46 protein-coding genes and 1 tRNA gene (1 of these 47 running past the window's edge) are annotated in these 57,671 nt (G+C 62.0%); 13 read left to right on the forward strand and 34 right to left on the reverse strand.

Annotated elements, in window-relative coordinates; genetic code table 11:
* Positions 1–639: 639 nt before the first annotated feature.
* The gene (gene hemW / locus CRD60_RS00005; protein WP_113859288.1) at positions 640–1,974 is read right to left on the reverse strand and encodes a radical SAM family heme chaperone HemW; all 1,335 of its coding nucleotides are present in this window, start codon (positions 1,972–1,974) and stop codon (positions 640–642) included.
* Positions 1,974–3,854 carry a translation elongation factor 4 gene (gene lepA, locus CRD60_RS00010; protein ID WP_113859289.1) on the reverse strand — a complete coding sequence of 627 codons (1,881 nt, stop codon included), beginning with the start codon at positions 3,852–3,854 and terminating at the stop codon, positions 1,974–1,976. The genes hemW and lepA overlap by 1 nt, the downstream gene beginning before the upstream one ends.
* A 274-nt stretch (positions 3,855–4,128) precedes the next feature.
* Here lepA and rpsT point away from each other — a divergent pair, with 274 nt between their 5' ends.
* Entirely contained in the window at positions 4,129–4,389 is a 261-nt protein-coding gene (gene rpsT / locus CRD60_RS00020) for a 30S ribosomal protein S20 (protein ID WP_113859291.1), read from the forward strand.
* A gap of 158 nt (positions 4,390–4,547) precedes the next feature.
* Here rpsT and CRD60_RS00025 read toward each other — a convergent pair whose 3' ends face one another.
* From CRD60_RS00025 to CRD60_RS00050, 6 genes are all read right to left on the reverse strand, one after another.
* On the reverse strand, positions 4,548–5,297 hold the full coding sequence (locus CRD60_RS00025; RefSeq protein ID WP_113859292.1) for a trimeric intracellular cation channel family protein: 750 nt from the start codon (positions 5,295–5,297) through the stop codon (positions 4,548–4,550).
* A 244-nt stretch (positions 5,298–5,541) separates the two neighbouring features.
* The gene (locus CRD60_RS00030) at positions 5,542–6,669 is read right to left on the reverse strand and encodes a branched-chain amino acid aminotransferase (RefSeq protein ID WP_113859293.1); all 1,128 of its coding nucleotides are present in this window, start codon (positions 6,667–6,669) and stop codon (positions 5,542–5,544) included.
* 350 nt (positions 6,670–7,019) lie between these two features.
* A complete protein-coding gene (locus tag CRD60_RS00035; protein WP_113859294.1) occupies positions 7,020–7,667 on the reverse strand; it encodes a 50S ribosomal protein L25/general stress protein Ctc in 648 nt (215 codons plus the stop codon).
* Between the two features lie 286 nt (positions 7,668–7,953).
* Complete coding sequence (locus CRD60_RS00040; protein ID WP_113859618.1) at positions 7,954–9,366, reverse strand: NAD(P)(+) transhydrogenase (Re/Si-specific) subunit beta; 1,413 nt, start codon at positions 9,364–9,366, stop codon at positions 7,954–7,956.
* A 5-nt stretch (positions 9,367–9,371) separates the two neighbouring features.
* A complete protein-coding gene (locus tag CRD60_RS00045; protein WP_113859295.1) occupies positions 9,372–9,710 on the reverse strand; it encodes an NAD(P) transhydrogenase subunit alpha in 339 nt (112 codons plus the stop codon).
* A gap of 1 nt (position 9,711) precedes the next feature.
* On the reverse strand, positions 9,712–10,896 hold the full coding sequence (locus CRD60_RS00050; protein WP_236630770.1) for an NAD(P) transhydrogenase subunit alpha: 1,185 nt from the start codon (positions 10,894–10,896) through the stop codon (positions 9,712–9,714).
* Between the two features lie 314 nt (positions 10,897–11,210).
* On the opposite strand from CRD60_RS00050, the gene CRD60_RS00055 reads away from it, so the two are divergent.
* Entirely contained in the window at positions 11,211–13,247 is a 2,037-nt protein-coding gene (locus CRD60_RS00055; protein WP_407923145.1) for an AMP-dependent synthetase/ligase, read from the forward strand.
* 105 nt (positions 13,248–13,352) lie between these two features.
* Here CRD60_RS00055 and era read toward each other — a convergent pair whose 3' ends face one another.
* From era to CRD60_RS00085, 6 genes are all read right to left on the reverse strand, one after another.
* Positions 13,353–14,366, reverse strand: coding sequence for a GTPase Era (gene era, locus CRD60_RS00060; protein WP_330848972.1), 1,014 nt, complete (start codon positions 14,364–14,366; stop codon positions 13,353–13,355).
* A gap of 303 nt (positions 14,367–14,669) precedes the next feature.
* Positions 14,670–16,088 carry a hemolysin family protein gene (locus tag CRD60_RS00065; RefSeq protein ID WP_113859298.1) on the reverse strand — a complete coding sequence of 473 codons (1,419 nt, stop codon included), beginning with the start codon at positions 16,086–16,088 and terminating at the stop codon, positions 14,670–14,672.
* 6 nt (positions 16,089–16,094) lie between these two features.
* Positions 16,095–16,628, reverse strand: coding sequence for an rRNA maturation RNase YbeY (ybeY, locus tag CRD60_RS00070; protein ID WP_113859299.1), 534 nt, complete (start codon positions 16,626–16,628; stop codon positions 16,095–16,097).
* The gene (locus tag CRD60_RS00075; RefSeq protein WP_113859300.1) at positions 16,625–17,764 is read right to left on the reverse strand and encodes a PhoH family protein; all 1,140 of its coding nucleotides are present in this window, start codon (positions 17,762–17,764) and stop codon (positions 16,625–16,627) included. Before CRD60_RS00075 ends, ybeY begins: the two co-directional genes overlap by 4 nt.
* A 74-nt stretch (positions 17,765–17,838) precedes the next feature.
* Positions 17,839–18,201, reverse strand: a complete 363-nt coding sequence (locus tag CRD60_RS00080; protein ID WP_113859301.1) for a histidine triad nucleotide-binding protein — start codon at positions 18,199–18,201, stop codon at positions 17,839–17,841.
* A 142-nt stretch (positions 18,202–18,343) separates the two neighbouring features.
* Positions 18,344–19,150 carry a 16S rRNA (uracil(1498)-N(3))-methyltransferase gene (locus tag CRD60_RS00085; RefSeq protein WP_113859302.1) on the reverse strand — a complete coding sequence of 269 codons (807 nt, stop codon included), beginning with the start codon at positions 19,148–19,150 and terminating at the stop codon, positions 18,344–18,346.
* Between the two features lie 140 nt (positions 19,151–19,290).
* Between CRD60_RS00085 and CRD60_RS00090 the strand changes: the two genes are divergently transcribed.
* The 3 genes from CRD60_RS00090 to glgC all read left to right on the forward strand — a co-directional run bounded on the left by CRD60_RS00090 (position 19,291) and on the right by glgC (position 21,740).
* A tRNA-Leu gene (locus tag CRD60_RS00090) sits at positions 19,291–19,377 on the forward strand.
* Between the two features lie 70 nt (positions 19,378–19,447).
* Positions 19,448–20,311 carry a TrmH family RNA methyltransferase gene (locus CRD60_RS00095; protein WP_113859303.1) on the forward strand — a complete coding sequence of 288 codons (864 nt, stop codon included), beginning with the start codon at positions 19,448–19,450 and terminating at the stop codon, positions 20,309–20,311.
* A 184-nt stretch (positions 20,312–20,495) separates the two neighbouring features.
* Positions 20,496–21,740 (forward strand): glucose-1-phosphate adenylyltransferase, encoded by a 1,245-nt coding sequence (glgC, locus tag CRD60_RS00100; protein ID WP_113859304.1) that lies wholly within the window; start codon positions 20,496–20,498, stop codon positions 21,738–21,740.
* Positions 21,741–21,765: 25 nt separating this feature from the next.
* Here glgC and CRD60_RS00105 read toward each other — a convergent pair whose 3' ends face one another.
* The 10 genes from CRD60_RS00105 to aroC form a co-directional block, all read right to left on the reverse strand.
* Positions 21,766–22,389: a metal-sulfur cluster assembly factor gene (locus CRD60_RS00105; protein ID WP_407923146.1), complete on the reverse strand. Its 624-nt coding sequence runs from the start codon at positions 22,387–22,389 to the stop codon at positions 21,766–21,768.
* Between the two features lie 76 nt (positions 22,390–22,465).
* Positions 22,466–23,017, reverse strand: coding sequence for a Fe-S cluster assembly sulfur transfer protein SufU (gene sufU, locus CRD60_RS00110; protein WP_201737175.1), 552 nt, complete (start codon positions 23,015–23,017; stop codon positions 22,466–22,468).
* A 102-nt stretch (positions 23,018–23,119) separates the two neighbouring features.
* Entirely contained in the window at positions 23,120–24,391 is a 1,272-nt protein-coding gene (locus tag CRD60_RS00115) for a SufS family cysteine desulfurase (protein WP_113859305.1), read from the reverse strand.
* Positions 24,392–24,648: 257 nt separating this feature from the next.
* Entirely contained in the window at positions 24,649–25,428 is a 780-nt protein-coding gene (gene sufC, locus CRD60_RS00120) for a Fe-S cluster assembly ATPase SufC (protein WP_113859306.1), read from the reverse strand.
* A gap of 2 nt (positions 25,429–25,430) precedes the next feature.
* Positions 25,431–26,660: a Fe-S cluster assembly protein SufD gene (gene sufD, locus CRD60_RS00125; RefSeq protein WP_113859307.1), complete on the reverse strand. Its 1,230-nt coding sequence runs from the start codon at positions 26,658–26,660 to the stop codon at positions 25,431–25,433.
* 2 nt (positions 26,661–26,662) lie between these two features.
* Complete coding sequence (gene sufB / locus CRD60_RS00130; protein WP_113859308.1) at positions 26,663–28,117, reverse strand: Fe-S cluster assembly protein SufB; 1,455 nt, start codon at positions 28,115–28,117, stop codon at positions 26,663–26,665.
* A gap of 290 nt (positions 28,118–28,407) precedes the next feature.
* Complete coding sequence (locus CRD60_RS00135; protein ID WP_113859309.1) at positions 28,408–30,069, reverse strand: CTP synthase; 1,662 nt, start codon at positions 30,067–30,069, stop codon at positions 28,408–28,410.
* Positions 30,070–30,240: 171 nt separating this feature from the next.
* Positions 30,241–30,693 carry a type II 3-dehydroquinate dehydratase gene (locus CRD60_RS00140; protein WP_113859622.1) on the reverse strand — a complete coding sequence of 151 codons (453 nt, stop codon included), beginning with the start codon at positions 30,691–30,693 and terminating at the stop codon, positions 30,241–30,243.
* 141 nt (positions 30,694–30,834) lie between these two features.
* Entirely contained in the window at positions 30,835–32,544 is a 1,710-nt protein-coding gene (locus tag CRD60_RS00145) for a bifunctional shikimate kinase/3-dehydroquinate synthase (protein WP_113859310.1), read from the reverse strand.
* A gap of 16 nt (positions 32,545–32,560) precedes the next feature.
* Positions 32,561–33,748 carry a chorismate synthase gene (gene aroC / locus CRD60_RS00150; protein WP_113859311.1) on the reverse strand — a complete coding sequence of 396 codons (1,188 nt, stop codon included), beginning with the start codon at positions 33,746–33,748 and terminating at the stop codon, positions 32,561–32,563.
* A gap of 45 nt (positions 33,749–33,793) precedes the next feature.
* Between aroC and CRD60_RS00155 the strand changes: the two genes are divergently transcribed.
* Positions 33,794–34,303: a prepilin peptidase gene (locus CRD60_RS00155; RefSeq protein ID WP_113859312.1), complete on the forward strand. Its 510-nt coding sequence runs from the start codon at positions 33,794–33,796 to the stop codon at positions 34,301–34,303.
* An 81-nt stretch (positions 34,304–34,384) separates the two neighbouring features.
* On the opposite strand, the gene mltG is transcribed toward CRD60_RS00155, so the two are convergent.
* From mltG to CRD60_RS00185, 6 genes are all read right to left on the reverse strand, one after another.
* The gene (mltG, locus tag CRD60_RS00160; protein WP_113859313.1) at positions 34,385–35,557 is read right to left on the reverse strand and encodes an endolytic transglycosylase MltG; all 1,173 of its coding nucleotides are present in this window, start codon (positions 35,555–35,557) and stop codon (positions 34,385–34,387) included.
* Entirely contained in the window at positions 35,550–36,026 is a 477-nt protein-coding gene (gene ruvX, locus CRD60_RS00165) for a Holliday junction resolvase RuvX (RefSeq protein ID WP_113859314.1), read from the reverse strand. The genes mltG and ruvX overlap by 8 nt, the downstream gene beginning before the upstream one ends.
* 13 nt (positions 36,027–36,039) lie before the next feature.
* Positions 36,040–38,727, reverse strand: a complete 2,688-nt coding sequence (alaS, locus tag CRD60_RS00170; protein ID WP_113859315.1) for an alanine--tRNA ligase — start codon at positions 38,725–38,727, stop codon at positions 36,040–36,042.
* A 95-nt stretch (positions 38,728–38,822) separates the two neighbouring features.
* Positions 38,823–39,059, reverse strand: coding sequence for a hypothetical protein (locus tag CRD60_RS00175; RefSeq protein ID WP_113859316.1), 237 nt, complete (start codon positions 39,057–39,059; stop codon positions 38,823–38,825).
* Positions 39,060–39,062: 3 nt separating this feature from the next.
* Entirely contained in the window at positions 39,063–39,455 is a 393-nt protein-coding gene (locus CRD60_RS00180; protein ID WP_113859317.1) for a DUF948 domain-containing protein, read from the reverse strand.
* Positions 39,456–39,573: 118 nt separating this feature from the next.
* Positions 39,574–40,275 (reverse strand): histidine phosphatase family protein, encoded by a 702-nt coding sequence (locus CRD60_RS00185; protein ID WP_113859623.1) that lies wholly within the window; start codon positions 40,273–40,275, stop codon positions 39,574–39,576.
* 139 nt (positions 40,276–40,414) lie between these two features.
* Here CRD60_RS00185 and CRD60_RS00190 point away from each other — a divergent pair, with 139 nt between their 5' ends.
* Both CRD60_RS00190 and CRD60_RS00195 read left to right on the forward strand, forming a co-directional pair.
* Positions 40,415–40,786, forward strand: coding sequence for a phage holin family protein (locus CRD60_RS00190; RefSeq protein WP_113859318.1), 372 nt, complete (start codon positions 40,415–40,417; stop codon positions 40,784–40,786).
* A gap of 199 nt (positions 40,787–40,985) precedes the next feature.
* Positions 40,986–42,713 (forward strand): pyruvate oxidase, encoded by a 1,728-nt coding sequence (locus tag CRD60_RS00195; protein WP_113859319.1) that lies wholly within the window; start codon positions 40,986–40,988, stop codon positions 42,711–42,713.
* A gap of 273 nt (positions 42,714–42,986) precedes the next feature.
* Here CRD60_RS00195 and rpsD read toward each other — a convergent pair whose 3' ends face one another.
* Both rpsD and CRD60_RS00205 read right to left on the reverse strand, forming a co-directional pair.
* A complete protein-coding gene (gene rpsD, locus CRD60_RS00200; protein ID WP_113859320.1) occupies positions 42,987–43,613 on the reverse strand; it encodes a 30S ribosomal protein S4 in 627 nt (208 codons plus the stop codon).
* A gap of 234 nt (positions 43,614–43,847) precedes the next feature.
* Positions 43,848–46,481 (reverse strand): UvrD-helicase domain-containing protein, encoded by a 2,634-nt coding sequence (locus CRD60_RS00205; protein ID WP_113859321.1) that lies wholly within the window; start codon positions 46,479–46,481, stop codon positions 43,848–43,850.
* Positions 46,482–46,826: 345 nt separating this feature from the next.
* Between CRD60_RS00205 and CRD60_RS00210 the strand changes: the two genes are divergently transcribed.
* Both CRD60_RS00210 and CRD60_RS00215 read left to right on the forward strand, forming a co-directional pair.
* A complete protein-coding gene (locus tag CRD60_RS00210) occupies positions 46,827–47,405 on the forward strand; it encodes a xanthine phosphoribosyltransferase (RefSeq protein WP_113859322.1) in 579 nt (192 codons plus the stop codon).
* 41 nt (positions 47,406–47,446) lie between these two features.
* Positions 47,447–48,883 (forward strand): nucleobase:cation symporter-2 family protein, encoded by a 1,437-nt coding sequence (locus tag CRD60_RS00215; RefSeq protein ID WP_113859323.1) that lies wholly within the window; start codon positions 47,447–47,449, stop codon positions 48,881–48,883.
* A 170-nt stretch (positions 48,884–49,053) separates the two neighbouring features.
* Here CRD60_RS00215 and guaA read toward each other — a convergent pair whose 3' ends face one another.
* Positions 49,054–50,616, reverse strand: coding sequence for a glutamine-hydrolyzing GMP synthase (gene guaA, locus CRD60_RS00220; protein WP_113859324.1), 1,563 nt, complete (start codon positions 50,614–50,616; stop codon positions 49,054–49,056).
* 528 nt (positions 50,617–51,144) lie between these two features.
* Between guaA and CRD60_RS00225 the strand changes: the two genes are divergently transcribed.
* The 3 genes from CRD60_RS00225 to CRD60_RS00235 all read left to right on the forward strand — a co-directional run bounded on the left by CRD60_RS00225 (position 51,145) and on the right by CRD60_RS00235 (position 57,082).
* Positions 51,145–53,622 (forward strand): phosphoketolase, encoded by a 2,478-nt coding sequence (locus CRD60_RS00225; protein ID WP_113859325.1) that lies wholly within the window; start codon positions 51,145–51,147, stop codon positions 53,620–53,622.
* Between the two features lie 356 nt (positions 53,623–53,978).
* Positions 53,979–55,658, forward strand: a complete 1,680-nt coding sequence (pta, locus tag CRD60_RS00230) for a phosphate acetyltransferase (RefSeq protein ID WP_113859326.1) — start codon at positions 53,979–53,981, stop codon at positions 55,656–55,658.
* Positions 55,659–55,852: 194 nt separating this feature from the next.
* On the forward strand, positions 55,853–57,082 hold the full coding sequence (locus CRD60_RS00235) for an acetate/propionate family kinase (RefSeq protein WP_113859624.1): 1,230 nt from the start codon (positions 55,853–55,855) through the stop codon (positions 57,080–57,082).
* A gap of 129 nt (positions 57,083–57,211) precedes the next feature.
* On the opposite strand, the gene aroA is transcribed toward CRD60_RS00235, so the two are convergent.
* Positions 57,212–57,671: the final stretch of a 3-phosphoshikimate 1-carboxyvinyltransferase gene (aroA, locus tag CRD60_RS00240; RefSeq protein WP_113859327.1), read on the reverse strand. It continues 920 nt past the right edge of the window; 460 of the gene's 1,380 nt are visible here — the last part of the coding sequence; the start codon falls outside the window, past its right edge; its stop codon occupies positions 57,212–57,214.

A 57,671-nucleotide genomic window follows, 5' to 3' on the forward strand; every position in this document is an offset into this window, starting at 1 on the left:
CGCATCACCTGCTTCGTTCACGATCTCGGAGTTGGGACATGCTGTATGTGTGTGCAGGGTGACGCGTGTCGCATGTTGGTGTCGTAGATTCGTGGTGGGTTGTGGAAGAAGAGGAAGGCAGACGAGGTAGCGTAGCGTACCGTGGGCGAGGAGATGACTATAAAGAGACCGCCACTGGTCAGCCCCTCTTACCCCCCCCCCACCTTCTGTCCGAAGTCCCTCATGACTTATCTCCTATTGAGGAATTTTGGACAGAATACGGCGAATAACGTCCGATATTCCTCATGAGCTTTTCCTCAGTGAGGAATTTCGGACAAACCAAGTTATTAGGTGAGCACCATGCTTGATCATCGGGTAGTTAAGCTCTCGAGCAGGATGGACAGTGGAGCCAACCCACCAAACGGAGGGGACGGTGAAAGCCGCCCACTAGAATTTATGGTTACAGCGCCCACATGCCTAGAACAGTCGGTTGGACCGGCCACAGGTCGGTTCTTGGAACCCACCCACCATAACGAGCAGAGGAACCCTCCACCATGGCAGACAGCGAGACCAGCCAACCATGTTGGACAGTGGCTCCGCCAACCACGTTGGACGGCAAGGGTGACCACCGGGAGAAGGGTGGGGTCAGGTTGGCGGGGATCAGGGTTGGAGGATGCGCTCTATGAGGGTGTCGTTGAGGAGACGGCCCTTTCGGGTGGGGACCAGATGATTGGCTTCCAGGGTGATGAGGCCCTCGAGATGAAGGCTACCGACCAGATCTGGGTCCACAGGGTGGCCTGAGGCCCGCTCCAGGGTGGCCAGGTCCAGACCCTCCCGCAACCGGAGCCCCAGCATGACGGTCTCCTCAAGATGCTCACTGGCCGAGATGGTCTCCAGGCCCTGCCAGGGGATGCAACCTGCTGAAATGGCCTGCCACCAGGCCTTGGGATGGGTCAGGTTCCAAGCCCTGATCTCCTGGGTCTGGCCAGCTGTGCCGATGAGCTTGTTGCCCCCTGCCGAGATCTGGCCAACCTGAGTCACCCCCAGCAGCTGGTCTGGGGATTCGGCCTTGCGAAAACCTTCAGTCTGGCTATTGGCTCCAGCCGCTCCCAACGTATGAGCCACCGGCCCCAGATTCACCCCCCGGTAGTGTGAGTGGGCACCGGGGCCAATACCGGCCCAGTCTATGTTCCGCCAGTAGCCCAGGTTATGTCGGCTCTCATAGCCAGGCCGGGCCCAGTTGGATATCTCATACCAGCCCAGGCCCGCCGCGGTCAGGAGCTCGTCGGCAAGATCATACTTGTCGGCTTCATCATCGTCATCCGGCTTGGGAAGGGTTCCGGCCGCAATCTGCCGACCCATCTTGGTCGTCGGTTCGACAGTCAGGGCGTATGCCGATATGTGGTTGACACCGAGATTGATGGCTGTTTCCAGGGATGTTCGCCAGTCCTCCAGGCTCTCCCCCGGCGCCCCGTAGATCAGGTCGACCGAGGATCGCAACCCGGCCCGGTCTGCGGCCTGGACGGCGGCGGAAACATTGGCGGGACTGTGGGTACGGTCCAGAACCCGCAGAACCTGGGGTACAGCCGACTGCATCCCCAGGGATATGCGGTTGAAGCCCCCATGGGCCAGCTGGTCGACATAGGCCTGGTCGACGGTGTCAGGGTTGGCTTCGGTGGTGATCTCCGCCCCCTGTTCTATACCCCAAAGGCGGCGAACGGCATCCAGCATGGCCACCAGATCCTGGGCTGGCAGCAGGGTCGGGGTGCCACCACCAAAGAAGACCGAGGAGGCAGGAGGCTCCACCAGTGCGTGCTCACGCTGCCAGGTCTTGAGCTCCTCCATCTCTCGGATCGCCATGGCCGCATAGTTGGCACGGCTGGCGCCCCCACCCAGGTCGACGCCCGTATAGGTGTTGAAATCACAATATCCGCAACGCCTGAGGCAAAAGGGCACGTGGATGTAGACCTCGAAAGGTCCGGCCTGCTCCCCCATCAGTTGGCGGACTTCTCCGCGGCCCGGATCTTGTCCTTGGTATCCCTGTCGATGCCCTCCTCGCCGGTGGTCAGGGCTGCGATGAAGGCCTCCTGGGGCACCTCCACATGTCCCAGCATCTTCATGCGCTTCTTACCGGCCTTCTGCTTCTCCAGCAGTTTTCTCTTTCTGGTGATGTCGCCGCCATAGCACTTGGCCAGCACGTCCTTACGCAGGGCCCGGATGTTCTCACGGGCGATGATCCGTGAGCCGATGGCCGCCTGGATGGGTATCTCGAACTGCTGGCGAGGAATGAGCTCACGAAGCTTCTTGGTCATCATGACCCCGTAGGAATAGGCCTTGTCACGGTGGACGATGGCCGAGAAGGCGTCGACCTTCTCCCCCTGGATGAGAATGTCGACTTTGACCAGGTCCGCGGTCTGCTCCCCATCCTCATGGTAGTCAAGCGAGGCGTAGCCCTTGGTGTGGCTCTTAAGCTGGTCAAAGAAGTCGAAGACGATCTCGGCCAGTGGGATCCGGTAGTGCATCTCCACCCGCTCGGTCGAGATGTACTCCATGGTGCCCATGACGCCACGGTGGTCCTGACACAGTTCCATGACGGCCCCGATGAACTCCTTGGGGGTGATGATGTCCGCGGCCACCATGGGCTCGACGATCTTCTTGACCTTCCCGTCGGGGAACTCGCTGGGATTGGTCACATGGTGCACTATCCCGTCCTCCGAAGTGACCTCGTAGGTCACATTGGGGGCGGTGGATATGAGGTCCAGACCGAACTCCCGGCTGAGGCGCTCGGAGACGATCTCCATATGCAGGAGGCCCAGGAAGCCGCAGCGGAATCCGAAGCCCAGGGCCACGGAGGTCTCGGGTTCATAAATCAGGGCCGCATCGTTGAGCTTGAGCTTGTCCAGGGCATCGCGCAGCTCGGGGAACTGGGCGTTGTCTATTGGGAACAGGCCGGCATAGACCATGGGATGGGGATCCCGGTAGCCGGGCAGGGCTTCCATGGCCGGGTGGACGGCCGTGGTGATGGTGTCGCCCACCTTGGACTGGCTGACATCCTTGGCACCAGTGATGACATAGCCGACCTCCCCGGCACCAAGGGCCTTGGTCGGGGTCATATCGGGACTGACCACGCCTATCTCTATGGGGTCATGGGTCATGCCGATGCCCATCATGTGAAGTTTCTCACGTGCCCTGAGTTCCCCATCCACCATGCGGATATAGGTCACGATGCCCCGGTAGGAGTCGTAGACGGAATCGAAGATCATGGCTCTGGCCGCACCCGAAGGGTCTCCGCTGGGAGCCGGTATCTCGGTGACGATCCGGTCCAGGAGCTCCTTGACACCCTCACCGGTCTTGCCAGACACACGCAGGACATCCTCCGGTTCACAGCCAATCAGGCCCGCTATCTCTTCGGCATGCTTGTCCGGCTCGGCGGAGGGCAGGTCAATCTTGTTGAGGACAGGGATGATGGTGAGGTCGTGGTCGATGGCCATATACAGGTTGGAGAGGGTCTGGGCCTCAATGCCCTGGGTGGCATCGACCAGTAGGACCGCCCCCTCGCAGGCGGCCAGGGCCCGCGATACCTCATAGGTGAAGTCGACGTGTCCGGGAGTGTCGATCATGCCCAGCGTGTATTCCGTGCCCTCGAAGACCCATGGCAGCCGCACCGCCTGGGACTTGATGGTGATGCCACGTTCCTGCTCGATGTCCATACGGTCCAGGAAGCGGTCGTGCATCTCCCGTGCCGGCACGATGCCTGAAAGCTGGAGGATACGGTCAGCCACAGTCGACTTGCCATGGTCGATGTGCGCGATGATGCAGAAGTTCCGAATCAACGATTGGTCCGTGAACCCTGGTTTGTTCTTCGCCTCAGTCACCGCGTGCCGCTCCTCTTCCGCTGCCTCCAGCGCACCTGGCTGACCGGAGTGGACCGGAAAGCCTTCACCATACTCTGGCTCCAGTCTAGCTGGTCCCCCCTCCCCAGCTTCATCCATGGTGTCACGCATGACCACCCGGATGGCAGGAGGCCATGGAACTTGTCACGGCTGGTCCGCCATGGCCAAAAGAACACCAATGGAACCCGTTCATCGACTCCTTGTGTTAGGATAACCGTTTGTATGTCCTTATAGAAAACGATGTTTGGAGTGAAAAGTGGCAAACATTAAGTCGCAGAAGAAGCGCGTGCTGACCAACGAGAAGGCGCACAGGCGCAACATGGCTGTGAAGTCCGGTCTCAAGACCGCCATCCGCGCCACCCGCAAGGCCATTGAGGAGGGCGACAAGGCAGCTGCCCAGGCCGCTTACGAGGTCGCCGCCCAGAGGCTTGACAAGGCCGCTGGCCGTGGCGTGATTCACAAGAACCAGGCCGCCAACCGCAAGTCCAGCTTGGCACTGGCCGTCAACGCCCTGTAAGTCCGGCTACTGACGGACTGAACAAGGTCTGCGAATCCCTAGCGATTCGCAGACCTTTTTTGTGGGATCACCTGGGTGGAGGGCCTTCCTCGAACCATGGAACCGCCCTGTTCCATCCTCCAGACTGGCTGATGGCCTAAAGCCAGCGAAAGTTGAGTCTAGCCCTCATCCGGAGCCCCTTGACTGCCAGAATCCCCCAGATCCGGGCGAATGACGGGCCTGCGCAAGTAAGGGGCTTGGGGCAGATGGGCCTGCTGGCGGGGCATGGCACGGGGAACCGTCCAATTGAATCGGACCGACAGGATCCGCAGGAGGACCACCAGCAAGACTATGCAGATGTCCAGCCCCATCTCCCAGCCGAAACCGATGACGCCGCGCTGGGCGGCCCGGGTGACGAACACCGTAAGCAGGCAACCGATCAAGGTGGGCACGGCGTACCAGTGGGGGTCGGCGATGACGGTGGAGACCTGGTTGAGTATCATATCCCGGATCAGCCCCCCACCCAAGGCCGTGGCCATACCCAGAAATATGGCGGTCATGCCGGAGGAGTGGTAGAGGAGGGCCTTGGCCGTCCCATTAACGGCAAAGAGACCGAGGGCAAAGGCATCAATCATGGTCATCGGCCATTCAAGCTCGGCCACCTCCGGGTGGATGAAGACCACGGCAAGGCTGGCCACCAGAGCGGTCACCACCATCCCCTTGTCGGAGATGCCCACGGGGGCGATGCCCAGGAGCACGTCGCGGATGACTCCCCCACCCAGGGCCGTAAGCCAGGAGGTGATGAGGATGGCAAAAAAATCGTAGCCCTTACGGATGGCTGTCAGGCCTCCGATGAGTCCCCAGCAGAAAATGGCTATATATTCTATGGAGATCAAAAAGGCATTACTCTCCAACGCCACCTGCCGCATGGCCCTTCCCTTCTCTTCCCAGCTCTTCCGCCGCCTCCCCGGCCTTAAAGGCTGGCCATGGGGAAAGCGGCTTCAATTGATCCGACCCTTAGCCTAGTCTGACCCATCGGCCCACGCCAGGCATAGGGAAAGCCCGGGTCTGGCCACTGCCATACCCGGGCTTGCACAGGTCCTCTTGTCGCTCAGCCGGGCTTGCCCTCAGACAAAGCCCGGCGAACAGGGCAGACCGCAGCCTGCCAGAGCCTCAGCAGACCTTCCACATCCAGTCATGCCTATCCTCGACCTCACCCATCTGAATGCCCAGGAGCTCTTCGCGCAGCTTCAGGGTCAGCTCACCGGACTGCTCGTCGGCAACAGGCAGGTCGAAGCTCTCGGACTTGAAGCGGCCGATGGGGGTGATGATGGCGGCGGTACCGCAGGCGAACACCTCGGTGACCTCGCCGGACCTGATGTCCTCCAGGAGGTCATCCAGCTTTATCATGGTCTCGACCACATCACGGCCCTGGTCCTTGCAGAGCTGGATGAGGGAACGACGGGTGACACCGGGCAGGATGTTGCCGGTCAGGGATGGGGTCTCCAGGTGACCGTCCTTGTGGACGACGAACATGTTCATGCCGCCCAGTTCCTCAAGGTAGGTCTTGGTGGCCGCGTCAACAAAGCAGACCTGCTGGCAGCCGTTCTCGACTCCCCGATACTCGCCCAGGAGGGAGGCCGCATAGTTGCCGCCACACTTGGCGAAGCCGGTGCCGCCGGGGCCCGTGCGGAACCACTTGTCCTCCACCCAGATGTTCACGGGCTTGATGCCTCCGGGGAAGTAGGGGCCAGATGGGGAGGCGATCACGCAGTAGTCCACCTCTTCGGGAGCCCGCACACCCAGAAAGGCCTCGGAGGCGAACATGAAGGGCCTCATGTAGAGCGTATATTCGCGGCGGGAGGGCACCCAGTCGACATCCTTCCTGATGAGTGCCGCCACAGAACCGATGAAGTCATCCGTGGACAGCTCAGGCAGGTACATGCGCTTGGCAGAGTTCTGGAAACGTTCGGCGTTGGCGTCCGGGCGGAAGATCCATGTGGAGCCGTCGCTGTGGCGGTAGGCCTTGAGACCCTCGAAGCACTCCTGGGCGTAATGCAGCACCGAGGCTCCCGGGTTCATGTTCAGCGGACCATAGGGTTCGATGCGCCTGTCGGACCAACCCTGGTCCTTGGTCCAGCTGATACGAGCCATACTGTCCGAGAAGACCTGCCCGAAGGCCGGCTTGTCAATCATCTCCTTGCGGGTGGCATCGGGAACCAGGTGCTCATTGGAGAGGACCGTGAACTGACCGGACAATTGATCGAGTGCTGACGGATCGTGATGTGATGATGCTGTCATTGTCTGCTTCTTCTCGTGGTGGCCGCTGGGCGGCCTTACTGCTATCGCTGGGAACCCTTGCTTGTGGCTTGGTGTATGTCCATACTGTTCCACAAGACGGGATTATGAGTCTTAAATGGTTCACATTATGAAAAGGCTGTGAGCTTGAAAGCCTGACATGGCCCGGTCACCGTAGCTGCAGGAGAGGCCTGGCGGCTGGCCTACCAAGAGATAGCATACGACGGGCCGTACGCCCTTGCTCCCCCTGGGGGAACCAGGCATACGGTCCGTCGTCGTAAGCGGTTCATGGCCGGCCGCGGTAGTCGGCCACTGGTCTCCCCCTGCCCTCAGGGGCAAGGGGATGGGTCGGGCTACTTGGACTCGGAGTCGGCGGCGTCGGCAGCCGGTGCGGCCTCGCCCTCGGCGGGAGCTGCCTGGTCGGCACCCTCAGCGGACTCAGCGGTGGTGGCGGTGGCATCCTCAGGCACCTCGACCGAGACCACGGACTCGTCCATATTGTCCTCAACGAACTCAGCGCCACCCTCCAGCTTGAGGTCCTTGAGGAAGACCTTGTCGCCGTCGGCCAGTCCATCGACGGAGACCACGATGCGCTCTGGCAGGTTGGAGACATCGGCCTTGACATTGAGCTCCTGAATATCGACGAAGGCCACTGCGGCTCCCTTGGGCGTACCCTCAACGAAGACGGGCACGGTGACCTCTATCTTCTCGCCAGCCTTGACCTCGTAGAAGTCGACGTGCTCGATGATGCGCTTGACAGGGTTGCGCTGAACGTCCTTGACGACGGCCATCTTGGATTCCTTGCCAAAGGCGATGGTGAAGAGCGCATTCTTACGGCGCATGGCCAGGGTGGTCTCCTTCATGGGGAGCTTGATGAAGGCGGGGTCGCTGCCACCGGCATAGATGGTGGCTGGAATCAACTTGTCAACGCGCATGCGGCGGGCAGCGCCCTTGCCGAACTCATCGCGGATTTCACCCTTGAGTTCAATGGTGTTTGCCATGGTATTCTCCTTGCATTCTCACAGATGACGGGCTTGCCCCACCCTCTGCATGTCATGTTGTTTCGGCGCGCCGACACGCCGTGAGATACCAGAACGATATAGCCACAGCTCAGTCGATTACGGAACTCGCGTTCCCTCGCCAAAGCGCCCGGGCGGGTTGGCGGCGAATGCGCACCATCCATGCCCAAGAAAGCAACAGTTTTCATTCTAACCCATTAGGCGACAAGAAGACAAGAAGGGACCGGGTGGAGGCGACTTACTCCCACCCGGACCCCAAGGGCCGCCCTTAGGACAGCAGCTCCTTGACAGCGGCGATGACGGCCTGGAGGCTTGCCTTGGCATCACCAAAGAGCATCTGGGTGTTGTCGGTGAAGTAGAGCTCGTTCTCGATGCCGGCGTAGCCCTTGCCGCGTCCGCGCTTCATGACGACCACATGCTCGGCCTTGTCCACATCCAGGATGGGCATACCGGACACGGCGGTGCCGGGCCGGCGGGCGGCGGGGTTGGTCACGTCGTTGGCTCCCACCACCAGGGCCAGGTTGGTTGAGGGGAACTGGGGGTTGATGTCATCCAAGTCGACCAGCTCTTCATAGGGGACGTTGGCCTCGGCCAGGAGCACATTCATATGCCCCGGCATGCGGCCGGCGACCGGGTGGATGGCATAGGACACCTCCACACCGCGCCCCTTGAGGAGGTCACCCAGGTCAGCCAGCTCCCGCTGGGCCTGGGCCTGGGCCAGACCGAAACCTGGCACGAAGATGACCTTTTGCGCGTAGACAAGCTGCACAGCCAAATCATCAGGACTGGTCTCTTTCACGGATCCCTGGGTGCCCTGCTCAGCGGCACCGGAGGATACGGCCCCACCGAAGCCACCGGCCAACACGCTCAGGAGTGGGCGGTTCATGGCCTGGGCCATGAGCACCGACAGGGTCACACCAGCGGCTGCGACCAAGGCACCGGCCACTATCAGGGCCACATTGTCGATGGCCAGGCCATTCATGGCCACAGCCGTTCCCGTGCAGGCATTGAGCACGGAGATGACGACGGGCATGTCAGCCCCACCGATCGGAATGACGAAGACCAGGCCGTAGACCAGGGCGAACAGGGCGGTCAAGAGGCTCCAGAGCACCCGGGATTCAGGGTTGACACAGAGCATGATGAAGGAGCCTATGGTCAGCAGGATGAAGAGGACGTTCCAGACGGCCTTGGCGGGCAGGTTCAGCTTCTTGACGACAGCGATCCCCTGCAGCTTACCGGCGGCGACCAGGGAGCCGGTAAAGGTCACCGACCCGATGACCACGCCTAGCCCCGCGGTGATCAGGACCACCAGGGAGGGCGTGTGCACCGAGGCGAGGATGTCGTTGAGGGCGACCAGAGCCGCCGCCCCACCACCGACCGTGTTGAACACGGACACCAGCTGGGGCATATCGGTCATCTTGACCTTCTTGGCCGAGACCACACCGGCAACGGCACCAATCAGGATGCCGGCGATGAGCAGCACCACAGCGACCACGGACACGAATCCGTCCACGAAGAGCTTGACCAGGGCCATAAGCACGGCGCATACCATACCGGAGGCGGAGATCTGGTTGCCACGACGGGCGGTCTTGGGTGAGTTCATATAGTGCAGTCCGACCACGAAAAGCACCGCGGCGAAGAGATAGACGAACCAGGCGACTATATCGAGCGTGCTGACCATCTGGCTCACTTCGATGCCCCCTCGCCCTCATCGGCAACAGCCGGTTCCTTGGAAGCCTTGCCAGGCTTGGATGATTTGAACATTTCCAGCATCCGGTCGGTGACCACATAGCCACCCACCACGTTCATGGTCCCCAGGACCGCCGCCAGGAAGATGAGAATATACGACAAGGGCATATCGGCGGTTGCGGCCACAATGACAACACCCACGAGGACGATGCCGTGGATGGAATTGGCGCCGGACATGAGCGGTGTGTGGAGGGTGGCCGGCACCTTGCCGATGACCTCGACACCAATCAAAAGCGCCAACACAAACAGGGTGATTGATACCACAAGTGTGCTCATCTTACTTCTCCTCACTTCCAGCAGCGGGGGCAGGCTCTTGCCCACAACCCGCCACGACCAGGGCCTGGTCAAGTTCATCGGTCATGTCCAGGCTCAGGCGGCCCTGGCGCAGAAAATGGGCCAGGGTGTCGGCCAGGTTCCGGGCCAGTAGGTTGGAGGCCGTGGTGGCCACCTGACTGGGCAGATTCGGGGCGCCGATGATCCTGACACCGCCTTGCGTGGTGAAGGAGCCCACCCGGGACCCCTCCACATTGCCGCCCAAGTCGCTTGCCGCGCAATCGACCACCACTGCACCCGGATGGAGGTTGGAGACACCGGCCTGGGTGAGCAGGACCGGGGGCTTGCGGCCTGGAACCTTGGCCGTGGTGATGACGATGTCGAAGTCGGCGGCCTTGCCGTCCACAGCCGCCTGCTGGGCGGACTGCTCCTGCACGGTGAGCTGGCGCGCATAGCCTCCCTCTCCCTGCCCCTGTGAGAAGTCAAGTCCCAGATCGAGGAACTTGCCACCCAGGGATTCGACCTCCCCACGGGAGGCGGGCCGCACGTCGTAGGCGGTGACGACGGCTCCAAGCCGTTTGGCGGTGCCGATGGCCTGGAGTCCCGCGATGCCCGCACCCAGCACCAGGACCTTGGCCGGCCGGATGGTGCCTGCAGCCGTGGTCATCATGGGCAGGAAGGAACCATACTCGTTGGCAGCCAGCAGGACGGCCTTGTAACCCATGACGGAATTCTGTGAACTCATCTCATCCATGGATTGAGCCGAGCTGAGTTGCCTGGGCAGGCGTTCCATGGCCAGGCCCACAAGACCAGCCCCTTCAAGCTCCTGCAGATAATCCGGATCGGTCAAGGAGGCCAACATACCCAGCACCCAGGTTCCCGGCCTTATGGCCTTGATGAGTTCGGATGAAGGCCGGTCTATGAACCCCAGGGCATCGATCTGGTCCAGGATCTCCTGGCGGGCGCAGACCTGGGCACCGGCCTTCCGGTAGTCCTCATCCCGGTAGGAGGCGGCAACCCCGGCTCCTTCCTGGACCATGCAGGTCACCCCAAGCTTGGCCAGGCGGGTGGCCATATCCGGTGTCAGCGCGACACGTGACTCCATCCGCGAAGTCTCATCGAGGACACCGAAGCGAACACCCCCTTCGCGACCATGACCGCCATCATCGCCGGCAGTATCCATGTGCATAGCCATGCTTCCCTTCTTTGGTCTTCCAGCACTTGCTGACACTGATAGACGTCACTCGTCTCCCAGCAAGTTTACCCCACCGGCAAGGCCACCTTGCATGGATCCGAACTATAGATCCAATGAGTCAACTAGTCCCCAATGGGCAGGTCGACTGGCTGCTGCGACCTGGGCCACCCCAATGGGACCGCACACACCGGAACCCAACACTCCCTAGGTCTTTCCTACGCTACCGTAAGGTGACGGGCGGTTGGCAAACGGATAATATGGGTATATTTACTGCTGCATACAGCTCACACATGGCCAAGGAGTATTACGTGTCTGTCTTCACCTCTGTTCAAGAGCAAGCCCTGAATCTTACCAAGCAGGCCTTGCGGCTTGGAGGTAATGTCGTCCACCCCATCCAGGACAGGGCCCCGGATAGTCCCGACTGCGAGCCCAGCGACCGGAACGTGCTTGACCAGGGCATTGACCTACCCAACAGCCACGAGTGGGGGCCCGGCTTCCCCACCAGCACCTTCGTGGACCCGGAGAGCGGCCTGCTGACCAGCACCACGGCCGGCATCCCTCCCATCGACGACTCCATGACCATTTACGACCTCTACGCCCAGCGCGCGGAACGGATGGGAGACGATCCCCTCTACACCTACAAGGACGGCAAGGAATGGGTCACCAAGACCGCCAACGAGTTCCTGGCCGAAGCGCGGGCCGTGGCCAAGGGTCTGATCCAGTCAGGCATCAAGAAAGGCGACGCGATCGCCTTCATGTGCCGCACCTCCTACGACTGGGATCTCATTGATGCCGCCGTGATGTCATGCGGGGCGGTTCTGGCCACCATCTACGACACCGATTCAGCCGAGCAGATCCGCAACATCGTCAACAACTCCGATGCCAAGCTCCTTGTGGTGGAAACCCGCCTGATGCGTGAACAGGCCGAGGGCGCCGAGGACGACTGCCCGACCCTGGAACGTATCATGTGCCTGGAAAACGGGGCTGTGGACGAACTCAAGGCCTATGGCAGTGTGGTGAGTGACGAAAAACTGGACGAGCGGATTGCCACGGTGCACAAGACCGACCTCTGCTCCATCGTCTACACCTCCGGATCCACAGCGGCTCCCAAGGGCGTGGAGATGACCCACGAGCACTACTGCCTGACCGCCCTCAACCTCCGTGCCTACATGCCTGAGCTCCTGAGTTCCAAGAACGATTCGGTTCTGCTCTTCCTGCCCCAGGCCCATACCTTCGCCAGGGCCGTCAATTACATCGTGGTGGCCTCGGACCTGCGCATCTTCATCGCCCAGGGCATCAAAACCCTGATCACGGACCTGCAGGTGGCCAAGCCCTCGATCATGATCGTGGTCCCCCGTGTCTTGGAGAAGGTCTACAACGCCGCCTCGCAAAAGGCGGGACACGGAACCAGGGGCATGACCTTCGCGGGCGCTGTGGTCGCCGCGCAGAACTACATGAAGGAGCTAAGCTCCACCGGCAGGGTGACATGGGGAACACGGACCAGGCATGCCGTCTTCGACCCTATCGTCTACAAATCCCTGCGGCTCTTCCTGGGCGGGCGGTCCAAGTGGATCGTCGCGGGTGGCGCCCCCCTGGACCCCGACCTGCTGGCCTTTTTCCGGGGAGCCAACATTCCCGCATACGAGGGCTACGGGCTGACCGAGACCACGGCCCCCTGCGCCTTCAATCCCCTGGGAACCCCTTTCCATGAGGGCTCGGTGGGCATTCCCTTCCCGGGTTTCACCATCCGTATCGCCAAGGATGGGGAGATTCAGATCAAGGGTACCGGTGTCTTCCACCGGTACCACAAGAACGATGATGCCACCGAGACCGCCTTCACTCCCGACGGCTGGTATGCCACCGGCGACCTGGGGCGGTTGAGCCGCGAGGGCTTCCTCTACATCACCGGCAGGAAAAAGGACCTGATCATCACCGCAGGTGGCAAGAACGTTGCCCCAGGCCCCATCGAAGAGATCATCCAGCGTTGCCAGTTCGTCTCCCAGGCACTGGTGCTGGGCGATAAGCGCCCATTCATCTCAGCCCTGGTGACCCTTGATGAGGATGCCCTACGCTCCTGGCTGGAGGCCAAGGGTCTGGATTCCCTTATGCCCCTGGAGGAGGCCGCCAACAACGCGGCTGTTCGCGCTGAGGTCCAGGAGTACGTCGACCTGGCCAACGAGGGGGTCTCGCGGGCTGAATCGGTGCGCAAGTTCATCATCCTGCCCGAGGAGTTCACCCAGGAGAACGGTCTGCTGACCGCTTCCATGAAGGTCATCCGCCCCAAGGTCATCGCCAGCTACACCGACATGCTGAACACGCAGATGTACACGGGCAAGCGCAAGTAACCCACAGGCTATCGCGGCCTATCGGCGAGGGCCGCAATACAACACAGGGGCCTGCTGACACCAGAATGTCAGCAGGCCTCTCTTGCATCCAGGGCTCTTTAGCCGTCAGAAGCCCAGTCTGTCCAACTGCTTGGGGTCAGACTGCCAGCCCTTGGCCACCTTGACATGCAGGTCCAGGCTGGCCTTCTGCCCCATAATCCTATTGATGGGGGTCCGCAGGCGCTTCTTGACCTTGACCAGGTGCTCGGCCCTATGGCCGATGATGATGGGCTTCTGGGAATCGCGCTCCACATAGATCGAGACCAGGACACGGGCCTTGGCCGCGGCTGCCAGCTGCGGACTGACAGACTTGCCCTTGCCGCCTGCCTTGGCAAGCTGGGCCATGGCTTCGGGGTTAGGAGGTTCGATGCCGTCCACGACCACGGCCAGGGAGTGGGGCAGCTCGTCGTCCAGCTCCTCAAGGAAGGCCCCACGGATGAGCTCGGCTATGGTCGCCTCGGGGCTCTCCTCGCTCACCTGGTTGGCTGGGTACATCTGGGGGCCTTCGGGCAGGTTCTCGATGAGGACCCGCTGAAGCTCGCTCAGATTGTCATCCTCACGTGCACTGACCGGCACCAGGTCGGTGAAGTCGGCGAATTCGTTGATCTCAATCATCTTGGCCACCAGCTGCTGGCGGTTAAGGCAGTCGATCTTGGTGACGATGGCCAGCAGGGGCACCCTCCACTGCCAGCTCCCGTCATCGCGCTTGCTGGCGAACTGGGAACGCAGGCGGCTGAGAATCCTACGGTCACCTGGGCCTATCTCCTGATCTGCCGGCAGGAGGAAGGCTATCTCGTCAACATCCGAGAGGGACTCGTCCACAATGTCGTTGAGCCGCTGCCCCAGGAGGGTTCGGGGCCTGTGGATGCCCGGGGTGTCGACCAGGACCATCTGGGCATGGTCCGTGGTCAGGATGCCACGGATGGCCTTCCTGGTGGTTTCGGGCCGGGAGGAGGCGATGGCGATCTGCGTTCCCACCAAAGCGTTGATAAGCGTTGACTTGCCGACATTGGGACGGCCGACGACGGCCACGAAGCCCGACCTGTAGCCTTCCAGATCCTGACGTCCCAGGTCATGGATCGACTCCTGGCAGGCCTGCGAGCGCGCAGACCCCACATTGTGATGATCCTGGCCTGATTCCTGGCCCATGTCCTGCTTCTGGTCATTCATGTCCTGGTTCTTATCTCCATTCTTGCCCCTCGCTGGCGGGGAAGGACTTCCCGGCACCTACAGCGTCAGCCACTGATGCTCAACACGTGCTGCTGGTATCCATGGTCTCATTATGACTGGAATTTGCGACTGTCCCGCCGGGGCGGACCCGACAAGCCTGTGCCAGCTATGGCTGACCGTCCACTGGCAGCTGCGGACCACAAGATCCTATCCCTATTCCTCCACTGAGTCATCAGCTCGGTCAGAGTCGGCGCCATGCTGCATGTCGTCATCCTCTCCGGTCAGATCGTCGGCCTGGGCCGGTTCGACCTCTATGGTCGACACCTTCTTGCGGCGGCCGGCGGAATCGACGGCGGTCAACCTCAAGCCACGGGTCACCGCACTCATGCCGACGATCGGCACCCTACCCAGCAGCTTGGTCAGCAGGCCATAGATGGTATCGACATCGTCCTCGTCGATGTCGACCTCAAAGATGTCCTCCAGGTCGTTGATGGTCGTCCTGGCAGGCATCTTCCACTTGTACGGCCCTATCTGCTCGGGTTCGGCATGCTGGGTACGGTCGTGCTCATCCTCCATCTCGCCGACGATCTGCTCCAGGGCGTCCTCGATGGTGACCAGGCCCGCTATGCCTCCGTATTCGTCGACGACCACGGCCACATGCTGCCGGGTCCGCTGCATCTGGTGGAAGAGGTCGTCCACCGGCTTGGACTCAGGAACCAGCATAGGCTGACGGCAGATGCTGGAGACTGGCCTATCGGAGGCCTGGGGGTTAAAGGCGGTGGCCCGTACGGCATCCTTGAGGTAGGCCACGCCGATCAGGTCGTCCACATCCTCACCGATGACTGGAATCCTGGAGAAACCGGACCGGGAGCACAGCTTGAGCAGGTCGGACAGGGACTCGGTCTGCTCGATGCAGATCATATCGGTCCTTGGCACCATGATCTCACGGGTCAGGGTCTCTGAGAGGGTCAGCACATTGCGCAGCATTTCGGAGACTTCAGAATCGAAATCGTTGGCCTCCACCAGACGGTCTATAGTGGCCCGCCCCTGCTCCAGTTGGATTTTCTCCAGTTCCTCATCGTCAGAGAGTTCCTCCTGCCCCTTGCGTGACTTGGAGGAATGCTGCCCTTCCTTGACGGTGGCAAAGGGGGTGAGCCGGACGGCCAGGGCGATCAGCCTGGCATGGCGGAGCATGACCTCTACCGGGCGGTTGTTGGACGAGGAAGAGCGACGGACCAGAATAGATATGACGGCCACCAGCACTGCCCCAAGAAGACCGATGAGGAGCACGGCCCACAGGGGGCCTTGGCCGAGAAAGGCGATGCAGGCGAACAAGACCCCATCGAACACGTTCGACAGGATCCGGAAGAAGACGCAGGAGCCGGAGGTGGCGAAACGGTCGCCAATGAGCTCCTGAACCTTCTGGACCTTGCGTATCTTCTTGACTTTGGTGAAGCGGCTGGTCTCAGTATCGGTCTGAATTTCAAGGATGAGATTGTTGAGGCTGGCCCGTGTGACCCTTGAGACCGCCCGCTCAGTGGCCGCCAGGGTCAGGGAGAACCAGACCAGCAGCAAGGCCGCCAGGGTCAGGCCTGTCAAGGCCAGGGCTTGTAGCACAGTGGATGTCAGCATGGGAGATCAGTCCTCATTACGATGCCCACGCTCATATGCCTCCAAGGCATCAGGAGACCCGGCGGGCAGTTGGGCCTGGCTGATGGGGTCCTGACGGGCCGCGTAGTAGGTGAGCAGGAGCTGGCGTTGAAGCCCGAACATCTGCCGTTCCTCCTGGGGGTCGACATGGTCATATCCCAGGAGATGAAGGATGCCGTGGATGGTCAGGAGCAGCATCTCCTCCATGGTGGAGTGGCCAGCTGCAGCAGCCTGCTGTGCCGCCACCCAGGGACAGATCACCAGGTCACCCAGTATTCCCTCCATGACCTTGCCGCCCTCACCTGGGCGCAGTTCGTCCATGGGGAAGCTCATCACATCGGTGGGACCCTTGAGGTTCATCCAACGCTCATGGAGCTCCGCGATGGGTTCGGGGTCCACAAAGATAATGGTCAGGTCCGAGGCTGTGGACACCTTCATCTGCGAGAGGACCCATAGGCCCATATCGGAGAAGACCTTGGGGTCAATGTCCCAGACGGTCTCGTTGGTCACTTCGACGCTCATGAACGCTCGCCTCCCTGCCCATGATCCCCACCGGCTGAGCTATCCCGGCGGTCACCCCGGACCGCATCATGCCGGTCGTAGGCTTCGACGATGCGGCCCACCAGCTGGTGCCGGACTACATCATCGGCATCCAGATGGGCGAAGGCGATGTCATCTATGCCACCCAGAATTCGCTCGATGGTGGCCAGTCCCGAGCGGGGGACGGCCAGGTCCACCTGGGATATGTCTCCCGTGATGACCATTCGGGTGTTGAACCCCAGGCGAGTCAGAAACATCTTCATCTGCTGCTCGGTGGTGTTCTGGGCCTCGTCGAGTATCACGAAGGCATCGTTGAGGGTTCTGCCGCGCATATAGGCCAGGGGGGCCACCTCGATGCTGCAATCCTCCATGTAGCGGTGGAGCTGGCTGGCTCCCAGCATGTCCGACAGGGCATCGTAGAGGGGGCGCAGGTAGGGGTCGACCTTCTCGTTGAGGGTGCCAGGCAGGAAACCCAGGCTCTCCCCCGCCTCAACGGCTGGCCTGGTGAGTATGATCCGGCTGACCTGGCCCCGCCGAAAAGCCTGTACAGCCTTGGCCACAGCCAGATAGGTCTTGCCAGTGCCGGCCGGTCCTATGGCGAAGGTGATGGTATGGCCTTCGATGTCGTTGACATAGGAAATCTGCCCGGCTGTCTTTGGTCTGACGGGCTTGCCTGCAGCCAGCACGATCACCCCGGGAATCCTTGGCTTGGTCCGAGAGAATGCCTGGCTCTGCCCCTGCCCACCTTGACCCAAGAGATCTGACGGGCTTGCCTGCCCAAGGATCGAGCTGTCACTGCCATATCGTGACTTGCCCTGCTCCCGGACACGGACATCATTGCGCAGCACCTGCCGGTCCAGCATACGCCTGACCGTCGAAGCGTCAAGGGGAGCCTCGTAGGCGTTCTCCACCAGGCTCCTGACCAGGGCCTCGGCCTGGTCGGCCAAACCCTCCTCCCGCTTGCTGTGGGCGATGATGCTGATTCTGTTGCCCCTCACACTGATGTTGAGGTCGGAGAATTGGCGTTCGACCTCCCTGATGACCTGGTCCTCGGGGCCGAAGACCGCCAAGGGGTCCAACTCGTCGGGAACGATGATGATACGTGTGCTAGTAGCCAAAGAAACCTTACTTATCTGAACTGTCAGGGATGTGCGGCAGCCCATGAGGAGGGCCGCGGGAACGGGCGGTGGACTTAGGCCATGGGACCTGCCATGGGCATGGTGGCCAGGTTGTCGCCGGCCAGCACATGCCCATGGGCATGGAAGACGGACTGGCCCGCCTCCTGACCGGTGTTGAAGATGAGACGGAACTGACCCTGGTGGGATTGGGCGGCCACGCCCTGGGCCACCTGGACCATATGGGCAAGCAGCTGGGGATCGGCAGCCGCCACCTGGGCCACGTTCGCATAGTGCTGCTTGGGCACCACCAACACATGGACCTGCGCCTTGGGCTCTATGTCGTTGAAGGCGTAGACGGTCTCGTCCTCATAGACCTTGCTGCTGGGAACCTCCCCAGCGATGATCTTGCAGAAGAGGCAATCATCCTGGTCACGCATCTCGTCTCCTTAGCCTTGAAAGCTCCATGCCCATTGCCGGCACCATACCGGAAGCACTGCCTCCCATGGTATTGTGCCGCTCGGATAAATGTGACCCGAATTGCCCCATGTTCCCCCTGGGCGGCCACAGCGAAGAATACCATCAGGAGACCCGGCCAAAGCGGCCCAAAGCCCGAGAGAGCAGGCTCAGAGCCACCGGCCCAGCCAGGGAGGCCCGCATGATGTTGTCACCCAGCTGGCAGACCATGGCCCCAGCCCCGGTGAAGAGCTCGATCTCCTGGTCGCTGATCCCGCCTTCTGGGCCGACCAGGAGGTTGATGGTCCTGGGCCGGCCGTCGTCGAGACAATGCTCGGCCATGGCGGCCACCCCTTCCTCAATGTCCTTCCATGAGCAGGCCGCATCCTGGTGGAGCACGACAACCATGTCTCCATGGACGCAGGCCCGACGGCAGACGGCCAGCACCCCCTTGCTGTTGATGCAGTCCTCCAATTGGGGCACCCAGGCGCGACGTGACTGCTCGCTGGCCGCCCTCAGGGTCTGCTGCCAGTGCCCCTGGCTCTTGCCGGGCTTCCACTTGGCGATGGACCTGTCAGCCTGCCAGGGTATGACGCTGTCCACGCCGATCTGGGTGGCCGCGTCAATGGCCTGTTGGTCATGGCCGCTTTTGGCCAAGGCCTGGATCAGGGACAGCCGGAGGGTGGGTTGGGCTTCCTTGCTAAAGCGGACCACCTCGGCCTGGGCTGTGGCCTTGTCCGTCAAACAGGCATGGATTCGCAAGCCACGCCCATCTGACAGCTGCAGCCTGTCCCCCGGTTCGAGACGCATGGCCGATATGGCGTGCCGGCTGACCGACTTAGGGAGGGTGAGTTTCCAACCGGTGTCCAGCTCATCATAGTTGACTGGCGTGTCCTCGTGGTCGGTGTCGAGAAGAAATAATGGGTCGGTCATACCCACAGGCTACAACAGCATGGCGTCCGCCATGTCCCTACGACATACCAGTACTCTCCCAGGTTGTCTCCAAAGCCGACACACAGGTGTTCTTGTCCGCCGGAAAGTGCTATAGTTCTACACGTTGCCGAAAGCATCCTGTCCGGGTGGCGGAATGGTAGACGCGCTAGCTTGAGGTGCTAGTGCCTATTTATACAGGCGTACGGGTTCAACTCCCGTTCCGGACACTCATGGTTACCCGTAATCCCTTGACTTTCAAGGGATTTTTTCGGTTCCAGCCCCTTAAGGAAGGTTGCCATGCACATTGTCAGGATTCAATCCATCGAGGATGAGCGGGTGGCGGCCTACACCAATCTGACGGAACTGCAGCTGCGCAACCGGCTGGAACCGGCCAAGGGCCTCTTCATCGCAGAATCACCCAAGGTCATTGACCGGGCGCTGGATGCCGGGCGCGAACCCATATCCCTCCTTGTCGAAGAGGCTTGGCTGGAGGGCATGGCCGGGAGCTTTGAGCAGATGGACCGACGTTGGGGCCCAGACATACCTGTCTATGTGGCCTCACCAGAACAGCTCAAGGCCTTGACCGGCTACCGGCTCCATCGGGGGGCCCTGGCCGCCATGAGGCGCTGGCCCCTGCCCAGCGTCGAAGAGGTCTGTGCTGGGGCCCGAAGGGTGGCCGTCATGGAGAACATCGTTGACCACACCAATGTCGGGGCCCTCATGCGGTCGGCCGCGGCCCTGCAGGTCGATGCCGTCCTCCTGACCCCTTCCTGCGGGGATCCCCTCTACCGTAGGGCCGCCCGGGTGTCCATGGGCACGGTATTCCAAATCCCCTGGACACGCATCGGCGGGGAAGATGCCCACGCTTGGCCCGACCAGGGCCTGGCCCAGCTGCACGACCTGGGCTTCACCACGGCCGCCATGGCCTTGAGTGACGATTCCATCAGCCTGGACCAACTCTGCGAGCGCCTTCACCGGCCTTCCGACAGTCAGGATCACATCGGTCCTCTGGCCCTCATCTTCGGCACTGAGGGTGACGGCCTGTCGACCAGAACCATCGCCAAGGCCGACCTGACCGTCAAAATTCCCATGAGTCATGGGGTGGACAGCCTGAACGTGGCGGCCTCCAGCGCCGTCGCCTTCTATACCACCAGGGTCTGATAAGGGCCCAACCCGTCGCTGGGGTCTGTTGGGTATGCCACGTCCAAGTGTGCATACCAATGAAGTCATCCCCGCTTGCGGTATTGCTCACGACTTTTTTGTGCGAGTATTAGGTATAAGGTTTATCAGGAGGCAGGCTTGGGAGCATGGCAGCTCCCGGGTTCCCTCCACGAGAGGAGTCCCCATGGCGAAGCATCCCAAGATTCTTTCCATCGTGCTGGCTGGCGGCGAGGGCAGCAGGCTGATGCCCCTGACTCGTGACCGGGCCAAACCTGCGGTCCCCTTTGGCGGCATGTTCCGTCTGATTGATTTCCCCTTGAGCAACCTGGTCAATTCCGGCTACAGCAAGGTGGTTGTGCTCACCCAGTACAAGTCTCACTCCCTGGACCGGCACATCTCCACGGTCTGGCGCTTCTCCCCCCTCTTCGACTCCTATGTCTCCCCGGTGCCCGCCCAGCAACGCCTGGGCAAGCACTGGTATCTGGGGTCCGCGGACGCCATCTACCAGACCATCAACATCATCGAGGATGAACGACCGGACATCGTGGTGGTGGTGGGAGCCGACCACGTCTACCGGATGGATTTCGAGCAGATGGTCAGGCAACATATCGAATCCGGAGCCGAGTTCACCGTCGCCGGCATACGCCAACCCCTCGGCCAATCCGACCAGTTCGGGGTCATCAAGGTGGACCCAAATGACGCCAATCTGATCACCAGCTTCCAGGAGAAGCCCAAGACCACCACGGGCCTGCCGGATGCACCCGATCAGATCCTGGCCTCCATGGGCAACTACGTGGCCAACACCGAAGCCCTCTTCGAGGCCTTGCGTATAGATGAGGCCACCGATGACACCAAGCATGACATGGGCGGGGATATAGCCCCCTACTTCGCTTCGCGCAAGGAGGCAGGCGTCTACGCCTTCAACTCCAACAACGTACCCGGCGCCACGGACATCGACCGTGCCTACTGGCGCGATGTGGGGACCATTTGCGAGTTCTACGATGCCCATATGGACCTGATCGCCTATGCCCCCGAGTTCAACCTCTACAACACCCAGTGGCCCATCTACACCATGGCCGGAAGCCTGCCGCCGGCCAAGTTCGTCCATGCAGGACGGGACCGTCTGGGCCATGCCACCGATTCCATGGTCTCACCGGGGGTCATAGTCTCAGGTGGCGAGGTCCACCACTCCATCCTCTCCCCAAATGTCCGCATCCACTCCTGGGCACAGGTGGTCGATTCCATCCTCTTCGACGGGGTTGTCGTCAACCGTAGGGCCAGGGTCTACAAGGCCATCCTAGACAAGAACGTGGTGCTGACCGAGAACTCGACCATTGGCATCGACCGGGAGCATGACCTGGAACGGGGGTTCACGGTCACCACAGAGGGCATCACCGTGGTTCCCAAGAACACCATAGTCGACGACTGACCGCCTACCGGCAGTAGGCAGCCGGTCAGTAGGTGGGTAGATTATCCATATTGAAGCCCAGTGCGGAGAGTTGCTCACGACCTTCAGGACGAATCATGTCAAGATTCCACCTGGGTTGCCAGGTCCAATCAATACGGAATTCCTCGACCAGTCCTGCCAGGGTGCTGGCGCATTCGTCCTCGATCAAGTCGGTCAAGGGGCAGGCGGGGGTGGTCAGGGTCATGGTGATGATGGCCCGGCCCTGTGAATCAACCTCAATGCCATAGACCAAGCCCAGGTCCACCACATCGATGCCCAGTTCCGGGTCGATGACCTGATGGAGGGCCTCGCGCACATCCATGGCGGTGGCCCTACCGATCTCGTCGACGGCCTTGAGGGGAATCTCCCCGGAGCCGTCAGCGTCGTTGCCTTCGGAAGATACCGCTTGGCTATCGGCTCCTGCACTCATGCCGCCCTCCCCTTGCCGCTGCTTGTCTATGTGTTCCGCTGCCTGGGCAGCCTTGTCTGATTGGTCCGCGGCGATGAGGGAACCCGCCGCCCGTGGGTTCGCCGTGACCTGACCTGCCAGTTGCCCATCACCCAGGGCACTCGTGACCGCATCCAGAATGGACGCCTGAGGTCCCGGTACCAAATTGTCATCTGTCATCATAGTCGTTCTTTCCAATCCAGGCCCTGCGGCCAACCAATCGGTCACCCTGGCATACGCAGGGGTGACCGGCACCAACCTAGGCCACCAGAGCCTTGGCTATGGAATCCTTGAGCCCGGCCCAGCCGAGCAGGGCGCACTTGATGCGCATGGGGTATTTGGAGGCGCCTTGGAAGACCATGGCATCGCCCAGACTGTCGGCTTCGGACTCATCGTCCAGCCCGGCACCTCGTGACTCCATGAGCTTGTGGAAGCTCTCCTCCAGGGTCATGGCGTCATCCACGCTCCTGCCGGCCACCAGGTCCGTCATGATGGACAGGCTGGCCTGGGAGATGCTGCAGCCATGGCCGTCCCAGACCAGACGCTCTATGGTCCGTGGCTCAGTCTCACTGACCTCCACATGTACTGTGACCTCGTCCCCGCAGGTGGGGTTGAACTGGTGGGACTCCCCCGGGCTGCAATACTCATGGCTGGCCCTGACGGTGCTCTGCGCTCCCGAAGGGCCTGAAGATTCCTCTAAGGCCATATCGGGCGCGAAGGATGCACGGCCATGAGGGTTCTTGGAGGCCTCCAGAATCACCTCCTGGTACATCTGCTCAAGGTCGTCGTCACTCATACCGAAGTCGTTCATGCAGCGGTCCTCACTTCTAGGTGTCTCGACGCTTGGCCACACCAAGCCGGGCGAGTCACTCCCCTTTGTCTGGTTTTACTGTAATACCTTCTGACCCTGAACTCAGCCCAGGAAGAAAGGGCGCACCTCGGATACGGCCTCTATGAAAGCCTGGGCGTCCTCCACCGTGTTGTAAACCCCGGAAGAGGCCCGGTTGGAGGCGTAGATGCCAAAGTGCCGGTGGACGGGCTGGGCGCAGTGATGGCCGACGCGGATGGCGATTCCCCTGGAATCCAGGAACTGACCCACATCATGCGGATGCACCCCCTGCAAGTCAAAGGCCACCGTGCCAATCCGCTGCTCGCTATCAGTAGGACCCACAATGCGGACTCCATCAATGTCACCGACCTTCAAGAGCTCGGCGGTGAGGGCCCGCTCGTGGGAGGCGATCTGTTCCATACCCAGCTGCCGCATCCAGTCGGCGGCCACACCGGCCGCAACCACCTGGGCCACCGGCTGGGTGCCGGCCTCAAAACGAGCCGGCGGTTCCATATATTGGGCCGGCTGGTCCATCCAGGCCAGTTCGACCATGGACCCACCGAAGGAGGCCGGTGGCAGGGCCTCCAAGAGCTCGCGCCTGCCATAGAGGAAGCCGACCCCGGTGGGCCCGTACATCTTATGGGCACTCCAGGCGGCGAAGTCAACATCGAGGGTATGGAAGTCCACAGGAATATGCGGCACTGACTGGCAGGCGTCAAGGATGAAGATGGCGCCGACCTGATGGGCCCGGGTGATGATGGGGGCCAGATCGGTGATGGCACCGGTTACATTGCTGATATGGGTGATGGCCACGATTCTGGTGCGCTCGGTGATGACCTCATCAGCCATGTCACTACGGATTCGCCCATCCTGCGTCAGGTCGAACCACTTGAGCCTGGCTCTTGTCCTGGCAGCCAACTCCTGGAAGGGCAGGAGGACGGAATGATGCTCGGCCTTGGAAATCACGATCTCATCACCCTCATGCAGGGCGAAGGCCTGGGCCGCCTTGCCTCCGCTCCCAAGGGAGGCGTTGCCAAAGGCCGTTGCCAGCAGATTGAGGGAGGCGGTGGCACCCGCAGTCACCACCAGCTCCTCCCGACCCTCCTCATACCCTGCTCCCACTAGCCGGGCCATGCTGGCCCGCGCCTCTTCAAAGGCCATGGTGCTCCGGGCAGCCAACTCATGGGCGCCTCTATGGACCCCGGCGTTGATGGTCTGATAGAAGTCACTTTCGGCTTCAATGACAGCCTGGGGCTTCTGGGCCGTGGCCCCGGAATCCAGATACACCAAGGGCTTGCCATGAATCTTCTGATCCAGGATGGGGAATTCCCCACGAATCGCCTTACAATCAACCATCTTCCCTCATTCCATCTCCGTATGCAGTGACTGTGTGCAGTATCAACTCCAGTGCTTCCCAGCACAAGCCCGGCTGCCGGATCTGCCGGCAACCCCAGCTGGAAGCTTGCCAGAGCGACGAGCAGGTCCACTCCAATCAGCTGCAACAACCATCTACCCACTGCTTCCTCTGGGGCCCATGACAAGGCCCAAGCCAATCCCCGACGCTCACCATCGGCGGATCCACTTGGGCCCTCATGCTGATTACGGAGTGTGTCTCAGGCCAGGGCTGACTCTGAGTTTGACCCCTCGGGCAGGTACTTGTCGTAGCCGCTCTCCTCAAGCTCATCAGCCAGCTCCGGGCCGCCTGTCTTGACGAAATGGCCGTCGGAGAAGACGTGGACGATGTCAGGCTTGATGTACTTGAGAATCCTGGTGTAGTGGGTGACCATGAGAATGCCCAGCCCGGTGTTCTCCTTGGCCCTGTTGACGCCTTCGGAGACAATCCTCAGGGCGTCCACGTCAAGACCTGAGTCGGTCTCGTCCAGGATGGCGAACTTTGGCTTGAGCAACTCAAGCTGGAGGACCTCGGCCCGCTTCTTCTCACCGCCGGAGAATCCCTCGTTGACGGAACGGGAGGCGAACTTGGGGTCCATACGCAGGTTCTTCATGGACTGGGAGAGCTCCTTGGCCCAGCTACGAATGGCCGGTGCCTGGCCGTCGACCTCGGTCTTGGCCGTGCGCAGGAAGTTGCTCATGGAGACGCCCGGCACCTCGACCGGGTACTGCATCGCCAGGAAGAGTCCGGCCTTGGCACGCTCGTCCGGGGTCATCTGCAGGATGTCCTCGCCGTCGAGTAGGGCTTGGCCGGAGTCGACGATGTACTTGGGATGGCCTGCCAGGGTGTAGGCCAGGGTGGACTTGCCGGACCCATTGGGGCCCATGATGGCGTGGGTCTCGCCGGAGTTGACCGTCAGGTTGACTCCCTTGAGAATCTGCTTGCGGCCTTCCTTGGTCTCGACTGAAGCGTAGAGATCTTTGATTTCCAGTGTTGCCATGTTTACTTTTCCTCCAATACAGCCCGCATCTGGGCACTCTCACCACGGGAGAGTCGCCTGTCGATGACCTCCATCAAATGTCCGGAAATTTCGGGTATGCCAATCTGTTCGACCAGTTCCCCGAAGAAGCCGCGGACCACCAGCTTCTTGGCATCGGCGGCGGTGATGCCGCGAGATTGCAGATAGAAGAGCTCCTCATCATCGAAGCGGCCTACAGAACTAGCGTGGCCCGCCCCAACGATGTCGCCGTTCTCGATCTCCAGGTTGGGCTCGGAATCGGCGATGGCGCCTGGGGTCAGTACCAGGTTCCTGTTGAGCTCGTAGGAGTCGGTGCCCGGAGCCGTGGGTTCGATCAGGGCATTGCCCACCCAGGTCGAATGGGCGGATTTGCCGTCCAGGGCTCCCTTGTAGACCACCCGCGACTTGCACTCGGGATGGTTGTGGACCACCATGGTCCGGTGCTCGATATGCTCGCCGGGGTCGGCGAAGTAGATGCCCAGCATGTTCAGGTAGCCCTGCTCGCCGCCGAAGTCCTGGTCCATGCGGATGCGGACCACGTCGCCACCCAGGGTCACCACGGAATGGCGCAGGGTCGCTCCCCGACCAACATGGATCCGGTGGTTGCCGACGTGCTTGGAGTCCCCGTCCCACTCCTGGATGAAGGTGGTGGAGATGGTGGAGTTGGCTCCGGTGCTGATCTCGACGCCCTCGGCGAGTTTGGCTTGGCCATGGTGCTCGACCACCACATCGCCGACGGCACCCTCCTCGGCCGTGATGACCAGGTGGAAGCTGTCCAGGTCCAAGCCGGCTCCCTGGATGTTGACCAGGACTGGCTTGTCGAGCTTGCCCGACAAGGTCAGGACGGTTGACTCCTTGCCGCTGGTCCATTCGACGGCGGCGGCCCGGTCGCTGGGTTTGGAGACGGTGCCGCTGGGTGCCTTGCCCAGGGGTACGGTCGAGACCTTCACGTGGTCGGTATCCACGGGCGAGCCGTCAATGGACGAGACCTCCAAGCCGGTACGGCCTGAGGGGGTGAAGGGGTCGAAGAACTCGGCCATGCGGTCGATGGGCGTGTAGCGCCAATCCTCCTGCTGCCGGGTAGGCATCTCAAAGTCATGCAGCTCGAAGGAACGGGGCTCCTTGTCGGCGCTGGAAGGCATGGCCGCCGGCAGGACATAGGGGTCCTTGGGGTCCGCTACAGGGATGGAAATCTCTTGTTCTTGCATGGCCATGATCAGCCCACCGATCCTTCCATTTGCAGTTCGACCAGTCTGTTGAGCTCCAGGGCGTACTCCATGGGCAGCTCACGGCTGATGGGCTCCACGAAGCCCCTGACAATCATGCCCATGGCCTCCTCCTCGCTCAAGCCTCGGCTCATCAGGTAGAAAAGCTGGTCCTCGGAGACTTTGGAGACCGTGGCCTCGTGCGACATGGAGACATCGTCCTCGCGCACGTCCACATGCGGGTAGGTGTCGGAGCGGGAGAACTCGTCGACCAGGAGGGCGTCGCAGACCACCGAGGAGCTGGACTGCTCGGCTCCCTTGACGATCTTGACCAGGCCACGGTAGGCGGCCCGGCCGCCCGAACGGGAGATGGACTTGGAGACGATGGTCGATGAGGTGTGGGGTGCCAGGTGGATCATCTTGGCGCCGGTGTCCTGGTACTGGCCCTGGCCGGCGAAGCCCAGGGACATGGTCGAAGCCTTGGCGTAGGGCTCGGCCAGGATGCATGAGGGGTACTTCATGGTGGCCTTGGAGCCGATGTTGCCGTCCACCCATTCCATGGTGCCGCCCTCACGGACGTAGGCCCGCTGGGTGACCAGGTTGTAGACGTTGTTGGACCAGTTCTGGACCGTGGTATAGCGCACACGGGCATGGGGCTCAACGATGATCTCCACGATGGCCGCATGCAGGGAGTCCGTCGAGTAGATGGGGGCCGTGCAGCCTTCCACATAGTGGACATAGGAGCCCTCGTCGGCTATGATCAGAGTCCGCTCAAACTGCCCCATGTTGGGGGTGTTGATGCGGAAGTAGGCCTGGAGGGGAATGTCCACATGGACACCCTTGGGGACGTAGACGAAGGATCCGCCGGACCAGGCTGCCGTGTTCAGGGCCGCAAACTTGTTGTCATCGGCAGGGATGACGGTTCCGAAGTACTTCTTGAAGAGATCCGGGTGCTCCTGGAGGGCGGTGTCCGTATCCATGAAGATGACACCCTGCTCGGCCAGGTCGTCCCTGATCGAGTTGTAGATGACCTCGGACTCGTACTGGGCGGCGACGCCGGAAACCAGACGCTTCTTCTCGGCCTCGGGAATGCCCAGCTTGTCATAGGTCTTCTTGATGTCGTCGGGAAGTTCGTCCCAGCTGGCCGCCTGCTTGTCCAAGGGCTTGACGTAGTACTTGAAGTCCTGGGCGTCGAAGCCGCTCAGATCCACACCCCAGTTGGGCATGGGCCGGTCGACGAAATTCCGGTAGCCCTGGAGCCGGCGTTCCAGCATCCAGTCGGGCTCGTGCTTGTCGACGGATATGGAGCGGACCACATCCTCGTCGATGCCCTTCTTGGCTGCCTGACCGGCGGCATCGGAATCATGCCAACCATAGTTGTACTCACCGAACTGCTCGATGATCTCATCATCCTGCTTGATCTTGTCCTCGTTGACGCGGGTGCGATCGGCCACATACTGGCTCATCTCCACGTCCGACGCGGCGTTTGGTGCTTGGTTCTCTGCCACCGTACGCTGCCTCCAATCTTTGGCTGTGTCATAGCCAAACCTAACAGAATGCAGGCAAAAACACTAGAGGCCGCCCACAGATGGCCAGGCTTGGCAACGTGATTTTGCACACATTCCCAGAGCCCAATCAAGCTCCATGCGGATTCCTTCACAGCAGCCCGGATGGCCTTCCTGGCAGCCACTGAGGCCATAAGCACTGAACCCCGCTCAGGGCGGGGTTCAGTTGGCAATCAGTTCACATCCTGGACTCAGCGAGTTCCCTTATGGTCTAGGGCGGCCTTGACCAGGCCCGCGAAGAGCGGATGGGGCTTGGTGGGCCGGGACTTGAACTCGGGATGGGCCTGGGTGGCCACGTAGAAGGGGTGGACCTCCCTGGGCAGCTCGACGAACTCGGTCAGCCTGCCATCTGGGCTCTGACCCGAGATGACCAGGCCAGCCTCGCGCAGGCGGTCCTTGTAGGCCACATTGACCTCGTAGCGGTGGCGGTGGCGCTCGGTGACCTTGGACATGCCGTAGAGTCCGGCCACCAAGGAGCCCTCCTCCAGGTTGGCTGGGTAGGAGCCCAGGCGCATGGTGTGGCCCAGGTCCCCATGGCCGGCGACGATATCCTTCTGCTCCTCCATGGTGGCGATGACGGGGTGCTCGCAGTCGGGCTCGAACTCGGTGGAGTTGGCGTCCTCGATGCCCAGGACGTGGCGGGCGTATTCGATGACCATGGACTGCAGGCCCAGGCACAGGCCCAAGGCCGGCAGCTTGTGCTCACGGGCGTACTTCAGGGCGCCGATCTTCCCATCAATGCCTCGGATGCCAAAGCCTCCGGGAATGACAATGCCATCGACCTGGTCAAGGGCCGCGGCGGCGCCCTCCTCGGTCTCGCAGCGGTCGGCGGCGATCCACTTGACATTGACCTTGACCCGGTTGGCGAAGCCTCCGGCCTTCATGGCCTCGGTTACGGACAGATAGGCATCGGGCAGGTCGATGTACTTGCCGACGATGGCCAGGTTGACCTCCTCGCGGGGGTGGTGAACCCGATCCAGGAGGTCCTCCCACTCGTCCCAGTCAACATCGTGGAAGGGCAGGCCCAGCTCCCTGACCACATAGGTGTCCAGCCCCTCGTCGAAGAGGATTTTGGGGACGTCATAGATGGAGGGGGCGTCAACACAGTTGACTACGCCTTCGCCATCGACGTCGCACATGAGGGAGATCTTGTCCTTGATGGACTGGTTGAGGGGCCGGTCGGACCGCAGAACCAGGGCGTCGGGGGCGATGCCCAGCTGCCGCAGGGCCATGACCGAATGCTGGGTGGGCTTGGTCTTGAGCTCGTGGGCGGCGGCGATGTAGGGCACCAGGGAGACGTGTACGAACATGCAGTTGTCGGGGCCGATGTCCCGACGGACCTCGCGGGCAGCCTCCATGAAGGGCTGGGACTCGATGTCACCGACCGTGCCACCGATCTCGGTGATGATCACGTCGACATTCTCCGAGGCCTGGGCCCTCATCCGGCTCTTGATCTCGTTGGTGATGTGGGGAATGACCTGGACGCACTGGCCCAGGTATTCACCGGCCCGCTCCTTGCGCAGGACCTCCTGGTAGATTTGCCCAGTGGTCACATTGGCCTTCTGGGAGAGGAAGACATCCAAAAAACGCTCATAGTGGCCGATGTCCAAGTCGGTCTCGGCCCCATCCTCGGTGACATAGACCTCACCGTGCTGGAAGGGATTCATGGTGCCCGGATCAACGTTGATATAGGGGTCCAGTTTCTGCTGGAGAACCCTGATGCCGCGACTGCGGAGAAGACGCCCCAGGGAGGATGCGGTCAGTCCCTTGCCCAGGGACGAGACCACCCCACCAGTGACGAAGATGTGCTTGGTGATGTGCTCTTGCTGATTGCCATGTTGACTTCTAACCATGGAACTTCAATCTATCAGCTGGTACTGACCCCCAGCGTGTTCCCCAGAGCCCCTGAAGGGCTAGGGCTTGTGCCCGCTGGGAAACGCTGGAATCAACGCTGCGCCCCAGGCGAAAGCCGACCACTGGCCGGCCCCTCCCCAACCCCTCGGCCCAAGCCGGCATGGTAGGTCTCAGGCCTGGTCGAGCAGATGGGCCACGGCCTCCAATGCCAGCTTGTAGCCGTACAAGCCCATGCCGGTGATGGTTGCCGTGGCCACTGGGCTGATGACACTATACTTGCGGAAGGCATCCCTGGCTGAGGGATTGGAGATATGTACCTCGATCAGGGGCAGACCGGCGTCTCCGATCATGTGGGCGGCGTCGGACAGACCGTAGCTGTAGTGGGTGAAGGCGGCGGGATTCATGACCACCGGGGTGCCCTCGTCCACGGCCTGGTGCATCCAACCGATCATCTCGGCCTCATCATCGCTCTGCCGCACCTCGACCTCCAGGCCTAATTCCCGGCCCCAGGCACCGCACTCCCGGCGGAGGGTCTCCAGGTCCTGGCGGCCATAGACATCCGGCTGCCGTACACCGAGCCGGCCGAGATTCGGGCCGTTGACCACAATGACCTTACGCTGCATGATGCTCTCCATTCCTGTTGCCATTCCGCTGTGATATTCCGCTGCGTCAATCGGCTATGTCGATCCGCAGTGCCCTGCGGCAGGTCTTCTCGTGTTCGCACGCCCCAGCAGATGGGGCTTCACTGCTTGCCCTGGCACGCTTCAGGCTGCCTGTATCCGTCTGAAGGCCACCTCAAGGGCCTCCAGGGGCGGGTCATCCAGGTGGATCGGGTGGCCGATCCGATCGAGAATGACGAAGCGCAGGTGATTGCCCCGGGCCTTCTTGTCCCGGTGCATGAGTGCCAGAACCTGGTCCCAGTCCCCATACCGCCAGGAGGTGGGCAGTCCCAAGGAGGAGAGAAGGTTCCGGTGGTAGTCCACATCTTTCTGGTCGAGATAGCCAAGTATTCCAGCCAATTCGGCGGCGTAGACGCAGCCGACGGCCACCGCGTTCCCATGGCGCCAGCGGAAGTGCTCCAACTGCTCGATGGCATGGGCCAGAGTGTGGCCATAGTTGAGGAACTCCCTGAGGCCGGCCTCCTTGAGGTCAGCCGAGACATGATGGACCTTGACCCTCACCGTCCTCTTGATGAGCTCGGCCACCACCGGCTCCAGGGGGGAACCCAGGAAGCTGGCACCATCAAAGGCCCGCAGCTCGGCCCCATGCTCCTCCAGGAGCTCCAGGATGCCCTGGTCCATGATGAACCCGGATTTGGCCACCTCCCCCAAGCCCTCCACGAAGATGTCATTGGGCAGGGTCACCAGGGCTCTCAGGTCGGCCAGAACCCCGTCCGGGGTGTAGAAGGACCCGACCAGGTTCTTGCCCTGGGGCAGGTTGATACCCGTCTTGCCACCGGTCGAGGCGTCGACCATGGCCAGCAAGGAGGTGGGGCAGTTGACATAGGCGATGCCACGCATCCATGTCGCCGCTATGAAGCCGGCCTGGTCGGTCGCGGCTCCACCACCGAGCCCCACCACCGCATCGGAACGGGTGAAGCCCTCCTGGGCCAGTTGTTCCCAGATACCCTTGGACACCTCCAGGGTCTTGCCGGCCTCGGCATCGGGTATGCAAATGTCACAGACCTTGTAGTGGGCCTGGCGAAGAAGGGCCCTGGCATGGTCGGCATGCTGGCGGACGGGCTGGGTATGAATCAACGCGATCTTGACCGGCCGCTCCCCCAGTACCGCCGGCAGCTCATTGCTGACATCCTCGCCGATGCGGACATCGTAGGCCTCGATTCCTTCCCCGGTGACATGAACACTTTCCTGCATGATGGCATGCGCCAGCTTTCTGGCCGCTCTGGACGGCGTGGATCCGTGGGTTCTCACGTGGATATCGGACAGTCTCATGAAGGCCGGGTGCCGTCGGGCGTAGAGGTCACGCCAGCGGTTTTCCTGATCACCACTGAGCATGGGCCTACCCCCGGCCCGACTGGCCCGTTCCATGGCCTCATCAGGGTCTGCCTGGAGGTAGATGACCTTGCCGCCCTGCGATGAGTAATCCGCAAGGGCCTGGGCTATGGACTCGGTCATGGGGGCGCCACCGCCCAGGGAGAGCAGGCCCGGACGATGGGTCAGCAGGTCGATGACGGTGGCAGCCTCCTGCCTGCGGAAGGCGGCTTCACCGTTGCGATTGAAGTATTCGGGGATGCCCAGGCCGATCCGGCCTTCGATCTCCTGGTCGGCGTCGGTGAAGGCAAGGCCCAGCAGTTCGGCGGCCTCCCGCCCGACCCTGGTCTTGCCGGCCCCGGGCATGCCGATGATGACCGCCAGGGGCCGGGCCTGGGCGGCAGGCCGACCGTCGTTGTTCTTCCAAACGGACCTGCCCCTGGTGAACGAGCGGCGTCGACGAGGGTTACGGCTACGACTCATACATACCCCACAAGCCTCAACGCATATGCTCTGGCCAGGAGGCCAGGTAGGACTGGGCGTTGCGGGTGGTCTCCTCCAGACTGTCGCCGCCGAACTTCTCCAGCACGAAGCCGACCAGGGTCAGCCTGACCATAGCTTCAGCCACTACTGAGGCGGCTGGTACAGCATTGGAGTCGGACCGCTGATTGATGGCCTGCCCGGCCTCACCGGTGAGCACATCGACCGTTCTTAGGGCCCGTGGAATGGAGGAGATGGGCTTCATGGCGGCTCGCACCCTGATGGGTTCACCGTTGGACATGCCGCCCTCGATGCCACCGGCACGGTTGCTCAGGCGGCTGATACGGCCTTCGGTGTCGGAGACGATTTCGTCATGGGCCTGGGAACCGGGGCGCCCGGCCTCAAGGAAGCCGTCGCCGATCTCCACACCCTTGATGGCCTGGATGCCCATCAGGGCCGATGCCAGGGCCGCATCCAGCCTGCGGTCGGACTCCACGTAGGTGCCCAGCCCAGCCGGCACCCCATAGGCGATGACCTCGACCACACCACCCAAGGTATCGGCCTGGGCCTTGCTCTCATCGACCCGGGCCATCATCCTGGCCTCGGCATCCTTGTCCAAGGTCCTGACCGGGGAGGCATCCAGGGCCTCCAGGTCGTCCGGGGTCGGCAGGGGCTGGTCAGGGTCTGCCGCCTGGCCACCCAGGGCCACCACATGGGCAATGGTCCGAATGCCCAAGGCCTGCTCCAGGAACTGCCCGGCGAGCGATCCCAAGGCCACCCGTGAGGTCGTCTCCCGGGCGCTGGAGCGTTCCAGGACCGGCCGAGCATCATCGAACCCGTACTTGCGCATACCGGTCAGGTCGGCATGGCCTGGCCTGGGTCTGGACAGGGGGGCGTTGCGGCCGGTGGGCTTCAGACTATGGTCCAGGGGCTCCACACTCATGACCTCCGTCCACTTGGGCCATTCACTGTTGCCGATCTCGATGGCGATGGGCGAACCCAGGCTCCTGCCATGGCGTACACCTGTCAGGATTCTGACCTCGTCCTGCTCGAACTTCATCCTGGCCCCGCGCCCGTAACCCAGCCGTCGTCGGGCCAGGCTGCTGACGATCTCATCAGTGGAGACAGCCACGCCAGCAGGCAGTCCTTCCATCATGGCGACCAGGGCCTGGCCGTGGGATTCACCTGCAGTCTGCCAACGGAACATGGCTTCTCCTTCGCGTGAGTGTGCAACTTCGACTATCTTACTGGTATGGGACCCATATTGCTGCTGCCGAGTCTTATCTGTGGACTCCTCCTATCCGCCAAGGACATCCGAAGCCGTCGGGTGCCCCGGGTCTGGGTCGTGGCAGGCTCCCTGTCCCAGGCCCTGACGACCGGAATCTGGGGTCTTATCAATGATCGGCCCTACTTGCTCGTCAGCACCTTGCTGCTGGGTGCCCTGATCGCCGCCCTCCAGTTGGCTCTTGCCCTGGCCAAGCCGGGTGCCTTGGGCCTTGGCGATGTGACGGCCTCCTTCATGATTGGACAGGCCGTCGGCGTGTATGGTTGGCAGGCTCTGCTGGTCCTATGGCTGCTGATGGGACTGCTGGGCCTGGCTGCCTTGGGGCTCTGGCCGATCTACCGGCGGCGAATCCAGAGCCATCCAAGTAGGCCAAAGCCTGGAACTTCACCGGTCAGGCCAGCGGATGCCTCTTCGCAGCTGCCTTTTGTTCCCGTCATGGTGTTGGCGGGGTTCATCACGGTCATGCTCTATGCCTGACAGGCACCAGGACTCAAGGGGCTCTTGCACCCGATGAGGCCAAGCTGGCAACTAACCTATACCACCTGCCTAGGGGATGGCTTAGTTGGCATCCTTGTTGGAGTTCTTATACTCGTTGCGGATTGTCTCGAACTCTGATTCGGTGTTGGCGAACTTGGTCTCACCGGTCTTGAGATTGGTGGTCACGAAGTAGAGCCAGGTACCTTGTGGCGGGTCCATGGCGGCCTGGATGGCCCTATCACCCGGGTTGCTGATGGGACTGGGAGGCAAGCCGGGGTTGGTTCGGGTGTTGTAGGGATTCGAGGAATCCGCCAGCATGGCGTCGGTCAACTTGTCGGCCTTGATGCCCAGGCCATAGGCGACCGTGGTATCCATGCCCAAGTTCATCCCCCGGTCCAGCCGGTTGAGGATGACCCTGACCACCTTGCCGTAGTATTCGGAGGAATTGACCTCCGACTCGGCCACGGAGGCCTCGATGAGCAGCCGCTGCCGGTCCTGCCCCCTGGGGACCCCCAAGGAGTCGAGCCTGGAGACCCGCTTGTCGACCATGGACTGCAAAATCCCCTCGGCCGATTTCACGGAAGCAACATCATAGCTGCCCGGTTCCAACCAGCCCTCGAACTTGCCTTGGGCCTCATCGGGCAGGATGCCCGGGCCACCAGCGTCGACCAGAGACTGGAAGTCACTTTCCGGCAGCCCGGACAGGCGGGCCGCATGGGCTATGACCTCGGATACCCGCTCCCCGGACCTGACCTCCAGGAAGCCCTTGGCCTTGGACTGGTCGGAGAGGATATTGACCACATCCAGGGAGGACATATGCCTCTTGAGGGTATAGGTCCCCGGATACAGGGTGCTGTTGTTGGCGGAGACCGTCGAGGCGAAGACCTCGGCGGACTTGATCACATCCATCTTGGCCAGGTTGTCAGCAATGGCCTGAACTCCCTGCCCGCTCTTGACGGTGAACTGGACGCGACCAGTACCGGGACCTGGGTAATCCCGAATATCGGCGCTGTCATGCCGCGAGGACACCAGATTGCTGATGACCCGATAGCCTCCGAATCCGCCGGCGGCCACAACAAGGACCAGCAGGAAGACCAGGCCGATCCTCAGCAGGCGCTGGGTCCGTTGCCTCTTGCGGTTGCGACGCATCTCCCGCCGGGATTTGGGAGGTCTGGGAGGTGGGGTCGCCGCACCGTTCTCCGGCTGAACCCACTGGCTCTGGTCGTTGAAAAACTCGTCAAAGGCCTCAGCCATTGATCGGTCCTCTCTGTGTCGCATGTCGGTCTAGGGCCGTTTGCAAAATAAGTACCGCTGACTGCTGGTCCACGACCGGCCGGTGCCGGCGTGAGGACAGGGAAGCCTCATGAAGCTGCTGATGGGCGCTCACCGTAGTCAATCGTTCATCCTCCAAACCGATGTGGGGTAGCTCTTGGATGTCATAGTCATCGCTGGCCAGGGCCCGGACGAGGCGCTTGTGCAGATTGGCGGCCCACCGTCGGGCCTTCTTGGCGCTTTTGCCCTCGCTACCGTCAAGCAACAAGGGTAGTCCAATCACCACGGATTCAACAGCATGCTCCTCAATCAGGTCGATGACCTGGTCAAGGGCCCTGAAGGAATCCCCGCCGACCTGGATGTTCCCAGCCGGGTGGGCAAGGGAAAGCTCCGGGTCGGACAATGCAAGTCCGACCCGGGCCTCTCCGAGATCAACTCCTAGCCATACCATACAGGAGTCCGAATCAGTCCCTCCTCACTCGCATGGCAAGGTCTTGGAGGGCCTGGTCAATCCTGCCGGCATCAACGCCACCGCCCTGGGCGAAGTCCGGCTTGCCGCCGCCGCCACCACCAAGGGTCTTGGCTGCCGCGCGGACCAGGTCTCCGGCCTTGATGCCCTGGTCGCGTGCGGCCTGATTGGTGGCCACGGCGACCATTGGCTTCTCCTCGTCGCTGACTCCAGCCAGGGCCACGATCACGGGGGTGGATTCGCCCAGGAGACCGCGAATATCAAGAACGGTCTTACGCAGTGCTTCGAAGGAGCCGAAATGGCCCACGTTGCTGGATGCCAGCTCGACCTCCCCAGCGGATTCCTTGGCCTTGGCCACGATGGCGGGCACCGAGTCAGCCAGCTGCTCCTCATACATGGCGGAAAGACGACGGTCCGATTCCTTGAGCTTGGACAGGAGGCTGGAGATGCGGTCCACCAGGTCGTCGGGGCGGGCATTGAGGGTGTCGGACAGCTGGGAGACCAGGGCGTGCTCCCGGGCGTTGAACTCGTAGGCGCTCTGCCCCACCACCGCATCGACCCTGCGGACACCGGAACCCACTGAAGCTTCGGACATGATGTTGATGGAACCGATCTTGCCGACATGGTCAACGTGGGTGCCACCGCAGAGCTCACGGCTCCAACCATCCTGGCCGATGGTGACCACACGGACCAAATCGCCGTATTTCTCGCCGAAGAGGTGCATGGCACCCAGGGCGATGGCATCGTCGAACTTCATCTCCTGGGTGGTGACGGTCAGGTCGTCACGCATACGTTCGTTGACACGGGCCTCGACTGTGCTCATGGCGTTCTTGCTGGGGGCCGATGACCACTGGAAATCGAAGCGCAGGCGGTTGGGCGCATCAACAGAACCACGCTGGATGGCCTGGGGACCCAACTCCTCCTGGAGGGCCTTGTGGACCATGTGGGTGGCTGTGTGGGACCGGGCGATGGCTCCGCGGCGCCCGGCGTCAATGCTGGCCGAGACCTGACAGCCAGCCACCAAGGTGCCTTCGGTCAGGCGGCACTGGTGGACGATGAGGTCCTTGATGGGCTTCTGCACATCATCAACCTCGAGGACGGCGCCATCATCGGAGATGATCTGGCCCTGGTCGGCCAGCTGGCCACCGCCTTCGGCGTAGAAGGGGGTCCGGTCCAGGATGACCTCGACCGTTGCTGGGGCGCTGATGGCCGGAACCGAGCCTTTGCCCGCCTCCATGATGCCCAGGACAGTGGAACGGCTGGAATAGTCGGTGTAACCGAGGAATTCGATGGGGGCCGCAAGGGTCTTCTTGAAATCGTCGTAGACGGACAGGTCCACATTGTGTCGCTTCTTGAGGGCATCCTGACGGGCGCGGGACTTCTGCTCGCTCATGAGCTTGCGAAACTCATCCTCGTCGACCTTGACGCCACGCTCCTGGGCCATCTCCAGTGTCAGTTCGATGGGGAAGCCGTATGTATCGTGCAGGGTGAAGGCATCCTCGCCGGAGACCAACGGCTGCTGGTCCCGCCCACCCTGCTTGGCCTTCTCGACGGCCATATCAAGGATCGTGGTACCGTTCACCAGGGTGCGGCGGAAGGCATCCTCCTCGCCGTAGGCTGCCTCGCTGACATCCTTGAAGGTCTCATTGAGTTCGGGATAGGAGGCCTCCATGGCCTCCTTGGAGACCGGGAAGAGGGAGGGCAGGACCGGATCGGTCACCCCCAGCATGCGCATGGAACGAACGGTGCGGCGCAGGAGACGGCGCAGGACATAGCCACGGCCCACGTTTGAGGGGCGCACCCCATCACTCATGATCATCAATGCGGAACGCACATGGTCGGCCACCACCCGCATACGGACATCGGACTCCTCACTCTGGCCGTACTGGTGGCCGCTGAGCCGCTCGGCGGCCTCGATGACCGGATATACCTCATCAGTCTCGTAGATGTTCTGCTTGCCTTGGAGCAGGTAGGCCAGGCGTTCCAGACCGGCACCGGTGTCGATGTTCTTATGCTGCAGTTCGCCCACGATGTGCAGGTCGGTCTTGGACTTGACGTTGTCGACCTCGAAGTTCTCGAAGACCAGGTCCCAGATCTCGATGAAGCGGTTCTCGTCAGCCGAGGGACCGCCGTCCTTGCCGTATTGCGGCCCACGGTCGACGTAAATCTCGGAGCAGGGTCCGCCGGGGCCGGGGCCACCGGTGGTCCAGAAGTTGTCCTCCATGCCCAGAATCTCCATGTGGGAGGGATCGAAGCCCTCGTTCCTCCAGATGGAGCGGGCCTCCTCATCATCCGTGAAGGTGGTCACCCACAGGTTCTCGGGGTCGAAGCCATAGCCACCCTGGTCCTTGGGTGTGGTCAGGAGCTGCCAGGCGTAATGGATGGCCTCCTCCTTGAAGTAGTCACCAAAGGAGAAGTTGCCCAGCATCTGGAAGAAGGTGCCATGGCGGGTGGTCTTGCCCACCTCGTCGATGTCCAGGGTCCTCACGCACTTCTGGTTGGAGGCCATACGCTTGGCGGGCGGCGTCTTTTCACCCAGCAGGTAGGGGATGAAGGGCACCATGCCGGCAATGGTGAAGAGGGTGGTTGGGTTGGGCGAGATCAGTGACGCTGAGGGGGCGACCTCATGGCCCTCCCGCTCGAAATAGTTCAGGTAACGTTGTGCAATGTCCGCAGTACGCATGGGTGGGTGTGCTCCCTGTTCAAATAAAAGCCCGGATGGCCGCACGTATGGTCAAACCATCCGAACACCGAAAACTTTCCGGCTGAGAAGGACCGTCAGCTCAACCTCTCGCCGTAATGCTGGTTGAGCTCGTCCTCCCGAGCTCGACGAGTGGCGTTGAACTCGCTTACCAGCCCCTGGAGGGTACGGCTGGGAATGTGGTCCTGATCAGGCCCCAGCACGAACTGACGGGCTGCGTCAGGCGTCTTGGCCCTGACATAGGCCTGGGCCTTGGCTGCCAGGACCACACCCAGGGAGACCCCCAGGCCGACCCAGAAGATTCTCTTGAACATGGACTACACCCCCTTGTTGACAGGCTCTTGGGCCTGGGAGTCCTTACGGTTCATGAAGGACCTGGCGGTTGTTTTCAAGGCGTAGAAGCCTGCGGCGACCTTGATGACCGGCTTGCCCAGGAAAGACCCATAGAGGTCGGTCAGGGCGCCGACATTGTTGGCTGTGGTGGAGGCCGCGGCCGAGATGCGGTTGACATCCTCCAGGGACTTGTTGACCTGCTTGACCGTGGTCAGACCCTCATCCAGGGCCGGGATGGCATGCTCACCTGACTCCTTGACAGTGTCGGCCAACTGATCGAACAGCTTACCCAAGCGAATCAAGGGATAGATCAGGAAGCCCGCAAGCACGGCGAAGGCTATCGCCGCAATCAGGCCAGCAATTTCTCCAACACCCATCGGGAACCTCTTTCCAACGTACGTCTGTCCCATAGGTCAACTCAGCAGTCACCTATGCACACAATACCTGACCATGGTAGTTGCCGCCCCAGACTCAAGTTTCCGGAAGGCCCAAACGCTACTGGTTGTATGAGATCACGCGGATGGCTTGGTCCAGCCCCTCCCCCGGTCGGTCCGAGGTGACCAGGCAGTCCGTATCAAAGTCCAGACGGGTCACGCCGCCATTGGCTGGCCGTTCACTGAGGTCGTAGCCTGCTGGGGCGAACCGGTGCATGAGACTGAGCAAGGAGTTGCCATGGGATATCTGCAGGACATGGTCTCCATCCTCGAGGTCGGGGTTGGCGGCGATCAGGGCGAAACCACCCTCCATGCGGTTCCAGTACTCCTGGTCGGATTCCGCGTCGTGGAAGGGGTCTGCCTCCTTGAGGAAGTCTCGGCTGGCCGCCAGGCCAAACCGGTCGACGATCTCCTGATAGCTCTTGGCCCCATGCGGACCTCCGGCGGCCCACCAGGCCAATCCCATGTCCTGGCCCTCGAAGTAGCCATAGAACTGTTCGCGCAAATGCATGTCGGCGATCAGCTTGGGCGGGTACAGACGGGCGGCCCTGTTCCTGCCCAGGATCCGCCGGGCCGTCACCTGGGCCCGTGAGGTGTCCGAGCAGTAGGCCGCGGCGAAGCGAACATCCTTGAGTTTGTCCGCCGCCCTGTCGGCGTCCGCCAGGCCGTCAGCTGTGAGCGGTGAGTTCGACCAGCCTTGCAGACGGTTGTAACGATTGAAATAGGTCTGCCCGTGACGTACCAGATGAAGATGGAGCAACATGCCACCATTATGGCACCGAAGCGGCCAGCTCGCCTCCCTAACCGCCGGACCGCGTATCCTGCCCATCAAGGCCTGGTCACCCAGGTTCGCCCAGAGCCCTAGGCCCGCAGTCATCATGCCCCTTTGCCATAATGGTGGTATGACACGTTTCCTTAGTAGTTGGCTGATACTGACCATCTCCGCAGGGGCCATGGTCTTCCTGCTCCCAGAAAGCGCCATGAGCGCCGTTGGCAGCCCCAAGATTCTGGGTGTGGCCGCCTTCGCCCTCTTCATGGCCCTGATCAACGCCTCGATCAAGCCCCTAGCCAGGCTCCTGGCCCTGCCCTTCACCATCCTTTCTCTAGGGCTGGTGGCCCTGATCATCAACTGGCTTTGCATGTCCCTGGCGTCCTGGCTGTCCATCAGCTTCTTCGGTGTGGGGGTACTGGTCCATGGCTTCCTCTGGTCGGTGATCGGCTCCATCATCATGTCCGTGGTCGGTGCCATCATCACCGCCATCATCGGGGAATGAGCCCCGCAGCAGGCAGGAGCTTCAGACCTGGTCTCAGGGTTTGACAGGTGGCATGGCAGGGTCGTCGCGCCATGGGCCACTGTGACGAACATCATGGTTTTTCCGGCCGAAAGGGTGTTTTCCCAGGGCCTTGAGCCTCGATTCAGATGTTAGGGTGGCAGCTGTTACTATTCCCTTCCATCAACGAGGTAGATAAGCTATGGCAAAAATCAATGCCGCCGACAAGATGGTCCAGGTCATGGAGGCCTGGGGCATCGACAACGTATACGGATTGCCCGGCGATTCGGTCGATACCACTGTCGAGGCCCTCTACCGGGCCAGAGACAAGGTCAGGTTCACCCAGGTCAGGCACGAGGAGGTCGCAGCCCTGGCGGCAGCCTCCCACGCCAAGCTGACCGGCCAGGTGGGCGTCTGCCTCTCCATTGGCGGCCCCGGCGCCATTCACATGCTCAACGGACTCTACGACGCCAAGATGGACCATGTGCCCGTCGTAGCCATCCTGGGCCAGATCCAGTCGAAGCTGCTCAATACCGGCTACTTCCAGGAGGTTGACTCCCCCAAGCTCTTTGATGACGTGGCCGTCTACAACAAGCTGGTTACCAGCCCGGAGACTGTGCCGGCCGTCATGGACGAGGCCATACGCATGGCCTACCTCCACCATGGTGTAGCTGTGCTGACCATCCCCGACGACGTGCCCGACCATAAGATCGAGGACAGCTTCAGGCCTACGGCCGACCTCTTCACCGAGTCCCACCCGGCCATCGACCCGGCCGACATCGACAAGGCCCTGGGCATGATCCAGACCGCCAAGCGCCCGGTCGCCTTCTTCGGCGTCGGCGCCAAGGGGGCCCAGGCCGAGGCCAAGGAGTTCGTGGAGCGATACTCCCTGCCCTTCATCCAGACCATGCCAGCCAAGGGGGTCATTGACGATGACCACCCCAACGCCCTGGGCCAGGTGGGCAAGTTGGGCACCAAGCCCGCCTATGAGGCCATGTTCGATGCCGACCTACTGATCCTGGTCGGCACCGACTACCCCTATGCCCCCTATCTGAACGGCAGGATTCCCGCCATCCAGATCGAGCTGGAGCCCACTCGGATCGGCAAGCGCCACCAGGTGGAGGTCGGCATGGTGGCCGATGCCAAGGACGCCCTGCAGCAGCTCAACGCCAAGGGCCAGCCCCTGAAGGAATCCGCCTGGCTCAAGGCCTGCCGCAAGAACATGGGGACCTGGCGCAAGTGGATGGGGGATGTGACCTCCAAATCCCACCAGGGTGTCCTGCCATCCCGCACCTTCTCCAAGTTGAGCGAGGTCGCGGCGGACAATGCCGTATGGTCGGTGGATGTGGGCACCTCCACATCCTTCGGCGCCCGCTTCATCACCGCCAAGTCCACCCAGAAGTACATCATCTCCGCCTGGCTGGGGACCATGGGCTGCGCCCTGCCTGGCGCCATCGCCTCCAAGGAGGCCATGCCCGAGCGCCCGGTCTACGCGGTGTGCGGCGACGGGGCCTTCGCCATGGTCATGCAGGACTTCGTCACCGCCGTCAAATACGACCTGCCCATGGTGGTGGTCGTGCTCAACAATCATCTTCTGGCCTTCATCGAGTACGAACAGCAGTCCGTCGGCCAGCAGAACTATGGCATCGACCTTGCTGACATCGACTTCGCCAAGTTCGCTGAGGCCTGCGGCGGCATCGGTGTCAACGTGACCACCGACGAGGAGTTCGACGCAGCCATCGAGCGCTACAAGAACCCCACCAAGCCGGTCATCATCAACTGCGCCTCCACCGATGAGGCACCTCTGCCCGGCAAGATCGTCTGGGACGAGGCCGAGGGTTACATGAAGTTCGGCCTGGGCTACATGAAGGAGCAGTTCCGCATCCCCGAACTGCCGCCCCTGCGCGAGCTCATGCGTCAGTTCCTCTGAGTCCCTAGCACGCACACAAGGGCCGGTGACCGCTTTGCGAACACCGGCCCTTGCCGTATCCTTCTCAAGCAAAAACCATACTCAGCGTGGGCCTTCCACCGTGTGAAGCGGGCTTATCACTTCCGGCACAGCCGCATCCGGCAGCATATACAGGAAGGCGTGCAGCTCGTACCTTCGGCAAGAATCAAGGCTGGCGGAAGAGGGAAGATAACACAAGGCCCCAGGGGTGAACCTGGGGCCTTGGCTGTATGTCCTATGTTGAATAGGTAAGAATCAGCGAGCGTAGAACTCGACGACGTACTGAATGTTGACCTGGACCGGAATCTCTGCGACCTCGGGCTTGCGGGTCAGGGTGGCCTTCAGGGAGGCCAGGTTCACATCCAGGTAACCGGGGACTGCGGGCAGGACATCACGGTGGGTGCCCTCAGCGGCGATCTGGAAGGGGACGGTGGCCTGGCTCTTGGGCTTGACCTGGATGGTCTGGCCTGGCTTGACGCGGTAGGAGGGGCGGTCCACGATGTTGCCGTCGACCATGATGTGACGGTGGACCACGTACTGACGGGCCTGGGCGGTGGTGCGGGCAATGCCGGCACGCAGAACCAGGGCGTCCAGACGGGACTCCAGGTCGATGAGCATGGCATCGCCGGTCTCGCCGGAGGTGTGGGTGCCCTTCTCGTAGACGGCGCGCAGCTGCTTCTCGGAGACGCCATACTGGGCCCTCAGCCGCTGCTTCTCGCGCAGACGGACCGCGTAATCGGACTCGGTACGGCGACGGGTGCGGCCGTGCTCACCGGGAGCATAGGGGCGCTTCTCGAAGATGCGCTGGGCCTTGGGGGTCAGGGCGATGCCGAGGGCTCTCGACAGGCGAACCTGACGACGGGCACGCTGAACGTTAGTCATTCGTATTCCTTTGATTCTGTCGTTATCTGAACGGAACGGCCACCTGCCGGCCCACTTGCTAGGACCCTGGCAACCGCTGAGTCGGCCTCTCCAGTGCTTCATCGTGCCATGCACGAACGGCTGACCTGCTGTACAGACCTGCCGCCGACCCACTGACGGGCTAAGACTCCAGATAATGCCTGCCCCAATGGCAGACACAAGTGGTCATTCTACACTGCTCCCCCGGACAGACTCTTAGAGCTTCTCGATGGGAGCGACACGGAGCATGAGCCGCTTGGTCCCGTCAGAACCGAAGTCGACCGTGATGATGGAGTTGCGGCCCTTGTCTTGAAGATCGACCACGGTCCCCAGGCCGTACTGGTCATGGGTGATCTTGTCGCCGACCGTGAAGTCGCTGATGGACAGCTTGTTGTCCTTGTCCAGGGAGGAGGCTGGCTTGGCCGAGCTGCTGGCTGACCGCCGGCTGGTCACCTTGCCAGAACGCCCGTGAGTGGACCCACTACCGAAACTGGGACGGCCCGCATGGCCATAGGATGATCCGCTGCCGTAGCTGGACCGGGAGGACTTGCCCGACCCATAGGCGGCGCCTGACCTCCTAAGCGAGCCGTAGGAGGAGCCACGGCCGGAGGACCCGTAAGGGGAACGGCCGGACCGCCCGGAACCATAGGAGGTGCCCACGGACCCGTAGCCGGAGCCGGAGAAGTCGTCGTCATCGCCCCAACCGCCGAACTCGTCGTCAAAGCCATCGGCGCCCTGGGACGACCAGCCGCCCTTCATGCGTTCCATGCTGGATTCGCGCCGCTTCCAGTCAATGAGCTTGTCGGGAATCTCATCCAGGAACTGGCTGGGCAGCATCTCATTGGCCTGCCCCCACTGGGCCCGGACCGCGGCACGGGTCAGGTAGAGCCGTTGCTTGGCCCTGGTGATGCCGACATAGGCCAGGCGCCGCTCCTCACAGAGCTCGTCCTCGTCCTCCAGGGACCGGGAGTGGGGGAAGGTTCCCTGCTCCATACCGGTCAGGAAGACCACTGGATACTCCAGGCCCTTGGCCGTGTGCAGGGTCATGAGGGTGACCTTGCCGGTGTCCTCGCCCTCGCTGGGCAGCTGGTCGGAGTCGGCCACCAGGGCCGTGGTCTCCAGGAAGGAGGACAGGGTAGCATCAGGCGTGTTCTGCTCGAACTCGGCGGCCACCGATTGGAGCTGGGAGAGGTTCTCCACCCTTGAGGCGTCCTGGGGGTCCTCGGATCGCTGGAGCTCCTCCAGGAGGCCGCTCTTGGAGAGGACCTCGGCCACAATCTCCGAGGGCTTGTCGTCATGGGCCTGGGCGAAGGCGGTCAGCGAGCGCATCAGGTCCCGGAAGACCCCCAGCTGGCTGGCGGTGCGGCTGGCCAGGCCTTCGATCTGGTCCATATGCTCAATGCCCTCCCAGAAGGGCTGGTCGTGCGCGTCTGCCCATCCGGCAACCATGGCCTCGGCCCGGGCACCCAGGCCACGCTTGGGCACGTTCATGATCCGCCGCATATTCACCGAGTCGGCCGGGTTGACGATGGCCTGGAGGTAGGCGACGGCATCCTTGACTTCCCGGCGCTCATAGAACTTGGTGCCGCCGACCAGCTGGTAGGGTATGCCGGCGTTGATCAGCGCCTCCTCCAGGGAACGCGATTGGGCGTTGGCCCGGTACATGATGGCCATCTGCGAGTAGGCCATGTTCTCCTCGCTGGCCATCTGTGCGATTTGGTCGGCGATCCAGGCGGCCTCCTGCTGGGCGTTGTCGGCGGCGTAACCGATGATGGCCGACCCCTCCCCCAGGGCCGTCCAGAGCTTCTTGGGCTTGCGGCCTGGGTTGTTGGCGATGACGGCGTTGGCGGCGTCCAGGATGGTCTGGGTGGAGCGGTAGTTCTGCTCCAGCATGATGGTCTTGGCTTGGGGGAAGTCCTTCTCGAAGTCCTGGATGTTACGGATGTCGGCCCCACGGAAGGCGTATATGGACTGGTCCGAATCACCGACCACTGTAATCCAGGCCGGCCCCTGCCTGCCGGCCCCTACGGCTGTTGGGGAGGCCTCCTCGGGTCGGTCCACCCCGGCCAGCTCCCTGATGAGCACATACTGGGCGTGGTTGGTGTCCTGGTACTCGTCGACCAGGATGTAACGGAACTTGTGGTGGTAGTAGTCGGCCACCATGGGCTGGGTGCGAAGGAGTTCCACGGTCCGCATGATCAGGTCGTCGAAGTCCACGGCGTTGGCGGCCGCCAGCCGATGCTGGTATTCGGCATAGACCACCGCATAGAGCTCCTCGACATTGCCGAAACGGCCCAGCTGGTAGCCCCTCTGGCCGGGCTTGTAGTCGGGGGCGTAGGTCTTGAGCTGGTCCTGCCAGGTCTGCAGGCTGTTCTTGTAGTCGGAGATCCTGGCCAGGATGGTCCGGGGGGTGTAGCGCTTAAGGTCGATGTTCAGGTCGGCGCCTATCAGTTTGATCAGTCTCTGGCAGTCAGCCGTGTCGTAGATGGAGAAGCCGGATTTCAGGCCGATCTCCTTGCCGTCCCGGCGCAGGATCCGCACGCATGCCGAGTGGAAGGTGGAGACCCACATCCGCTGGGCCACGGGTCCGATCAGACTGGAGAGCCTCTCGCGCATCTCGGCTGCGGCCTTGTTGGTGAAGGTGATGGCCAGAATCTGGCTGGGCCAGGCTCCCAGGGCGTTGAGTATCCATGCGATGCGGCGGGTCAGGACCCTGGTCTTGCCCGATCCGGCACCAGCGCCGATCAGAAGGGCCGGCCCCTTGTACTGGACCGCCTGGGCCTGCTGCGGATTGAGACCTGCCACCAGGTCGTCGACCTTACGCGCAATGAAATCAGGATCTTCAGGCACAATCGTTCCTTTTCCGCTGGATCTGATGGACAGGGCCAGGTGTGACCATGGCCGGCTCGCATACATGTCTACCATATCCGCCAGCCAGAAGACGGGGATGCGGTTTCGTACTCGGGCAAACACCAGCCTGGCCGGCCTTCTCCCATGTCTGGTTGCCGGGTCCATCTGGGACACACCCCCTCAGGCCTGTGGACCGGCCTGTCTTGCCCGGCACAGCCCCGCAGCCCTGGAGGGAATCGGCCATAGGTAGGCTTGGGGTGTTATGGTGCGGGAATAAGGCATCACCCCGGCCACACAGACCGGCCGTGCAGGTGGATATTCAACGCATATGCGGGAGTCGAAGTTATGAAGCTACTCGAAGACAGGATTCGCCAGGATGGGACGATCAAGCCGGGCAACGTGCTCAAGGTGGACCAGTTCCTCAACCACCAGTGCGATGTGGCCCTCTTCGACCAGATGGGTGCCGAGTGGGCCACGATCTTCGCCTGCAAGCCGATTGACAAGATTCTGACCATCGAAGCCTCCGGCATCGGTATTGCCTGCTGTGTGGCCCGGCATTTCGGCGACGTTCCCGTGGTCTTCGCCAAAAAATCCCAGTCCATCAATCTCGATGGCGACCAGTATGTGTCCAAGATATACTCCTACACCAAGCAGCGTGAGTTCCCGGTCATCGTCTCCAAACGCTTCCTGACCGCAGGTGAGCATGTGCTGCTGATTGACGACTTCCTGGCCAACGGCAAGGCCATGAACGGCCTGATCGAGATCTGCAAGGAGGCCGGTGTCGTGATTGAGGGAATCGGCATCGCCATCGAGAAGGGCTTCCAGGAGGGCGGCAGGGAGCTGCGGGCAGCCGGCTATGACGTCCAGTCCCTGGCCATCGTCAAATCCATGGATCCCGACCAAGGCACCATTGAATTCGCCTGAACCACCAGCACACCAGAGGTATAGAGATATAAGGAATCGTCATGGCTCAGGACCAGCACCCCTCAGACAATCCCCACAGCAAAACGAAGGCTTCCAGCGACCGGCCGGCAACAGCCAAGAGCTCACCTGCCGTCAGCATCCAGGCCCTGACCTCCTTCGACGCCCCAATCTCCTTCTGGAAGGGGCTGCCCTTCGGATTGCAGCATGTCATGGCCATGTTCGTGGCCAATCTGGCGCCGATTTTCCTGGTGACGGCCGCCGCCCACATGAGCCCCGAGCAATCCGCCATGGTCATCCAGAACGGTCTGCTGATGGCTGGCCTGGGCACCTGCCTGCAGCTCTACCCAATCTGGCGAGTGGGCAGCCGCCTGCCCATGGTCACCGGCATCTCCTTCACCTATGTGGCCGCCGCCGTCACCATCGTCTCCAAGCAGGGCTACGGGGCCGTGGTGGGGGCCGTCATAGTCGGCGGCCTGGTCGAACTGCTCCTGGGACTGACCGCCAGCTTCTGGAAACGCTTCGTACCACCCATCGTCTCGGCCATCGTGGTCACCTCGATCGGCTTTTCCCTGCTCTCGGTCGGCGCCTCCTCCTTCGGGGGCGGATCGGGGGCCAAGGACTTCGGCAGCTGGCAGAACCTGACCCTGGGGCTGGCCTCCCTGGTGGCCTGTCTGGCCTTCCAACTCCTCATGAAGGGCACAGCCAAGCAGCTTTCGGTCCTCTTCGGCCTGCTGGTCGGCTACCTCCTGGCCCTGGCTATGGGCATGGTCGACTTCTCTGGGTTCGACAGCCTCCAGTTGGTCAGTGTCCCTCGAATCATGCCCTTCCGACCTGAATTCGACGCCGGTTCCATCGTGGCATTCGCCCTGCTCTATGTGGTCTCCTCGGTGGAGGTCCTGGGCGACACAGCCGCCCTGTCCAAAGTAGGCCTCAACCGACTGCCCACTGACCGGGAGACAGCGGGAGCCATAGCCGGGGATGGGCTTATCTCCACCCTGTCGGGCATATTCGGCTGCCTGCCCCTGACCTCCTTCGCCCAGAACATCGGACTGGTCGCCATCACCAAGGTCGTCAACCGCAAGGTCATCCTCTCGGGAGGGCTTCTGCTGGTCCTGGCCTCCTTCGTACCGGCCATCGCCCAGGTCTTCAACTCCCTGCCGCAGGCCGTTCTGGGGGGCTGCACCCTGATGATGTTCGGCAACATCATCCTCTCTGGTTTCCAGATGATCTCCGAGGCCGGCTACAGCCAGAGGAACATCACCATAGCGGCCCTGTCGCTGACGGTGGGCATCGGCTTCACCCAGGTCAGCGAGATCTTCTCCCACTTCCCCGCCCTCTTCCAGTCCATCTTCTCGACCAACTGCATCGCCAGCTGCTTCGTGGTGGCCGTCATCCTCAATGCCTTCCTCCCCAGCGAGGAGCACTTCCTGACCTCGGCGCCGACCCATGGTGAGGAAGACGGAAAAGCCCAGCAATGACCCTGCCTGCTCCAGGCGCATAGGGTGACGGGGGTTTCCCCAACCAATTCATCCAGGAGCAAGGCCTTAGGCACGGACGCCAGCAGCAGAGCAACAACATGGGCCTGTGCCGCCTTACTTACGGTGGCACAGGCCCTTTCAGAAGCCCTCAACGAGGGCAGCGGCAGCGACTACTCCCACTCGATGGTGGCCGGCGGCTTGGAGGTGCAGTCCAGGACGACCCGGTTGATCTGCCGGCACTCATTGGTGATGCGGGTGGAGATGGCGGCCAGGACCTCGTAGGGCAGGCGGGTCCAGTCGGCGGTCATGGCGTCCTCGGAGGACACAGGCCTAAGGACGATGGGCGAACCATAGGTGCGTTCGTCTCCCTGAACGCCCACGGAATGGACGTCGGCCAGTAGCACGACCGGGCACTGCCAGATCTCGCGGTCCAGACCGGCCTTGGACAGCTCCTCCCGGGCGATGGCATCAGCCTCACGCAGGGTGTCCAGGCGCTCCTTGCTGATTTCTCCCACAATGCGGATACCCAGGCCCGGTCCGGGGAAGGGCTGCCGCCAGACAATCTCGTCGGGCAGGCCAAGCTCGGTACCGATGGCCCGGACCTCATCCTTGAAGAGGCTGCGCAGGGGCTCGATTAGCTCGAACTTGATATCGTCGGGTAGGCCGCCGACATTGTGGTGGGACTTGATGTTCGCGGCCCCGTCGCCGCCGCCGGATTCAACCACATCCGGGTAGAGGGTCCCCTGGACCAGGAACTTGACCTCAGTCCCGGTCCTGCCCGCCTCCTCGATGACATGGCGTTGGGCCTTCTCGAAGGTGCGGATGAACTTCTCCCCGATGATCTTGCGCTTGCGCTCCGGCTCGCTGACACCCTTGAGGGCATCCAGGAAGTCCTGGGAGGCGTCGACGGCAATCAGCTTGATGCCGGTGGCCGCCACGAAGTCGTGCTTGACCTGGTCGGCCTCCCCCTTGCGCAGGAGCCCATGGTCGACGAAGACGCAGGTCAGCTGCTGGCCGATAGCCTTATGGACCAACGCCGCGGCGACCGCCGAATCAACACCGCCCGAAAGGCCGCAGATCACCTGGGCGTCACCCACCTTGGCGCGAATCCTCGCCACCTGGTCGGCGATGATGCCGGAGGCGTCCCAATCATCCGGCAGCCCCGCACACTCATGAAGGAAGGTCTCGATCAGCCGCTGGCCCAGTGGGGTGTGCCTGACCTCTGGATGCCATTGGATGCCATAGAGCTTGCGATCCGTGTCCTGCATGGCCGCGACCGGGGCGCCCTCGGTGTGGGCCAGGACCTCGAAGCCAGCGGGGGCGCTCTGGACAGCGACCCCATGGCTCATCCAGGTGTCCTGCTCGGCCGGGGACCCTGCCAGCAGCCCTGTGACCTGGTCGATGCTGGTGGGTGTCTTGCCGTATTCGCCCAAGGCGGCCTTGTCGACCTTGCCGCCTAATTCATGGGCCATGACCTGGAAGCCGTAGCAGATGCCCAGCATGGGAACACCCGCGTCGAAAATGGCAGGGTCGATGCCGGGAGCCCCATCCTCAAAGACGGAGGCTGGACCACCAGAGAGGATAATCGCCTTGGGGTCCTTGGCCAGCATCTCACTGACGGGCATCGAGTGGGGTACCAGTTCGGAATAGATGTGGGTCTCACGCACGCGTCTGGCTATGAGTTGGGCGTACTGGGCTCCAAAATCGACGACTAGAACCGGACCGGTTGCCATGGATGCTCCCTCTGCTGTGCCGACATGCGCGTCTCGCATGTCCGCTCTTGATGATGCACCTGCCGGTATCTGCGCTACCGAGGCACGGCCGACCAGCCAAGGTCAGACACCGACAGATAGGACCATTGTGGCGGTGGAAGCAGACAAGGCCGGATGCCTCCTCGCCCGCAGCCGAAAGCGAACACATTCGCACAGCGCGAAACCGCAACACGCCGCCGCTTGACCCCAGGCATCACTGGAGCCCACAGACCGGGGCAACAGGAAAGAAAAGGCTGCAAATTAACAATTTCAAAGCAGACCGGATAGCTGTGAGCACAGGCCCCAAGGGCTGATGCAAAGCCCGGCGAGCGAAGCAGAAGGCAACATTTTCACACACACCTGAAAAAAAGCGTTCAAAAGTCGCGCTCTGCCCGTACCATAGGTGGCGATTGGGAACGAAAACCGTTGAGCCATATGGATTGACACTTCGTTGCCGAATGAATAAACAACTAATTGCACGCTAACCCGTGCAGGAGTACAGGAGTACACATGACGAGTCCTGTTATTGGCACACCTTGGAAGAAGCTTGAAGCTCCCGTTTCCGAGGCAGCGCTTGAAGGCGTCGACAAGTATTGGCGCGCCGCCAACTACCTGTCCATCGGCCAGATTTATCTGCGTAGCAACCCCCTGATGAAGGAACCCTTCACCCGTGAGGATGTCAAGCACCGCCTGGTGGGCCACTGGGGCACCACCCCCGGCCTGAACTTCCTGATCGGTCACATCAACCGTCTGATCGCCGACCACCAGCAGAACACCGTGTTCATCATGGGTCCCGGCCACGGTGGCCCCGCAGGCACCTCCCAGGCCTACCTCGACGGCACCTACACCGAGTACTTCCCCAAGATCACCAAGGACGAGCAGGGTCTGCAGAAGTTCTTCCGCCAGTTCTCCTACCCCGGCGGCATTCCCTCCCACTTCGCCCCGGAGACCCCCGGTTCCATCCACGAGGGTGGCGAGCTGGGCTACGCCCTCTCCCACGCCTATGGTGCCGTGATGAACAACCCCTCCCTCTTCGTTCCCGCCATCGTGGGTGACGGTGAGGCCGAGACCGGTGCCCTGGCCACCTCCTGGCAGTCCAACAAGCTGGTCAACCCCCGCACCGACGGCATCGTCCTGCCGATCCTGCACCTGAACGGCTACAAGATCGCCAACCCCACCATCCTGTCGCGAATCTCCGATGAGGAGCTCCACGACTTCTTCCGTGGCATGGGCTACGAGCCCTACGAGTTCGTCGCCGGATTCGACGATGAGGACCACATGTCCATCCACCGTCGTTTCGCCGAGCTCTTCGAGACTGTCTTCGATGAGATCTGCGACATCAAGGCCAAGGCCCAGACCAACGATGTGGAACGCCCCTTCTACCCGATGATCATCTTCCGCACGCCCAAGGGCTGGACCTGCCCCAAGTTCATCGACGGCAAGAAGACCGAGGGTTCCTGGCGTTCCCACCAGGTGCCGCTGGCCTCCGCCCGCGACACCGAGGCCCACTTCGAGGTCCTCAAGAACTGGCTGGAGTCCTACAAGCCCGAGGAGCTCTTCGACGACAAGGGTGCCGTGCGCCCCGACGTCACGGCCTTCATGCCCGAGGGTGAGCTGCGCATCGGCCAGAACCCCAACGCCAACGGCGGACGCATCCGCGAGGACCTGAAGCTGCCCAACCTGGAAGACTACGAGGTCAAGGAAGTCAAGGAATACGGCCACGGCTGGGGACAGCTGGAGACCACTCGCCGCATCGGCTCCTACACCCGTGACATCATCAAGATGAACCCGGACAGCTTCCGCATCTTCGGACCTGACGAGACCGCTTCCAACCGTCTCCAGGCCGCCTATGAGGTCACCAACAAGCAGTGGGACGCCGGCTACCTGTCCTCCCAGGTAGACGAGCACATGGCCGTCACCGGCCAGGTCACCGAGCAGCTCTCCGAGAACCAGATGGAAGGCTTCCTGGAGGGCTACCTCCTCACCGGTCGCCACGGCATCTGGAGCTCCTATGAGTCCTTCGTGCACGTGATCGACTCCATGCTCAACCAGCACGCCAAGTGGCTCGAGGCCACGGTTCGTGAGATTCCTTGGCGCAAGCCCATCTCCTCCCTGAACCTCCTGGTCTCCTCCCATGTCTGGCGTCAGGACCACAACGGATTCTCCCACCAGGATCCGGGTGTCACCTCCCTGCTGCTCAACAAGACCTTCAACAACGACCATGTGGTGAACATCTACTTCCCGGTGGATTCCAACATGCTCCTGGCGGTCGCCGAGCGCTGCTACAAGTCCACCAACCAGATCAACGCCATCATCGCGGGCAAGCAGCCCTCCGCATCCTGGCTGACCCTGGACGAGGCACGCGCCGAGCTGGATAAGGGCGCCGCCGAATGGGATTGGGCCTCCAACGTCAAGTCAAACGATGAGGTCCAGGTTGTTCTGGCCGCCGCTGGCGATGTGCCGACCCAGGAGCTGATGGCCGCCGCTGACAAGCTCAACGGCATGGGCATCAAGTTCAAGGTCGTCAACGTGGTGGATCTGATCAAGCTGCAGTCCGCCAAGGAGAACAACGAGGCCCTGTCCGATGAGGAGTTCGCTGAGCTCTTCACCACCGACAAGCCCGTCCTCTTCGCCTACCACTCCTACGCCCATGACGTGCGTGGCCTGATCTACGACCGCCCCAACCACGACAACTTCAATGTCCACGGTTACAAGGAGCAGGGTTCCACCACCACGCCGTACGACATGGTTCGCGTCAATGACATCGATCGCTACGAGCTGACCGCTGAGGCCCTGCGCATGATTGATGCCGACAAGTACGCCGCCGACATCGACAAGCTGGAGGCCTTCCGCTCCGAAGCCTTCCAGTTCGCAGTCGACAAGGGCTACGACCACCCGGATTACACGGATTGGATCTGGCCTGGTGTCAACACCAACAAGGCGGGCGCAGTTACCGCCACGGCTGCCACCGCTGGCGACAACGAGTAACTCCGGCAGCAGGGCTAAGCCATTGATCAGCTGATCAGACTGAAACCCGTCAAGGGGCGTCGGAACCACAAGGTCCGACGCCCCTTTTCCATGCCTCCAGCCCTTGGCTTCCGGTCCACCAGGGCCTCATCCATACCTGCCTGGCAACCGACCAGATGCATTCCTTTAGCGTGGTACGCGTGGGAACCGCAAGCGATACAGCCCTGCCACCCAACGTTGACGAGAAGAGGGGTGGCCCACAGGCAGTCTGCAAACTACTACTCACCTGCCGCCGATCCATGGCATAGAATGGTCAAGGACTCAGCGAACCGAGCCCTTACGCACAGGTGCGTGAGATACGCACGAAGGAGTAGACAGTGACCAAGACAGTCATCTATATTGCAAGTCCCGAAGGCGGCAATGGCCGCAATGTCGTCGCCTATGGAGTGCTCAGGGCCCTGGCCGGAAAGGGCAACACGGGTGTCTTCCGGCCCATAGCCTGCAAGAGGGAAGACTTCACGTCCATCCTCCTGTCCGCTTCATCAGCCGGGCAGGATCTGTCCGATGTCCGTGGCGTCTGCCCCTGCCACGCCCGTGAGGACCACGAGGGTTCACGAGGCGACATTGTGGCTGCCTACCATGAGACCCTCGAGGCCAGCCCAGCCGAATCCATGGTCGTCGTCGGCTCCGACGCCTCCCAGGTCTTCGACCCGGAATCCTTCAGCTTCAACGCCCAGGTCGCCGCAGACCTCCAGGCTCCAGTCCTCCTGGCGGTCTGCACCATGAGGCGCAACGGCAAGCAGGTCAAGCAGACGGTCGAGGCCTGCACCCGGGATGTGGAGGCTGCCGGATCCAAGGTCCTGGGTGTCTTCGTGACCGGCTGCACCGACGAGAAGGCCGCCGACGCCAAGCAGGCCCTGGCCGACTCCCCCGTGCCGGTCTGGACCATTCCCGCCGTCGACTTCCCTGCTGAAGATGACCCACAGGCCGCCGACAAGGCCGACCAGGCCTTCAGCCAGAACGTGCCCAGCGAGGAGCTTCTTGAGGCCCTCCAGGCACCCTTCACCCCCGCCACCACCCCCTACGCCTTCCAGTACAGCCTCCTGGGCAAGGCCAAGGAAGACAAAAAGACCATCGTTCTGCCCGAGGGCCAGGAGGACCGGATCATCAAGGCGGCCGACTACCTGCTGGAGCGCGACATCGTCAAGCTGATCATCGTCGGCAACAAGGAGTCCATCCTGGCCCGTGGCAAGGAGCTGGGACTCAAGTCCCTGGGCAAGGCCAGCTACCAGGCCATGGATGACGAGACAGTCCTGGCCCCCATGGTCGCCAAGCTCTGCGAGCTGAGGGCCAAGAAGTGCATGACCAAGGAACAGGCCCGGCAGCAGCTGACCGACCCCTCCTACTTCGGCACCATGCTGGTCGTCCTGGGCAAGGCCGATGGCCTGGTCTCCGGATCGGTCAATTCGACGGCCAACACGGTCCGCCCGGCCCTCCAGGTCATCAAGACCAAGCCGGGTGCCTCGCTGGTCTCCGGTGCCTTCCTCATGTGTTTCAAGGACCATGTGGCCGTCTTCGCCGACTGCGCCATCAACCTCAACCCCTCCGCCGAGCAGCTGGCCGACATCGCCATCCAGTCGGCCCAGACCGCCCGTTCCTTCGGTCTGGACCCCAAGGTCGGCATGCTCTCCTACTCAACACTGGGCTCCGGCAAGGGCCCGGACGTGGAACTGGTCGAGGAGGCCACCAAGCTGGTCGGCGATAAGGCCCCAGAACTTCCGGTCGTCGGCTCCATCCAGTTCGACGCCGCCTGGTCGCCCACCGTGGCCGCCACCAAGGCCAAGGGCAACGATGTCGCCGGACACGTCAACGTCTTCGTTTTCCCCAGCCTTGCCGCCGGCAACATCGGCTACAAGGCAGTTCAGCGCTCCTCGGGCGCCCTGGCCGTCGGCCCCGTCCTCCAGGGCCTGAACAAGCCGGTCAACGACCTCTCCCGTGGCGCCCTGGTCCAGGACATCATCAACACGGTGGCCCTGACCGCCATCGAGGCCCAGTAATCCTGGCCTATTTGGTCGCACACGAAGTGGTGGGTTGAATATGGGGCAACAGGGCCGAGAGGGGTGACCGCCCCTCTCGGCCCTGTTGCTTTCCCGAAAGTTCGACCGGTAATTTGTAAGCGCTGGCGAGTATTCTCTATGGAGGTAGCCGTGTGGAAAGCACGGATCGCACAAGAATCATGGAGGATGCCACAATGGCGAATACCGTCCTTGTCATTAATTCGGGTTCCAGCTCGATCAAGTATCAGCTGGTCGATCTCGAGACCGGCGAAGGACTGGCCTCGGGTCTGGTCGAGAAGATCGGCGAACCGATTGACGGTCACTACAAGCACGAGTACCAGGGTCGCAAGCATGAGCTCGAGGAGCCCATCCACGACCATGAGCAGGGTCTCAAGCGTGTGCTGGAGCTTTTCAAGGAGTATGGCCCCGACCTGAACGAGTCCAACATCGTGGCTGTTGGCCACCGGGTGGTCCAGGGTGGGTCCATCTTCCCCAATCCGGCCCTGGTCAACGACAAGACCATCGGCAAGGTCAAGGACCTGGCTGTCCTGGCGCCCCTGCACAACGGCCCCGAGGCCACTGGCGCCGAGGTCATGCGCCACCTTCTGCCGGATGTTCCCCAGGTCTTCGTCTTCGACTCCTCCTTCTTCTTCCAGCTGCCCAAGGCCGCCTCCACCTACGCCCTGAACAAGGAGATCGCGGACCAGTACCAGATTCGCCGCTACGGCGCCCACGGCACATCCCACGAGTATGTCGGCTCCGTGGTTCCCGACTTCATCGGCAAGCCCGCTGTGGGCCTCAAGCAAATCGTCCTGCACATCGGTAATGGCGCCTCCGCCTCGGCCCAGGTCTCCGGCAAGCCCGTGGAGACCTCCATGGGTCTGACTCCTCTGGAGGGCCTGATGATGGGCAGCCGTACCGGGGACATCGACCCGGCGGTGGTCTTCCACCTCATGCGTAACGCCCACATGTCCGTGGACGAACTGGACAACCTCTTCAACAAGCGCTCCGGCATGATGGGTATGACCGGCTTCGGCGACATGCGGGAGATTCACCGGCTGATTGCCGAGGGGAATGAGGACGCCAAGCTGGCCCTGGATGTCTACATCCACCGGATCGTCGGCTACATCGGCAACTACACCGCCCAGATGGGCGGGGTGGATGTCATCACCTTCACCGCCGGTGTGGGCGAGAACGACGAGATCGTCCGTCGTCGCGTCTGCGAGGCCTTGGCACCCTTCGGCGTCAAGATCGACATGGAGAAGAACGACACCCGCTCCAAAGAGCCCCGGATCATCTCCACGCCCGACAGCTCAATCATCATCGCCATCGTTCCCACCAACGAGGAACTGGCCATCGCCCGCAAGTCTGCGGCCATCGCCAAGGAAGGCAAGGACTCCTACGGCAACGAGTTCAAGCACTGAGGATCTTTCAGCCTGATTCACCCTGAGGGGTGAAACGGTAGCCAGAGTCCTGCCAAGGGGAGGAAGTGCACAAGCGCTTCCTCCCCTCCTCTATAGGTGCAGGTCCATGGAACAGAGTTCAGACCAAGGCTAATGGCCCAGCATGGCGGTCCACATGCCGGTGAAATCAGGAATGGTCTTTCGGGTGGTGCCGACGTTGCTGATGCGGATGCCGGGTATGGCCAGGCCCAGCATGGCCGCGAAGGTGGCCATGCGATGGTCTGCATAAGTCTCCATCAGGTCCCCATGCAGGGCAGCCCGGTCTACCGGCACAATATCCAGACCATCATCAAGCTCCTTGGCCTGGCCGCCGATACGGGTGATCTCGGTCTCCAAGGCGGCCAGCCGATTGGTCTCATGGCCCCTGAGATGACCAATGCCCACAAGTCTGCTGGGGCCCTCAGCCAGGACAGCCAGGGCCGCGATGCTGGGTGCTATCTCCCCAGCTGCTGATAGGTCGAAGGTCCCCAAGCCCTGAATCTGGCCCTCGGCGGTCACGGTCAGGTCGCCGGTATCGGACCGTGAAATTCGGGCACCCATCGCTTGAAGA

Origin of the sequence: Bifidobacterium aemilianum, from assembly GCF_003315635.1 — a bacterium.
GTDB classification, from domain to species: domain Bacteria; phylum Actinomycetota; class Actinomycetes; order Actinomycetales; family Bifidobacteriaceae; genus Bifidobacterium; species Bifidobacterium aemilianum.

Excerpts from the sequence above, each read along its gene's own strand:
- hemW (WP_113859288.1), bottom strand. The coding sequence starts at position 1,974 with ATGGGGGAGCAGGCCGGACCTTTCGAGGTCTACATCCACGTGCCCTTT.
- CRD60_RS00025 (WP_113859292.1), bottom strand. The coding sequence starts at position 5,297 with ATGCGGCAGGTGGCGTTGGAGAGTAATGCCTTTTTGATCTCCATAGAA.
- CRD60_RS00030 (WP_113859293.1), bottom strand. The coding sequence starts at position 6,669 with ATGACAGCATCATCACATCACGATCCGTCAGCACTCGATCAATTGTCC.
- CRD60_RS00035 (WP_113859294.1), bottom strand. The coding sequence starts at position 7,667 with ATGGCAAACACCATTGAACTCAAGGGTGAAATCCGCGATGAGTTCGGC.
- CRD60_RS00040 (WP_113859618.1), bottom strand. The coding sequence starts at position 9,366 with ATGGTCAGCACGCTCGATATAGTCGCCTGGTTCGTCTATCTCTTCGCC.
- CRD60_RS00045 (WP_113859295.1), bottom strand. The coding sequence starts at position 9,710 with ATGAGCACACTTGTGGTATCAATCACCCTGTTTGTGTTGGCGCTTTTG.
- CRD60_RS00050 (WP_236630770.1), bottom strand. The coding sequence starts at position 10,896 with ATGCACATGGATACTGCCGGCGATGATGGCGGTCATGGTCGCGAAGGG.
- CRD60_RS00065 (WP_113859298.1), bottom strand. The coding sequence starts at position 16,088 with ATGCTGACATCCACTGTGCTACAAGCCCTGGCCTTGACAGGCCTGACC.
- ybeY (WP_113859299.1), bottom strand. The coding sequence starts at position 16,628 with ATGAGCGTCGAAGTGACCAACGAGACCGTCTGGGACATTGACCCCAAG.
- CRD60_RS00080 (WP_113859301.1), bottom strand. The coding sequence starts at position 18,201 with ATGCGTGACCAGGATGATTGCCTCTTCTGCAAGATCATCGCTGGGGAG.
- CRD60_RS00085 (WP_113859302.1), bottom strand. The coding sequence starts at position 19,150 with ATGACCGACCCATTATTTCTTCTCGACACCGACCACGAGGACACGCCA.
- CRD60_RS00095 (WP_113859303.1), top strand. The coding sequence starts at position 19,448 with ATGCACATTGTCAGGATTCAATCCATCGAGGATGAGCGGGTGGCGGCC.
- glgC (WP_113859304.1), top strand. The coding sequence starts at position 20,496 with ATGGCGAAGCATCCCAAGATTCTTTCCATCGTGCTGGCTGGCGGCGAG.
- CRD60_RS00105 (WP_407923146.1), bottom strand. The coding sequence starts at position 22,389 with ATGATGACAGATGACAATTTGGTACCGGGACCTCAGGCGTCCATTCTG.
- sufU (WP_201737175.1), bottom strand. The coding sequence starts at position 23,017 with ATGAACGACTTCGGTATGAGTGACGACGACCTTGAGCAGATGTACCAG.
- CRD60_RS00115 (WP_113859305.1), bottom strand. The coding sequence starts at position 24,391 with ATGGTTGATTGTAAGGCGATTCGTGGGGAATTCCCCATCCTGGATCAG.
- sufC (WP_113859306.1), bottom strand. The coding sequence starts at position 25,428 with ATGGCAACACTGGAAATCAAAGATCTCTACGCTTCAGTCGAGACCAAG.
- sufD (WP_113859307.1), bottom strand. The coding sequence starts at position 26,660 with ATGGCCATGCAAGAACAAGAGATTTCCATCCCTGTAGCGGACCCCAAG.
- sufB (WP_113859308.1), bottom strand. The coding sequence starts at position 28,117 with ATGAGCCAGTATGTGGCCGATCGCACCCGCGTCAACGAGGACAAGATC.
- CRD60_RS00135 (WP_113859309.1), bottom strand. The coding sequence starts at position 30,069 with ATGGTTAGAAGTCAACATGGCAATCAGCAAGAGCACATCACCAAGCAC.
- CRD60_RS00140 (WP_113859622.1), bottom strand. The coding sequence starts at position 30,693 with ATGCAGCGTAAGGTCATTGTGGTCAACGGCCCGAATCTCGGCCGGCTC.
- CRD60_RS00145 (WP_113859310.1), bottom strand. The coding sequence starts at position 32,544 with ATGAGTCGTAGCCGTAACCCTCGTCGACGCCGCTCGTTCACCAGGGGC.
- aroC (WP_113859311.1), bottom strand. The coding sequence starts at position 33,748 with ATGTTCCGTTGGCAGACTGCAGGTGAATCCCACGGCCAGGCCCTGGTC.
- CRD60_RS00155 (WP_113859312.1), top strand. The coding sequence starts at position 33,794 with ATGGGACCCATATTGCTGCTGCCGAGTCTTATCTGTGGACTCCTCCTA.
- mltG (WP_113859313.1), bottom strand. The coding sequence starts at position 35,557 with ATGGCTGAGGCCTTTGACGAGTTTTTCAACGACCAGAGCCAGTGGGTT.
- ruvX (WP_113859314.1), bottom strand. The coding sequence starts at position 36,026 with ATGGTATGGCTAGGAGTTGATCTCGGAGAGGCCCGGGTCGGACTTGCA.
- alaS (WP_113859315.1), bottom strand. The coding sequence starts at position 38,727 with ATGCGTACTGCGGACATTGCACAACGTTACCTGAACTATTTCGAGCGG.
- CRD60_RS00175 (WP_113859316.1), bottom strand. The coding sequence starts at position 39,059 with ATGTTCAAGAGAATCTTCTGGGTCGGCCTGGGGGTCTCCCTGGGTGTG.
- CRD60_RS00180 (WP_113859317.1), bottom strand. The coding sequence starts at position 39,455 with ATGGGTGTTGGAGAAATTGCTGGCCTGATTGCGGCGATAGCCTTCGCC.
- CRD60_RS00185 (WP_113859623.1), bottom strand. The coding sequence starts at position 40,275 with ATGTTGCTCCATCTTCATCTGGTACGTCACGGGCAGACCTATTTCAAT.
- CRD60_RS00190 (WP_113859318.1), top strand. The coding sequence starts at position 40,415 with ATGACACGTTTCCTTAGTAGTTGGCTGATACTGACCATCTCCGCAGGG.
- CRD60_RS00195 (WP_113859319.1), top strand. The coding sequence starts at position 40,986 with ATGGCAAAAATCAATGCCGCCGACAAGATGGTCCAGGTCATGGAGGCC.
- rpsD (WP_113859320.1), bottom strand. The coding sequence starts at position 43,613 with ATGACTAACGTTCAGCGTGCCCGTCGTCAGGTTCGCCTGTCGAGAGCC.
- CRD60_RS00210 (WP_113859322.1), top strand. The coding sequence starts at position 46,827 with ATGAAGCTACTCGAAGACAGGATTCGCCAGGATGGGACGATCAAGCCG.
- CRD60_RS00215 (WP_113859323.1), top strand. The coding sequence starts at position 47,447 with ATGGCTCAGGACCAGCACCCCTCAGACAATCCCCACAGCAAAACGAAG.
- guaA (WP_113859324.1), bottom strand. The coding sequence starts at position 50,616 with ATGGCAACCGGTCCGGTTCTAGTCGTCGATTTTGGAGCCCAGTACGCC.
- CRD60_RS00225 (WP_113859325.1), top strand. The coding sequence starts at position 51,145 with ATGACGAGTCCTGTTATTGGCACACCTTGGAAGAAGCTTGAAGCTCCC.
- CRD60_RS00235 (WP_113859624.1), top strand. The coding sequence starts at position 55,853 with ATGGCGAATACCGTCCTTGTCATTAATTCGGGTTCCAGCTCGATCAAG.